We start from the raw sequence: 56,793 nt of genomic DNA, 5'->3' as shown, positions 1-56,793 counted from the left end.
GCGAAGGTCACGCCACGCAGGACACATTCCTTCACATCGAAGGCGGGTTCGCCCAGGCGGTAGCCTACGTACTCCAGGGCAGCATTGCCGGAGTAGCTGATGATCGGAAATACCGATTTGAAGGCCGCGTGCAGGCCGACGTCGCGGAACTGATCCTTGGATGCTCCCGCTTGCAGGAATTCGCGATACGAATCCAGCTGGATGGCCAGGAGGTAAGGCACATCCATGACGTCCGGCAACTTGCTAAAGTCCTTGCGGATACGTTTTTTCTCAGTGTATGAGTAAGCCATCAGCGTTCCCCAGCTTGGTCACCTGCTTGTTTGGCTTCTCCCGGCGGGAGCAGCCAGAAAATCGTGCAAACCCCTTGGTTTGCGCACCCACATGGGTGTCTTGCAGCTTGTTATCGGGGCCGGCTTGACCGACCACCAATAACGGAAAAAGGCCGGTGGCATAAGCCACCAGCCATCAGCCCTTCGCTCAACGCTCGGACTGGAGTCGCAAGGTCGAGATTACTTCAGCTCGACTTTAGCGCCAGCTTCTTCCAGCTTCTTCTTCGCGTCTTCAGCGGCTTCTTTCGAAACGCCTTCAGCGATAACCTGAGGAGCGCCGTCGACTTTCTCTTTGGCTTCTTTCAGGCCCAGACCGGTCAGTTCACGAACGGCCTTGATCACGTTTACTTTCTTGTCGCCAGCTTCGGTCAGAACGACGTTGAACTCGGTCTGCTCTTCAACAGCGGCAGCAGCGGTAGCTGGGCCAGCGGCAACAGCAGCAGCAGCGGTAACGCCGAAGGTTTCTTCCATCGCTTTGATCAGTTCAACAATTTCCAGAACAGTTTTCTGGCCGATCGCTTCGATGATTTGCTCGTTAGTCAGAGACATGACTATGAATTCCTGTATTGGGGTGACAGCCTACGCGGCCATCAAATTAAACGTTTGATTTCGAAAGGTGCTACGCGGCCTTAGGCAGCAGCAGCTTCTTTCTGGTCGCGCAGAGCTGCCAGGGTACGAGCCAGCTTGCTGGTTGCACCTTGGATTACGCTCATCAGCTGTGCGATAGCCTCGTCGCGAGTTGGCAGGGTTGCCAGCACGTCGATCTGGTTAGCGGCAAGGAACTTGCCGTCGAACGCAGCTGCCTTGATCTCGAACTTGTCCTGACCCTTGGCGAACTCTTTGAACAGACGGGCAGCAGCGCCCGGGTGTTCGTTGGAGAAAGCAATCAGGGTCGGGCCTTTGAACGCGTCGTTGAGGATCGAGAATTCGGTGCCTTCAACAGCGCGCTTCAGCAGGGTGTTACGTACGACACGTACGTAAACGCCAGCTTCGCGGGCCTCTTTACGGAGTCCGGTCATTGCGCCTACAGTCACACCACGGGCATCAGCCACGACAGCGGACAGAGCGACTTTGGCAGCCTCGTTGACTTCAGCGACGATGGCCTTCTTGTCTTCGAGTTTAATTGCCACGGGTTTACTCCTGGTTTTTACCGTTTCATCTGGCCGAAGCCGGATGTCGTTTTGGTGTCTGATTCGGTAACGAATCGGGAGCACCATCTGCGTGGGCTGGTTTTTTAAGGCTTGCGCCGCCTACGGTCTTGGATAGCCCCCGCCAGGCAGGGACCCCAATTTTTGCTGATGGCGCGACAGGTCGCGCCACCATGTTCTTACACGTTCAGCGAGCTCTGATCGATGACCAGACCTGGGCCCATGGTGGTGCTCAGGGTAACGCGCTTGACGTAGATACCTTTCGAGGAAGCTGGCTTGATACGCTTCAGATCAGCGATCAGGGCTTCAACGTTTTCCTTCAGCTTGCCGGCTTCGAAGCCGATCTTGCCAACGGAGGTGTGGATGATACCGTTCTTGTCGGTACGGTAGCGAACCTGACCAGCCTTGGCGTTCTTGACGGCGCCGGCTACGTCTGGGGTCACGGTACCAACTTTCGGGTTAGGCATCAGGCCGCGAGGACCCAGAACCTGACCCAGCTGACCTACAACGCGCATGGCATCAGGCGATGCGATGACGACGTCATAGTTCAGGTCGCCGCCTTTCATTTCGGCAGCCAGATCGTCCATACCTACGCGGTCAGCGCCGGCAGCCAGAGCGGCTTCAGCAGCTGGACCCTGGGTGAAGACGGCAACGCGAACGGTCTTGCCAGTGCCGTGCGGCAGCACGGTAGCGCTACGTACGACCTGGTCGGATTTACGCGGGTCAACACCGAGGTTAACGGCGATGTCGTAGGACTCTACGAACTTGGCAGCCGGCAGCGAGGCCAGCAGATTGGCCGCTTCTTCGAAGTTGTAGGCTTTGCCTGCTTCGATTTTCTCGGCGATTGCCTTTTGGCGTTTGGTCAGCTTAGCCATTACACACCCTCCACGTTCAGGCCCATGCTGCGGGCAGAGCCAGCGATGGTGCGTACAGCAGCGTCCAGGTCAGCGGCAGTCAGGTCAGCCTGTTTGGCTTTGGCGATGTCTTCCAGCTGAGCGCGGGTAACGGTACCGACTTTAACGGTGTTCGGGCGAGCCGAACCACTGGTCAGGCCAGCAGCTTTCTTCAGCAGAACCGAGGCAGGGGTGCTCTTGGTCTCGAAGGTGAAGCTACGGTCGCTGTAGACAGTGATGATCACAGGAGTCGGCAGGCCGGCTTCTTGGCCCTGGGTACGGGCGTTGAAGGCCTTGCAGAATTCCATGATGTTCACACCGTGTTGACCCAGTGCTGGACCAACGGGTGGGCTTGGGTTGGCCTGGCCGGCCTTAACTTGCAGCTTGATGTAAGCCTGAATCTTCTTAGCCATGAGCTACTCCAAAATCGGGTACGAACGCCTGATGGCTCCCCGGATGACTTGCGTTTTATCCCAGTGACGACAAAACCCCGCAGCACACAGGGCTGCGGGGTATGGGATGCTGCGTTCGCCTAGACCTTTTCGACCTGGCTGAACTCGAGCTCCACCGGAGTAGAGCGACCGAAAATGAGCACTGCAACCTGCAGGCGGCTCTTTTCGTAGTTAACCTCTTCGACGCTGCCATTGAAGTCAGCAAACGGACCGTCAATGACCCGAACCACTTCACCTGGCTCGAACAACGTCTTCGGCTTCGGCTTGTCACTACCGTCGGCAACGCGACGCAGGATAGCCTCGGCTTCCTTATCGGTGATTGGCGCAGGCTTGTCTGCGGTACCACCAATAAAGCCCATCACGCGAGGGGTATCCTTGACCAAGTGCCAAGTCCCTTCGTTCATCTCCATCTGGACCAAAACATAGCCAGGGAAGAATTTACGCTCGCTCTTGCGCTTCTGGCCATTGCGCATTTCGACGACTTCTTCGGTCGGGACCAGGATCTCGCCGAAACCGTCTTCCATGCCAGCCAGCTTGACGCGCTCGATCAGAGAGCGCATTACATGCTTCTCGTAACCCGAGTAAGCATGCACAACATACCAACGCTTAGCCACGGGACACCTTTAGCCAACGATCAAGGAGACCGCCCAGCCGAGCAGGGAATCAAGACCCCACAGCAGCAGTGCCATAACCAGCACGACAGCCACGACAATCAGCGTGGTCTGGGTGGTTTCCTGGCGGGTCGGCCACACGACTTTACGAATCTCGGTACGAGCTTCCTTCGCCAGCGCAAAGAACGACTTGCCCTTCGCAGTCTGCAGAGCTACAAAGCCCGCGACAGCAGCCAGGACGAGAAGTGCAAGGACGCGATACAGGATCGGAGAGGCAGAGTAATACTGATTACCCACTACGCCGACAACCACCAAAGCCACTACAGCCAGCCACTTGAACAGATCAAAACGCGATTCTTGGGCTTCAGTTTTGGGAGTCATCGAGGAGGATCCTGTGAGAAGAAAGCCATCACACCGAGGTGAAATGGCAGGTCAGGAGGGAATCGAACCCCCAACCTACGGTTTTGGAGACCGTCGCTCTGCCAATTGAGCTACTGACCTGTAACGCTGTATCAGGCCGGCCATTATACCGGCCTGATCAAGTAAATCAACTACTTATTCAATAATTTTTGCTACGACACCGGCGCCGACGGTACGACCGCCTTCACGGATAGCGAAGCGCAGACCGTCTTCCATTGCGATGGTCTTGATCAGGGTGACAGTCATCTGGATGTTGTCACCTGGCATTACCATTTCAACGCCTTCCGGCAGTTCGCAGTTACCGGTCACGTCAGTGGTACGGAAGTAGAACTGAGGACGGTAGCCTTTGAAGAACGGAGTGTGACGGCCGCCTTCTTCCTTCGACAGAACGTAGACTTCTGCGGTGAACTTGGTGTGCGGCTTGACCGAACCTGGCTTGACCAGAACCTGACCACGCTCAACTTCGTCACGCTTGGTACCACGCAGCAGAACGCCGCAGTTCTCGCCAGCGCGGCCTTCGTCCAGCAGCTTGCGGAACATTTCAACACCGGTGCAGGTGGTGTTGGTGGTTGGGCGCAGGCCAACGATTTCCAGCGGATCCTGAACGCGGACGATACCACGCTCGATACGACCGGTAACAACGGTACCACGACCCGAGATCGAGAATACGTCTTCGATCGGCATCAGGAACGGCTGGTCAACGGCACGGATTGGCTCAGGGATGTAGGCATCCAGAGTTTCTACCAGCTTCTTGACAGCGGTAGTACCCATTTCGTTGTCGTCTTTGCCTTCCAGCGCCATACGAGCCGAACCGATGATGATCGGGGTGTCGTCGCCTGGGAAGTCGTAGGTGGACAGCAGGTCGCGAACTTCCATCTCGACCAGTTCCAGCAGCTCAGCGTCGTCTACCAGGTCAGCCTTGTTCAGGAAGACCACGATGTACGGAACGCCTACCTGACGGGACAGCAGGATGTGCTCACGGGTTTGTGGCATCGGACCATCGGCGGCCGAGCAAACCAGGATCGCGCCGTCCATCTGGGCAGCACCGGTGATCATGTTCTTCACGTAGTCAGCGTGACCTGGGCAGTCAACGTGAGCGTAGTGACGAATGTTCGAGTTGTACTCGACGTGAGCGGTGTTGATGGTGATACCGCGCGCTTTTTCTTCCGGAGCCGAGTCGATCTTGTCGAACTCAACGACTGCCGAACCGAATACTTCGGAGCAGACGCGAGTCAGAGCTGCGGTCAGAGTGGTCTTACCGTGGTCAACGTGGCCGATAGTGCCGACGTTAACGTGGGGAAGGGAACGATCAAACTTTTCCTTAGCCATCGATACAATCCTCCGCAGAAGAAATAGTCTTGCGCTGATAAAACAAAGGCAGATATTTTCATATCTGCCTTGTTTATATGGAGCTCTTGAGCGGACTTGAACCGCTGACCTCACCCTTACCAAGGGTGTGCTCTACCAACTGAGCTACAAGAGCGAAACACTTTGTGCAAAATCCAGCAAACTTGGAGCGGGTAGCGGGAATCGAACCCGCATCATCAGCTTGGAAGGCTGAGGTTCTACCACTAAACTATACCCGCGGAGCTTGCGGCTCTCGCTAAAACTGGTGGAGGGAGAAGGATTCGAACCTTCGAAGCTCTCGCAACGGATTTACAGTCCGTCCCCTTTGACCGCTCGGGAATCCCTCCAGATGTGGCCGGCATTCTATTTGTCCGCCGCCCCAGTGTCAAGCGTTTTTTCAAATTTTTTCAATCAAATCTGAAACTTAGCTGCTTTGACACCGCTTCCAGTTCTACCACCTGAGTGGTGTTCCCTGTGAAGCGGGCGCCATTCTATCAAGCTATTCGCCAGTTGCAATACCCTGGCAGAAAATAATTTTGTGTTTTAAGTCTTTGAAATCATTGGAAAGAGCGGCGAGGACCGTTTGGTCCAACAAACGCTCGCTTTCCGGGGCAACCTTGAGCCAGCGCCCCTCCGCACCAGGCAACTGCCCCACCACCGGGAGCGTGGCGATATCCAGGCTCATCAGACGCTGACGCAGCGCCTCGAGCTCGCCCTGCCCCATCATGCCACCGACTACCAGGCATTCATCCCGGCGCTTGGGCGGCGTCGACACGCCTGTTTCACGTAACAGACGGATTTCCTGCTGATTCCCCTTGTACAACGACAGCGGGGCGACTTCCTTGACCTTCAGCGGGGCTTCCTGCTGATGCCATACGTAATAAAAGACGTTGAGCACCAGCAACAACAGAAACAACCAACGCATAGGCACCTCAATCCAATGGGCAGGCCATGGCCAGGCCAACGAAAACCAGGTCAGGCACGACCCGCGCCTGGGGCACAGCCTCCCTCACCAGCGGCGCATCACCTCCGGTAAGGAACACGGCGAAATCTTCCCCCCACAAGGCACGCGCCTGATCGAGCTGGGTACGCGCAAAACCCTGGAGCATCAATACGCAGCCGCGTTCGACCGCTTCGACAGTCGAGCGCCCAGGCGCCAGGCTGGTCAAAGCACGCTCAGCGGAAGCATCGTCATAACGAATACGTCGGGTATGCGTGCGCAACTGGCTGCGCATCAACGGCATGCCCGGACAGATGTAGCCACCCAGGTGCTCGCCGTCCGCAGCAACGAAATCCGCTTTTGCAGCCGTCCCCAGGTCAATGACCAGGCAAGCACCTTTGGCCAGGTGGAACGCCCCCAGCGCTGCCAACCAACGATCCATGCCCAGGCGCTGGTAGTCGTCATAGCCATTGCGCACCCCGGCCATTTCCCGGGCTGGGTGGGCCACGAGCGCCTGCACGGCAAATGCCTGGGCAATCAATGCGCAAAGCGCGTCGGTTTCATCCTCACTGCGCACACTGACAATACGGCAGCCGGTCAAACGCACCGAAGCCAGCGCAGCCACTTCAGCCACCAAGGCCTGATCCGAGTCGACGATACCGCCGCTCTCAATCGCTGCATCAGCGACATGGATTACCCGCCACTTGATAAAGCTGTTACCGCAATCGAGCTCAAGAATCATCACGCAACCTCAAACTGAGCTCACCACCACTGAAGCTCTTTTCCACCCCGTCCACCTCAAGGCGCAAGCCGCCCTGCCCGTCGACGCCTAGAACCACGCCATCAATACGCGTGCTACCGGCGATAAGTGAAACGTTACGCCCCTGCCAGAGGTGCGCCTGCTCCCATTCTTCCTGGAACGCGGCAAAACCATAACGACGATGCCGGGCCAATTCATGCTGCAACTGCTGGCTGAGCAGTGCGACCAGGCGGTTGCGGTCAATTGCTGCACCCACCTCACGGCGCATCGAAGTCCATTGCTGGTCGACTTGATCGTTGGCCTGCATGTTCACATTGATACCGATACCCAGCACCACATGACAGACATCTGCCGGGTCGCCGACCAGCTCCAGGAGAATGCCGGTAATCTTCTGCCCGCGAACAAGGACGTCGTTGGGCCACTTGAGCCCAACATCCTTCACCCCGAACGCCTGCAGGGTACGCATTACCGCCAACCCCACCACCAGACTCAGGCCCTCGAGCTGGCGCATGCCGCCATCCACACGAAGCACCAGGCTGTAATAGAGGTTCTCGGCAAACGGGCTGACCCATTGCCGCCCACGCCGACCACGGCCGGCGCTCTGCCGTTCGGCCAGAACCAAAAATGGAGCCGCCTGCCCTTCGCCTGCCAGCCGCAGGCCTTCGGCATTGGTTGAGTCGATCGTCTCATGAATGAAAACCGGCCACTGCTCGCCGGCAGCAAAACTGGCGATTGCCTGCGCATCGAGCAAAGCCAGTGGCGCAGCCAACTGATAGCCGCGCCCACGAACCTTGTGAATGGTGAGGTTCAGCTCGCTCTCCAGGTGCTGCAGCTGCTTCCAAACGGCGCTGCGACTCACCCCGAGGGCTGCCCCCAGAGCTTCTCCGGAATGGAACTTGCCATCCTTGAGAAGATTCAACAACTTCAGCATGCCAGTCTCGACTTGGAATAAGGCAGGCATGATAGCTATGGGTTGTTGGCTTGCATAGGAAAAGGGCCTGTCGACAGGCGCGAGCGGGCTTGGTTCTGGCCTTTTGCGGCGGCCGGCGCGAGAGTGTTTTCTGCCGCGACGCAGGCGGCGCGGTTTGCCAGGTAGATCAGGGTTGCAGGGATCACGCTGGCTTTGCCGGCGCAAAGACAAAACCCCTACCTGCATATGCAGATAGGGGTTTTGCGAAATGAATCTTGACGATGACCTACTCTCACATGGGGAAGCCCCACACTACCATCGGCGATGCATCGTTTCACTACTGAGTTCGGGATGGGATCAGGTGGTTCCAATGCTCTATGGTCGTCAAGAAATTCTGTTGCCAGAAGGTCTTGGTAGACACTCCAGCGAATTCGGATATGCGATATGTGTGGTTCGTTGCGAACTTTCGGTTCGTATCATCTTCACCACCGCAATCTGCGTCAGCAAATTGCTTGGGTGTTATATGGTCAAGCCTCACGGGCAATTAGTATTGGTTAGCTCAACGCCTCACAGCGCTTACACACCCAACCTATCAACGTCGTAGTCTTCGACGGCCCTTCAGGGAACTCAAGGTTCCAGTGAGATCTCATCTTGAGGCAAGTTTCCCGCTTAGATGCTTTCAGCGGTTATCTCTTCCGAACATAGCTACCCGGCAATGCCACTGGCGTGACAACCGGAACACCAGAGGTTCGTCCACTCCGGTCCTCTCGTACTAGGAGCAGCCCCTCTCAAATCTCAAACGTCCACGGCAGATAGGGACCGAACTGTCTCACGACGTTCTAAACCCAGCTCGCGTACCACTTTAAATGGCGAACAGCCATACCCTTGGGACCGGCTTCAGCCCCAGGATGTGATGAGCCGACATCGAGGTGCCAAACACCGCCGTCGATATGAACTCTTGGGCGGTATCAGCCTGTTATCCCCGGAGTACCTTTTATCCGTTGAGCGATGGCCCTTCCATACAGAACCACCGGATCACTAAGACCTACTTTCGTACCTGCTCGACGTGTTTGTCTCGCAGTCAAGCGCGCTTTTGCCTTTATACTCTACGACCGATTTCCGACCGGTCTGAGCGCACCTTCGTACTCCTCCGTTACTCTTTGGGAGGAGACCGCCCCAGTCAAACTACCCACCATACACTGTCCTCGATCCGGATAACGGACCTGAGTTAGAACCTCAAAGTTGCCAGGGTGGTATTTCAAGGATGGCTCCATGAGAACTGGCGTCCCCACTTCAAAGCCTCCCACCTATCCTACACAAGCAAATTCAAAGTCCAGTGCAAAGCTATAGTAAAGGTTCACGGGGTCTTTCCGTCTAGCCGCGGATACACTGCATCTTCACAGCGATTTCAATTTCACTGAGTCTCGGGTGGAGACAGCGCCGCCATCGTTACGCCATTCGTGCAGGTCGGAACTTACCCGACAAGGAATTTCGCTACCTTAGGACCGTTATAGTTACGGCCGCCGTTTACCGGGGCTTCGATCAAGAGCTTCGCTTGCGCTAACCCCATCAATTAACCTTCCGGCACCGGGCAGGCGTCACACCCTATACGTCCACTTTCGTGTTTGCAGAGTGCTGTGTTTTTAATAAACAGTCGCAGCGGCCTGGTATCTTCGACCGGCATGGGCTTACGGAGCAAGTCCTTCACCCTCGCCGGCGCACCTTCTCCCGAAGTTACGGTGCCATTTTGCCTAGTTCCTTCACCCGAGTTCTCTCAAGCGCCTTGGTATTCTCTACCTAACCACCTGTGTCGGTTTGGGGTACGGTTCCCAGTTATCTGAAGCTTAGGAGCTTTTCTTGGAAGCATGGTATCAACCACTTCGTCGCCTAGAGGCAACTCGTCATCAGCTCTCGGCCTTGAAATCCCGGATTTGCCTAAGATTCCAGCCTACCACCTTAAACCTGGACAACCAACGCCAGGCTGGCCTAACCTTCTCCGTCCCTCCATCGCAATAACTGGAAGTACAGGAATATTAACCTGTTTTCCATCGACTACGCTTTTCAGCCTCGCCTTAGGGACCGACTAACCCTGCGTCGATTAACGTTGCGCAGGAAACCTTGGTCTTTCGGCGTGCGAGTTTTTCACTCGCATTGTCGTTACTCATGTCAGCATTCGCACTTCTGATACCTCCAGCAAGCTTCTCAACTCACCTTCACAGGCTTACAGAACGCTCCTCTACCGCGTCATCAAAGATGACACCCGTAGCTTCGGTGCATGGTTTGAGCCCCGTTACATCTTCCGCGCAGGCCGACTCGACTAGTGAGCTATTACGCTTTCTTTAAAGGGTGGCTGCTTCTAAGCCAACCTCCTAGCTGTCTAAGCCTTCCCACATCGTTTCCCACTTAACCATGACTTTGGGACCTTAGCTGACGGTCTGGGTTGTTTCCCTTTTCACGACGGACGTTAGCACCCGCCGTGTGTCTCCCATGCTCGGCACTTCCAGGTATTCGGAGTTTGCATCGGTTTGGTAAGTCGGGATGACCCCCTAGCCGAAACAGTGCTCTACCCCCTGGAGTGATACATGAGGCGCTACCTAAATAGCTTTCGAGGAGAACCAGCTATCTCCGAGCTTGATTAGCCTTTCACTCCGATCCACAGGTCATCCGCTAACTTTTCAACGGTAGTCGGTTCGGTCCTCCAGTCAGTGTTACCTAACCTTCAACCTGCCCATGGATAGATCGCCCGGTTTCGGGTCTATACCCAGCGACTAAACGCCCTATTAAGACTCGCTTTCGCTACGCCTCCCCTATTCGGTTAAGCTCGCCACTGAATATAAGTCGCTGACCCATTATACAAAAGGTACGCAGTCACCTAACAAAGTAGGCTCCCACTGCTTGTACGCATACGGTTTCAGGTTCTATTTCACTCCCCTCTCCGGGGTTCTTTTCGCCTTTCCCTCACGGTACTGGTTCACTATCGGTCAGTCAGTAGTATTTAGCCTTGGAGGATGGTCCCCCCATGTTCAGACAAAGTTTCTCGTGCTCCGTCCTACTCGATTTCATTGACAAGAGATTTTCGTGTACGGGGCTATCACCCACTATGGCCGCACTTTCCAGAGCGTTCCACTAATCTCAAATCAACTTAAGGGCTGGTCCCCGTTCGCTCGCCACTACTAAGGGAATCTCGGTTGATTTCTTTTCCTCAGGGTACTTAGATGTTTCAGTTCCCCTGGTTCGCCTCTTGCACCTATGTATTCAGTACAAGATACTCAGCTTATGCTGAGTGGGTTCCCCCATTCAGAGATCTCTGGATCACAGTCTGTTTGCCGACTCCCCAAAGCTTATCGCAGGCTACCACGTCTTTCATCGCCTCTGACTGCCAAGGCATCCACCGTATGCGCTTCTTCACTTGACCATATAACCCCAAGCAATCTGGTTATACTGTGAAGACGACATTCGCCGAAAATTCGCATGTTGCTCTTTCGAGCAGAACTCACAAATTTTACCTTAGCCTGATTAACCAGCAGTGAAACTGGTCATCAGTCTATATCTATCACATATCCGAATTTTTAAAGAACGATCTGACAAAAGCCAGAAATCAACATTCACATTGGAATGCTCATTTCTAATTTCTGAGCAGTGCTGCGAAACCTGAAAGAGTGGTGGAGCCAAGCGGGATCGAACCGCTGACCTCCTGCGTGCAAGGCAGGCGCTCTCCCAGCTGAGCTATGGCCCCGTGTATTCTAGGCCGCACCAAGTAATTGGTAGGTCTGGGCAGATTTGAACTGCCGACCTCACCCTTATCAGGGGTGCGCTCTAACCAACTGAGCTACAGACCTATAACAGGGTCGCGTTACAGCATCGTCTTTTACAATGAATCAAGCAATTCGTGTGGGAGCTCATCAGCAGGCTGATGTCGTCGATTAAGGAGGTGATCCAGCCGCAGGTTCCCCTACGGCTACCTTGTTACGACTTCACCCCAGTCATGAATCACACCGTGGTAACCGTCCTCCCGAAGGTTAGACTAGCTACTTCTGGTGCAACCCACTCCCATGGTGTGACGGGCGGTGTGTACAAGGCCCGGGAACGTATTCACCGCGACATTCTGATTCGCGATTACTAGCGATTCCGACTTCACGCAGTCGAGTTGCAGACTGCGATCCGGACTACGATCGGTTTTGTGAGATTAGCTCCACCTCGCGGCTTGGCAACCCTCTGTACCGACCATTGTAGCACGTGTGTAGCCCAGGCCGTAAGGGCCATGATGACTTGACGTCATCCCCACCTTCCTCCGGTTTGTCACCGGCAGTCTCCTTAGAGTGCCCACCATAACGTGCTGGTAACTAAGGACAAGGGTTGCGCTCGTTACGGGACTTAACCCAACATCTCACGACACGAGCTGACGACAGCCATGCAGCACCTGTGTCAGAGTTCCCGAAGGCACCAATCCATCTCTGGAAAGTTCTCTGCATGTCAAGGCCTGGTAAGGTTCTTCGCGTTGCTTCGAATTAAACCACATGCTCCACCGCTTGTGCGGGCCCCCGTCAATTCATTTGAGTTTTAACCTTGCGGCCGTACTCCCCAGGCGGTCAACTTAATGCGTTAGCTGCGCCACTAAAATCTCAAGGATTCCAACGGCTAGTTGACATCGTTTACGGCGTGGACTACCAGGGTATCTAATCCTGTTTGCTCCCCACGCTTTCGCACCTCAGTGTCAGTATCAGTCCAGGTGGTCGCCTTCGCCACTGGTGTTCCTTCCTATATCTACGCATTTCACCGCTACACAGGAAATTCCACCACCCTCTACCGTACTCTAGCTCGCCAGTTTTGGATGCAGTTCCCAGGTTGAGCCCGGGGCTTTCACATCCAACTTAACGAACCACCTACGCGCGCTTTACGCCCAGTAATTCCGATTAACGCTTGCACCCTCTGTATTACCGCGGCTGCTGGCACAGAGTTAGCCGGTGCTTATTCTGTCGGTAACGTCAAAACAGCAAGGTATTAACTTACTGCCCTTCCTCCCAACTTAAAGTGCTTTACAATCCGAAGACCTTCTTCACACACGCGGCATGGCTGGATCAGGCTTTCGCCCATTGTCCAATATTCCCCACTGCTGCCTCCCGTAGGAGTCTGGACCGTGTCTCAGTTCCAGTGTGACTGATCATCCTCTCAGACCAGTTACGGATCGTCGCCTTGGTGAGCCATTACCTCACCAACTAGCTAATCCGACCTAGGCTCATCTGATAGCGTGAGGTCCGAAGATCCCCCACTTTCTCCCGTAGGACGTATGCGGTATTAGCGTTCCTTTCGAAACGTTGTCCCCCACTACCAGGCAGATTCCTAGGCATTACTCACCCGTCCGCCGCTGAATCAAGGAGCAAGCTCCCGTCATCCGCTCGACTTGCATGTGTTAGGCCTGCCGCCAGCGTTCAATCTGAGCCATGATCAAACTCTTCAGTTCAATACTGCTTGGGTTTTTAAGAAACCCTAAACTTGGCTCAGCAATCTCAAATGACTATGTGATTTCTCGCATGGCCACTTGTGATGCTGATAATCTTTGTGACTATCAGTCCGTACTCACAAGCACCCACACGAATTGCTTGATTCGATTTGTTAAAGAGCGTTTGGTTAAGAGCGTTTCGTCTCAACCGAGGCGCGCATTCTACGCTTTCCTCATTTGCTGTCAAGCGTTTATTTTGAAGTTTTTTGCGAGAAACTCGTTTAGCTTCAAACACTTGACTCGCTGCGATCTCTCGTAGCGGGAGGCGAATCATACAGCGTTTTGAAACGCTGTCAACCTTCATCTCGACCGCTGCCGATCATTCGATCGTAGCCCTTTCAGCTTCTTCATCACTACTTAACTCATTGATGAACAAGGAGTTTTTCGTCCCGATGTCGCTGGAAGTGGGGCGCATTATAAGGGCATTCGAAACCGCGTCAACCTTTAATTTCAAGAAACCTTCATATCACTGAAAAACAAAGCGGGGAGGCCTACCGGCCTCCCCGCTTCTATATAGCTACACCTGCCGGCTATCACTCAGCCTTGAGGGTAACCCGCGCAAACGACTTCTTGCCCGCCTGGCACACATGCGTAGCACCCAGCGCAAACACGAAATCGCGATCAACCACCGCACCATCAACCTTCACCGCCCCCCCACTCAGCAGGTCCCGAGCCTGCGCCGAGTTCTTGACCAGGCCAGCCCGGTTCAGCACGGCAGCAATCGGCAGGCTTTCCGCCGCAGCCACTTCGACCTCCGGCAAGTCTTCTGGCAACTCGCCATCCTTCATGCGGTTACCTGCTGCGCGGTGGGCATTGGCCGCAGCCTCTTCGCCATGGAAGCGCGCCACGATTTCTTCCGCCAGCTTGATCTTGATGTCGCGCGGGTTGGCACCATTGGCGACGTCGGCACGGAACTGCTCGATCTCTTCCATCGAGCGGAAGCTCAGCAGCTCGAAGTAACGCCACATCAAGGTATCCGGGATCGATACTAGCTTGCTGTACATCACCCCCGGCGCTTCCTGGATACCTACGTAGTTGCCCAGCGACTTGGACATCTTCTTCACACCGTCGAGCCCTTCGAGCAACGGCATGGTCACGATGTTCTGCGCTTCCTGGCCATAGGCACGCTGCAACTCGCGCCCCATCAGCAGGTTGAATTTCTGGTCGGTACCACCCAGTTCGACATCGGCCTTCAGCGCCACCGAGTCGTAGCCCTGCACCAGCGGGTACAGGAACTCGTGGATGGCGATCGGCTGGCTGGTGGTGTAGCGCTTGTGGAAGTCGTCACGCTCGAGCATGCGCGCCACGGTGTACTGCGAAGCCAGGCGAATGAAGTCAGCCGGGGTCAGCTTGTCCATCCAGGTGGAGTTGAACGCGACCTCGGTCTTGGCCGGGTCGAGGATCTTGAACACCTGCTGCTTGTAGGTCTCGGCATTCTCCAGCACCTGCTCGCGAGTCAGCGGCGGGCGGGTGGCACTCTTGCCGCTCGGGTCGCCGATCATGCCGGTGAAGTCACCGATCAGGAAGATGACCTGGTGCCCGAGATCCTGGAACTGACGCAGCTTGTTGATCAGCACCGTGTGCCCAAGGTGCAGGTCCGGCGCGGTCGGGTCGAAGCCGGCCTTGATGCGCAGAGGCTGGCCGCGCTTGAGCTTCTCCACCAGTTCCGACTCGACCAGTACTTCTTCCGCACCGCGCTTGATAAGCGCCAGCTGCTCTTCAACCGACTTCATAGACAAACCCGCAAGGCTCAGATTCAGGGGGAGCCAACCATACAAGATCGGCCGTCAATTACAAGTTTCGCAAAGGAATGTGACCCGGGCACAGGCTTGCGGCGTCTACGCGCCCTTGCGTGAAAATGGTTTTGGTTATATTTTATACAGTTATTTCATCTTCATCATGTCATTCATCTTTTCCATTTCACCTTTTTCAAAGTCACCGTGCCCATGACCAACGAACCGCCTAAAGCGCCCCCGCTTTATCCGAAAAGCCATCTGTTGGCCGCCAGCGGCATCGCCGCCCTGCTCAGCCTGGCCCTGCTGGTGTTTCCCTCCAGCGAAGTGGAAGCCAAGAAAACCACCCTCAATCTCGAGCTGGAGAGCCCTGCCGAGCAGTTGAAGGACGAATCCCGCGCTGCGCCCCTGGTGCAGGCAGAAGGTGAGCAAGGCTCGCCATTCGCCCAGATCGAGGACGCCGCCCCCGAAACCCAGAACGCCAAGCAGGAAGACGCCCCTGCCGCAGAACCGGTCGCCGAAACCGCCAAGGAGCCCGGCCACCGTGAAGTCACAGTGGCCCGTGGCGACACGCTGTCCACCCTGTTCGCCAAGGTCGGCCTGCCGAGCAATGCAGTGCACGAGCTGTTGGCCAGCAACAAGCAGGCCAAGCAGTTCAGCCAGCTCAAGCACGGCCAGGTGCTGCAGTTCGAACTCGACAAGGACGGCCAGCTGGCCAGCCTGCACAGCAAGGTCAGCAACCTTGAAACCATTCGCCTGACCAAGACCGACAAGGGCTATACCTTCAATCGCGAGATCAGCAAGCCGGTCGTGCGGACCGCCTATGCCCATGGCGTGATCAAAAGCTCACTGTCGGCCTCGGCACAGCGCGCCGGCCTGTCCCACAGCATGACCATGGACATGGCTCGGGTGCTCGGCTATGACATCGATTTCGCCCAGGACATTCGCCCGGGCGACGAATTCGACGTGGTCTACGAGCAGAAGGTGATGGACGGCAAAGTCGTCGGCACCGGCAATATCCTCTCTGCGCGGTTCACCAACCGCGGCAAGACCTACACCGCCGTGCGCTACACCAACAAGCAGGGCAACACCAGCTACTACACCGCCGACGGCAACAGCCTGCGCAAGGCGTTCATCCGTACCCCGGTGGATTTCGCCCGCATCAGCTCGCGTTTCTCCGCAGGCCGCAAGCACCCGATCCTGAACAAGATCCGCGCGCACAAGGGTGTCGACTACGCCGCCCCTCGCGGTACCCCGATCAAGGCAGCCGGTGATGGCCGCATCGAGCTGGCCGGGCGCCGTGGCGGTTACGGCAACACCGTGATCATCCAGCACGGCAACCGCTACAAGACGCTGTATGGCCACATGCAGGGCTTCGCCAAGGGCATCAAGACCGGCAGCATGGTCAAGCAAGGCCAGATCATCGGCTATATCGGTACCACCGGCCTGTCCACCGGCCCGCACCTGCACTACGAGTTCCAGGTCAACGGTGTGCATGTCGACCCGCTGAGCCAGAAAGTGCCAATGGCCGACCCGATCGCCCGCAACGAGCGCCAGCGCTTCCTGCAGCAAAGCCAGCCCCTGATTGCCCGCATGGATCAGGAAAAGGCCACCCTGCTCGCCGCGAACAAGCGCTGAGCCATGGCGCTCTACCTGGGGGTGATGTCCGGCACCAGCCTCGATGGCCTGGACATTGCCCTGATCGCACAAAGCGAGCAGCCTGAGCTGCTCGCCACCCACTACCTGCCCATGCCCGGCGACCTGCGCCAGGAGCTGCTTGCCTTGTGCAGCAGCGGCGCGGACGAGATCGCGCGTGCCGCCCTGGCGGAAAACCGCTGGGCCACGCTTGCCGGCGAAGGCATCCGCCAGCTGCTGGCCAACCAGGGGCTGCAGGCCGACGCCATCCGCGCCATTGGCAGCCATGGCCAGACCATCCGCCACGAGCCCGCGCGCGGCTTTACCGTACAGATCGGCAACCCGGCGCTGCTGGCCGAGCTTACCGGCATCAGTGTGGTCGCTGATTTCCGCCGCCGCGATGTGGCAGCCGGTGGCCAAGGTGCACCGCTGGTCCCGGCCTTCCACGAGACCCTGTTCAGCCATCTCGGGCAGCGCCTGGCCGTGCTCAACGTCGGCGGTTTCAGCAACCTCAGCCTGATCGAACACGACAAGCCGGTCTATGGCTTCGATTGTGGCCCCGGTAACGTATTGCTGGATGCCTGGATCGAGCGCAAGCGCGGCCAGGCCTATGATGCGGATGGTGCCTGGGCGGCTTCCGGCAGGGTACAGGCGGACTTGCTCGACACCCTGCTGGCCGACCCGTTCTTCGCAGGCAGCGGCCCGAAGAGTACAGGCCGCGAAGTGTTCAACCTGGCCTGGCTGGTTGGCCACCTCGCTCGCCTCCCCGCTTATCGCGACGAGGATGTGCAGGCGACGCTGCTGGAGCTGACCGCACGCAGCATCATCGACTCGCTGAGCAATGCCCAGCAAGGCACCGAAGCGCTGCTGGTGTGCGGTGGCGGCGCGCGCAACCGCGCCCTGATGACGCGCCTCGGCCAACTGCTACCCGCAGCTCGGGTCGCCAGTACCGGCATCCATGGCGTTGACCCGGACTGGGTCGAGGCCATGGCGTTCGCCTGGCTGGCCCATTGCTGCCTGGAAGGTATTGCCGCCAATCGCCCCAGCGTGACAGCGGCCAAGGGCCTGCGTGTACTGGGTGCGATCTACCCGGCCTGAACACTACGCCACAACGTAAAACGCCGCGCAATTGCGCGGCGTTTTCGTATGAGCAGGGCTCAGATCGAGAACGACGAGCCGCAACCGCAGGTGGTGGTGGCATTCGGGTTCTTGATCACGAAGCGCGAGCCTTCCAGGCCTTCCTGGTAGTCCACTTCGGCACCGGCCAGGTACTGGAAGCTCATCGGGTCGACCACTAGGGATACCCCTTCGCGCTCGACGATGGTGTCATCTTCGGCCACGTCTTCATCGAAGGTGAAGCCATACTGGAAGCCCGAGCAACCGCCACCGGTGACGAACACGCGCAGCTTCAGACGATCGTTGCCTTCTTCGGACACCAGGTTCTTCACCTTCTGCGCAGCGCCGTGGGTGAATTCCAAAGCCGTGGGGGTGAAGGTTTCGACGCTCATGTTGATTCTCCCGGCGCGGTAGCCGCCATAAAACTCGATGACGCGCATTATCCGCTTTCCCGAGAAAATCGGTCAAGAATTGTGCGGCTTTAGTCGCGACAAACAAAAAGGCCCGCACGACGCGGGCCTTTCCACCGATGGCGGCTTACGGCAACAGGCCGGCGTGGGACAGGCCCATGCGCTCGTCCAGGCCGAACAGGATGTTGAGGTTCTGCACCGCCTGGCCGGATGCGCCCTTGACCAGGTTGTCGATCACCGAAAGCACCACCACCAGGTCGCCGCCCTGTGGACGATGAACGGCAATGCGGCAGACGTTGGCGCCGCGCACACTGCGGGTTTCCGGGTGGCTGCCAGCCGGCATCACGTCGACGAACGGCTCGTCGGCATAGCGTTTCTCGAACAGCGCCTGCAGGTCGACCGAAGTGTCGGCAACGGTTGCGTACAGGGTGGCGTGGATGCCACGGATCATCGGCGTCAGGTGCGGCACGAAGGTCAGGCCGATGTCTTTGCCAGCCGCCAGGCGCAGGCCCTGGCTGATTTCCGGGAGGTGGCGATGGCCCTTGACTGCATAGGCCTTCATGCTCTCGCCGGCTTCGCAGAACAGCGAGCCCACCGCCGCACCACGGCCAGCACCGCTGACCCCGGACTTGCAGTCGGCAATCAGGCGCGACGGGTCGGCCAGGCCTGCCTCCAGCAGCGGCAGGAAGCCCAGCTGGGTAGCGGTCGGGTAGCAGCCCGGCACGGCGATCAGGCGTGCCTGGCGGATCTTCTCACGGTTGACTTCAGGCAGGCCGTAAACCGCGTCCTTGAGCAGCTCCGGTGCGCCGTGCGGCTGGCCGTACCACTTGCCCCACTCGGCGGCGTCCTGCAAACGGAAGTCGGCCGACAGGTCGATCACCTTGGTACCGGCCGCCAGCAGTTCACCGGCCAGTGCATGGGCGACGCCGTGCGGTGTGGCGAAGAACACCACGTCACACGCCGCCAGGGTCTTGCTGTCGGGCACGCTGAATGCCAGCCCGTCATAATGGCCGCGCAGGTTCGGGTACATGTCCGCCACCGCCACGCCCGCCTCGGAGCGCGAAGTGATGACCGCCACTTCGGCCTGTGGATGCTGTGCCAGCAGACGCAACAGTTCGACGCCGGTGTAACCCGTGCCGCCGACGATACCGACCTTGATCATAACGCTTGCCCCTTATCAACGAGCCGTCTGGAAAGCGCACGATAATAGGGGCGCAAGGCGCCTGTAACAACTCTTCGGATGACCCTTCGGGCGCTTGACCACTACTATCTGACGACCGTGAACACCTGAAGGAACTCCCCCATGCTTTACCTATGGATCAAAGCGCTGCACATCGTCAGCGTGGTCTGCTGGTTCGCCGGCCTGTTCTACCTTCCGCGGCTGTTCGTCTACCACGCCCAGAGCCAGGACAGCATCAGCCAGGAACGCTTCGTGACCATGGAACGCAAGCTTTTCCGCGGCATCATGAACCCGGCGATGATCGCCACCTACGTGTTCGGCGGATGGATGCTGTACCTCACCCCGGGCTGGCTCAGCCAGGGCTGGCTGCATGCCAAGCTGACCCTGGTCATCCTGCTGACCGTCTACCATCACATGTGCGGCGCCCAGCGCAAACGCTTCGCCAGCGGCAGCAATACCCGCAGCCACGTCTACTATCGCTGGTTCAACGAAGTGCCCGTGCTGTTCCTGCTGGGCGTCGTGATCCTGGTGGTGGTCAAGCCGTTCTGACACCGCCCGCCGCTCAAGGAGCCTCGCCATGGCGCTACCCGCCTCGCTCGAACAACGCCTGCGCCTGCCAGTGGTTGCCGCACCGATGTTCCTGATTTCCAACCCCAGGCTGGTGCTGGCGTGCTGCGCCGCTGGCATAGTCGGTAGCTTCCCGGCCCTGAACCAGCGCGACAGCGGCGGTTTCAAGGCCTGGCTGGAGGAGATCGAGAACGGCCTGGGGCAACTGCCGGCGCCAGCCCCGTATGCCGTGAACCTGATCGTTCATTCGACCAACCCGCGCCTGCAGGCCGACCTGGCGTTGTGCGTGGAACACCGCGTGCCGATCGTCATTACCAGCCTGGGCGCGGTGAAGGAAGTGGTCGATGCCGTGCACGGCTACGGCGGCCTGGTATTCCACGATGTCACCACCCGCCGCCATGCCGAAAAGGCCGCCGAGGCCGGAGTCGATGGGCTGATCGCGGTGGCCGCAGGCGCAGGCGGCCATGCCGGCACCTGGAGCCCGTTCGCCCTGGTCGCGGAAATTCGCCAGTTCTTCGACAAGACCTTGCTGTTGGCCGGCTGCCTCAACCATGGCCACGAGATCCTGGCGGCACAGATGCTCGGCGCTGACCTGGCCTACATGGGCACCCGCTTCATCGCCACGGCCGAAAGCCAGGCCCAGGATGCCTACAAGCAGATGCTGCTCGATGCCCATGCCGCCGACATCATCCACACTCCGGCAGTGTCCGGCGTGCCTGCCAGCTTTCTGCGCGCGAGCCTGGAGCAGGCCGGCTACGACCTGGACGCCCTCAAGCGCGGCCACGAGCAAGGCAAGCTCAAGCCGATACACGACGAAGCCAAGGCCTGGAAGACCGTGTGGTCGGCGGGCCAGGGTGTCGGCGGTATCGACGACCTGCCGGATGCCGGTGCGCTGATCGAACGGCTCTACCACGAATACCGGGATGCCGTGCAGCGCTGCCAGGCCCTGGGGCATCGCGGCTCGTAGCAAAAGGCAACACCTGCCCCGGCCAAGCTGTACACTAGGCGCCTCTTCAGCCCCCAGGAGCCTTGCATGACCCGTTACGCCATGATCACTGGTGCTTCCAGCGGCCTGGGCCTGGCGCTGGCGGAAGCGCTGGCGCGGCGCGGGCGCAACCTGATCCTGGTGGCACGCCAGCGTGAAACGCTGGAGCCAGTGGCCATCGAGCTTACCCAGCGCTTTGGCGTGGAAGTGCTGTTCCGCGCCTGCGACCTCAGCCAGCCTCTGCGCCTGTCGGGCTTTGTGCTGGAACTGGAAGAAGGTGAGCGGCGTATCGACCTGCTGGTCAATTGTGCCGGCCTGCGTACCTACGGCCCATTCCTGGCTCATGAATGGGCCGACGAGCAGGACCTGCTGGAAGTCAACGTGTTGGCGCTGAGCCGCCTGTGTCACGCCATCGGCAACCTGATGGCGGTACAGGGCGGCGGGCAGATCCTCAACGTCGCCGGCCTGGCCGGCGTGGCGCCGGGCCCGTGGATGGCCGCCTATGCCGCCAGCAAGGCCTATGTATTGAGCTTCTCGCAGGCCCTGCGCGAAGAACTCAAGCGTACCGGTATCAAGGTGTCGGTGCTGTGCCCCGGCCCGGTGCGCTCTGCGCGGCGGCGCATCCCACGGCTCGATGGCAAGCCACGCTGCCTCAGCCCGGAGGAAGTGGCGCTGTACACCGTGCGCGCGCTCGACAAGAACCGCGCGCTGATCATGCCCGGCCGACGCAACCGCTGGCTGGCTTTCGCCCCGCGCCTGCTGCCCCGCTGGCTGGTGCGCAAGCTGGCCGGCGTCATCCATCGCCGCTACTGCCCGCTCGGCATGGAATAGCCACTGGGCGAGTGGCGCCCGGCTGAGTACACTCGGCCCGACCCTCACCATGGAGCAAGTGCTGTGGACGATTTATTCCTCAAAATCATCAACCGGGAAATCCCGGCGGATATCATCTACGAAGATGACCAGATCCTGGCCTTCAAGGATATTGCACCCGCGGCCCCCGTACATTTTCTGGTCATCCCGAAAAAGCACATCCGTACGCTCAACGACCTGACCGAAGAGGACAAGGCACTGGCCGGCCACATCCTGTTCACCGCCCAGCGCCTGGCCGTCGAGCAAGGCTGCGAGGAAGGCTTCCGCGTGGTCATGAACTGCAACCCGAAAGGCGGCCAGACCGTGTACCACATCCACATGCACGTGCTTGGCCAGCGCCAGATGCACTGGCCACCGGGCTGATCCACGGCAAGCCACCCTGCCACTATTGCGGTAAACTGTCGGGCACATTCTTGCGGAGGTGCCCGATGGCTACCGAACGTCACTACTCGCCGCTCGACCGCTTGTTGCTGCAGGCCGATACCGCCATGCGCACCTTGCTGCCCTTCAGCGGCCAACCCGCCCGCCCCTCGCCGGCTATCGTGCAGCCGGACATCAACCTGGACGAGCAGCAGGCCCGCCACGTTGCCGGGCTGATGCGCATCAACCACACCGGTGAAGTCTGTGCCCAGGCGCTGTATCAGGGCCAGGCCCTGACCGCCAAGCTGCCCGAAGTGCGCAAGGCCATGGAGCACGCCGCCGAGGAAGAAGTGGACCACCTGGCCTGGTGCGAACAGCGTATCCGCCAGTTGAACAGCCACCCCAGCGTGCTCAACCCGCTGTTCTACGGCATGTCGTTCGGTATCGGCGCACTCGCCGGGCTGGTCAGCGACAAGGTCAGCCTGGGCTTCGTCGCTGCCACCGAGCACCAGGTGTGCAAGCACCTCGACGAACACTTGGAACAGATCCCGCAGGAAGACGAAAAGTCCCGGGCCATCCTCGAACAGATGCGTATCGATGAAGAACAACACGCCGATTCTGCACTGGCCGCCGGTGGTTATCGCTTCCCCGCCCCGGTCCGCTTTGGCATGAGCCTGTTGGCCAAGGTCATGACCAAGAGCACCTACCGTATCTGAAGGCATTACCATGACGGATCGTTTCGACGCCAAGGACCTGGCGCGCGCCGTGCACGCCGGCATTCTCCAGCCTGGCCAGGACCAGGCCCTTGTGGCCTTCCTGCGCCAGCAGTCGGCACCACGCGGCAGTTTCCAGCTGGCTCACGTGGCCTTCTACTTCGGCGCCATGCTGATCATGGCGGCCATGGGCTGGCTGCTCACCGAAGCCTGGATGAGCATTGGCGACTGGGCACTGCTGGCCATCGCCAGCCTTTATATCCTGTTGCTCACGTTGTTCGCCGTTAACCTGCAACATCGCGCCCAACCGGTCGCTGCCGGGGTGCTGGCGGCGGTCGCGGTCAGCATCGTGCCGCTGGCGGTATTCGCCGTCGAACGCCTGGCCGGCTGGTGGCCACTGGACGATGTGCAGGCCGACTATCACCAGTACTACACCTATGTGCAGGGCGGCTGGCTGGCAATGGAAGCGGCCACGGTAGTCGCCGGGCTGCTGATGCTGAGGCTGATCCCCTACCCGTTCATCGTCATGCCGGTTGCCGTGGCCTTGTGGTTCATGTCGATGGACCTGAGCGAATGGTTCTTCGGCTCGCCGTTCAGCTGGGAGCAACGCCGCGAAGTGTCGTTGTGGTTCGGGCTGGGCTTGCTGGCTGTATTCATCGTGGTCGACGGTCGCACACGCGAGGACTACGCGCATTGGGGCTATCTGGCCGGGCTGGCGGCGTTCTGGGGCGGGATGACGCTGATGGACAGCGGCAGCGAGCTGGGCAAGGCCATGTACTGCCTGATCAATATCGCGCTCATGGGCATGGCGGTACTGCTGCGCCGGCCGGTGTTCATGGTATTTGGCGCATTAGGGGTAGCGGCTTACCTCGGCTACCTGTCGTATGAGGTGTTTGCCGAGTCACTTCTGTTCCCGGTGGTGGTCACCTTGATCGGGCTCGGGGTGATCGGGCTGGGCCTGGCTTACCAGAAGCGGCGGGAGCAACTGAGCCAGGTGATGCGGGGTTGGCTGCCTGAATGGGTGCGGGCTGCATTGCCTGCGCTTCGCAGCTGATGGTGTTGGCGCCGCTTGGCGCCCCATCGCCGGCAAGCCAGCTCCTGCAGGTGCTGCGCGGGCCTTGGGCCTGCCGCATTTGGGGAAGCTGGCTTGCCGGCGATGGGCTGCGCAGCAGCCCCAGGAACCGTGGCTTCAACCCAGCTCTACGATTTCATAGCCGTGGCTGATTTCGACCCCGGCACGCTCCAGCATGATCGAAGCCGAGCAGTACTTCTCTGCCGACAGCTCCACCGCACGCTTGACCTGCGCCTCTTTCAGCCCGCGCCCTTTCACCACGAAGTTCATATGAATCTTGGTGAACACCTTCGGGTCTTCGCCTGCACGCTCGGCCTCGAGGAACGCCTCGCAGCTTTCCACCGCCTGCCGCGACTTTTTCAGAATGCTCACCACGTCGAAGCTGCTGCAGCCACCCAGGCCCAGCAACAGCATCTCCATCGGTCGCACACCCAGGTTGCGGCCGCCGGCCTCGGGCGGGCCGTCCATCACGACGACGTGGCCGCTCCCCGATTCGCCGAGGAACATTGCCTCACCGGCCCACTGGATACGTGCCTTCATCTACCCGGACTCCTGATTTTGGGAAAAGGGTGTCAGCTTAGACCTTGTATGGCTGTGGGAAAAGTACGTGTCCTGTCGGTTTATTACCGAAACATCCTGTAGTGTCTGATAAGCTGGCGCCAATTGACTGGCGCCTGTCGCCAGCTGCCCTTTGAAAAAGCCAATGCGTCGCATCGAACAGGATTTCGTGATGGTTGCCTCTGCCTTACCCGCCAAGATAAAGAACATCGACAGACTGCTGGTGCACTGCCAGCGCCGCCGCTATCCGGCCAAGAGCAATATCATCTGCGCCGGCGACCGGGCCGAAACACTGTCATTCATCATCAAAGGCTCGGTGACCATCCTCATCGAGGACGACGAAGGCCATGAAATGATCATCGCCTACCTGAATAGCGGCGATTTCTTTGGCGAACTGGGCCTGTTCGAGCCCGCCAATAGCGAGCAGCACCGCAGTGCCTGGGTGCGCGCGAAAAGCGAATGCGAAGTGGCCGAGATCAGTTACGAGAAATTTCGCGAACTGGCACGCCAGGACCCGGAGATTCTCTACGCGCTGGGCAGCCAGATGGCCCAGCGCCTGCGCAACACCACCCGCAAGGTCGGCGACCTGGCGTTCTTCGACGTCACCGGGCGGGTTGCCCGTTGCCTGCTCGACCTGTGCAAGCAACCTGACGCCATGACCCACCCCGACGGCATGCAGATAAAGATCACCCGCCAGGAGATCGGCCGCATCGTCGGCTGCTCGCGGGAAATGGTCGGCCGCGTCCTCAAGGACCTCGAAGAACGCAGCCTGGTGCAGGTCAAAGGCAAGACCATGGTGGTCTACGGCACGCGCTAATCGCTGGGCAGGTCCGCCAGCACCTTGGCATAGGCCTGCGACAGGCGCTCGAACCAGGGCGCCTCGGGCGCCACTTCATGCAAGGCGATGTGTGCGTCGGCACGGCAGCGCTGGTCCAGTTCGCAGCACTCGTTGAAGCGGTTCACCGCTGCCACCATCGACTCGCGCTCGTTGTCCAGCAGCAGCGCACCATGCACCAGCACTACCGGGCGCTTGCCGCCCAGCCCCTGGCGCCAGCGTTGTGCGGTGCCCACCAGTTTGCGGCCATTGAGGTTGACGTTGTAGCGGCCGTCGCAGAAGGCCCCGTCGATCTCACCCACCGAGGCCACGCCGCCCCATTCGCGCAGCACGTCGCACAGCGGCAGGCACAGGCGCTCGTATGCGTTTTCGATACGGCCATGGTCACCTTCGCTGCGGGGGGCGACATAGACCAGTGCAACGTTTACCGTCGCATGCGACTGCGGTACGGGCTCGCCGCCGGTTTCGCGCAACAGCACCGGCCAGCCGGCAATCGCCAGCTCCGCACAGGCGGCTTCGAAATTGTCCAGGCGGCTCATGCGCCGCGGCATGACCAGGGCGTGGTCGGTAGGGCGCCAGAACAGTACGCCACTGTCGCGCTCGCCGCGGCACACGGCGGCCAACAACTCCTGTTCGGCGTGCAGGCCTTGTTCGACAGTCAGGGCCAGGGGTTGATCGGTCATTGATCCACCTTTGATGTTGTTTTTCAGGGGCCTCTTCGCGGCGGCTCGACACGCCCGCGAAGAGCCCATTGCAGGCATACAAAAAAGCCGGCATTGACGCCGGCTTGGTTTCGATCAGTCCAGTTGCTGAACAGTCTTCTTCACCTGTTCCGGGAAGAACAACCGCTGCAGCTCGAGCCCAGGCTGTTCGGCACGCATGAACGCCTCACCGACCAGGAACGAATAGACCTCGTTGATTTCCATCAGCTCCACATCGGCGCGGTTCAGGATACCGCTCTCGGTAACAGCCAGGCGATCACGCGGAATGCGCGGCAGCAGGTCAAGGGTGGTTTCCAGGCTGACCTCGAAGGTGTGCAGGTTGCGGTTGTTGACCCCCACCAGCGGTGTATCCAGGGTGTTCAACGCGCGCTCCAGCTCATCGCCATCGTGCGCTTCCACCAGCACGTCAAGGCCGACATCCTTCGCCGTGGCCGCCAGCTCGGCCATCTTCACGTCATCCAGTGCCGCCACGATCAGCAGTACGCAGTCTGCGCCCAAGGCCCGGGCTTCGACGATCTGGTACGGGTCGACCATGAAATCCTTGCGGATCACCGGCAGCGAAACTGCCGCGCGGGCCTGCTGCAGATATTCATCGGCACCCTGGAAATAATCCACATCGGTCAGCACCGACAGGCAGGTCGCCCCGCCTTTTTCGTAGCTGACGGCGATTTCCGCCGGCACGAAATGCTCGCGGATCACACCCTTGCTCGGCGAGGCCTTCTTGATTTCGGCAATCACAGCCGGCTGCTTGCGCCCGGCCTGTTCGATCAACGCCTTGGCAAAGCCACGCGGGGCGTCGGCAACCTTGGCCAGCGCTTCCAGTTCAGCCAGACTGACGCGCGCACTGCGCTCGGCCACTTCCTGGAACTTGCGGGCAATGATCCTTTCCAGCACCGTCGGCACACTCATGCTTCGTTCTCCACCTTGAATACTGCAGTAAAGGCACCCAGTTCCTGCAGCTTCTCCCAGGCCAGCCCGGTGTGCAGTACGTCGTGGGCCAGTTCCACACCGGCTTTCAGGCTCATGGCATGGTCAGCGGCATACAGCGCTGCGCCAGCATTGAGCACGATCATCTCGGCGGCCTTCTGGCCATTCTCGGTCTTGCGCCGCCCCAGCGCGTCACGAATCAACTCCAGCGACGCCTGCGGGTTCTCGACCGCCAGGCCATGCAGGCTCTGGCTCTTCATGCCAAGGTCTTCCGGCTCGACCCAGTATTCAGTGATCTCGCCATTTTTCAGTTCGGCAACGAAGGTGGGCGCGGCCAGGCTGAACTCGTCCAGGCCGTCCTTCGAGTGCACTACCAATACATGCTTGCTGCCCAGGCGCTGCAGCACCTCGGCCAATGGCCGGCACAGGGCCTGGGTGAACACCCCCACTACCTGATGCTTCACTCCGGCCGGATTCGTAAGCGGGCCGAGCATGTTGAACAGGGTACGCAGCCCCAGGTCGCGACGCGGGCCAGCGGCATGCTTCATGGCACTGTGATGGCTTTGTGCAAACATGAAGCCGATGCCCAGGCTGTCGATGCAGCGAGCCACCTGGGTGGGTGTGAGGTTCAGATAGATGCCTGCCGCTTCCAGCAGGTCGGCACTGCCGCTCTTGCCCGATACCGCGCGGTTGCCATGCTTGGCCACGGTGCAACCCGCCGCCGCCAGAACGAACGACGAGGCAGTGGAGACGTTGAAGATGTTGGCGCCATCGCCGCCGGTGCCGACGATATCGACCACGCCATCGAGGCTTTGCAGCTCGACCTTGTCGGCCAGTTCACGCATCACCGATACCGCACCGACGATTTCGTCGATGCTTTCGCTTTTCATGCGCATGCCCATCAGGAAGGCACCGATCTGCGCTTCGCTGCACTGGCCAGTCATGATCTGGCGCATGACGTCGCGCATTTCTTCGGTAGAAAGGTCCAGGTGGCCGACGATACGGCTTAACGCGCTCTTGATATCCATGGTCGATCCTTAGCGGCGGCCGCCGGTCTGCTTGAGGAAGTTGGCGAACAGCTCGTGGCCCTGTTCGGTAAGGATCGATTCAGGGTGGAACTGCACCCCTTCGATATTCAAGGTCTTGTGGCGCAGGCCCATGATTTCGTCGACCGAACCATCAGCGTGGGCGGTCCAGGCCGTCACTTCCAGGCACTCGGGCAGGGTTTCGCGCTTGACCACCAGCGAATGGTAGCGGGTCACGGTCAGCGGGTTGTTGAGGCCGGCGAACACACCAAGGTCACGGTGGTGGACCGGGCTGGTCTTGCCATGCATCACCTGGCGCGCACGCACCACGTCACCGCCAAACGCCTGGCCGATCGACTGGTGGCCCAGGCATACCCCGAGAATCGGCAGCTTGCCGGCAAAGTGCAGGATGGCCTCGATGGACACACCCGCCTCGCTCGGCGTGCATGGCCCTGGGGAAACGACGATGCGCTCGGGGTTCAGGGCTTCGATCTGGGCGATGGTCATTTCGTCGTTGCGAATGACCTTGACCTCCGCACCCAGCTCGCCAAGGTATTGAACGACGTTGTAAGTGAATGAGTCGTAATTGTCGATCATCAGTAACATCGGGTTGAACCTCTTGAATCTACTGACTTCAGAATTCGAACCTTCCTGCGCCAGCCAACAGGCGCAGCTTTGCCACAAGGGGCGGTAGACAGGAAGGCAAACGGGGACGGGCCGGGCGGGCCGGCAGGAGATAAAGTCAGGCGCGCCAACGCCAACGGGCGTGGGCCTTGATTACGCGCATCAAGAGTTTGCTGACGATCAACACAGGATAGGTCTCGCTCATACGTCACGGCACAGTAGCCTACCGGGGCGACGGGCGCAATATGCCCGTAAACACGGGGAAACGAATGGACTTGGGAGGGATGCCCTGCGATTTGCTAAGGTCGATCGGGTTGTCCAGATAAAAACAAAGAAAAGGATGTTCTCTGATGCGAAAAGCTGCGTTCGTACGTTTTACCGTCGCCTCACTGGCATTGGCCTGCAGCCAGGCTTTCGCTGCACCTTCGCCCTACTCGTCCATGATCGTGTTTGGCGACAGCCTGAGTGATTCCGGGCAGTTCGGTGGCATACGCTTCACCAACCGCGATGCCAATGGCAACTATGCGCCCGTTTCCCCCATGATCCTGGGTGGGCGCCTGGGCGTTAACCCAGCAGAGCTTGGCCCCTCCACTTCGCCGGTCAACCCGGCCCTCGGGCTGCCTGACGGCAACAATTGGGCGGTAGGCGGCTACACCACCCAACAGATCCTGGATTCGATCACCACCACGTCCGAGGTCGTCATCCCGCCCGGGCGCCCCGGTGCCGGGCTGGTCCTGCGTGACAAACCGGGCTACCTGGCCAATGGCCTGCGCGCCGACCCCAACGCGCTGTACTACCTGACCGGCGGCGGCAATGATTTCCTGCAAGGGTTGATCAGCAGCCCCACCGACGCGGTGGCCGCCGGTGCCCGCCTGGCCGCCAGCGCCCAGGCCCTGCAACAAGGTGGCGCCCGCTACATCATGGTCTGGCTGCTACCCGACCTCGGCCAAACCCCCAACTTCAGCGGCACGCCCGAGCAAAACCAGCTGTCGCTGCTGTCTGGCGCGTTCAACCAGGCGTTGCTCGGCCAGCTGGGGCAGATCGATGCCGAAATCATTCCGCTCAACATTCCCGTGCTGCTGAGCGAAGCGCTGGCTGATCCCAGCCAATATGGCCTGGCCAGTGGCCAGAACCTGGTCGGCACCTGCTACAGCGGCGAAGGCTGCGTGGAGAACCCGGTGTATGGCATCAATGGCAGCGCGCCAGACCCTACCAAGCTGCTGTTCAACGACTCGGTGCACCCGACCATCGCCGGTCAGCAACTGATTGCCGACTACGCCTATTCGATCCTCGCAGCCCCCTGGGAGCTGACCCTGCTACCGGAAATGGCCCACGCCAGCCTGCGCGCCCACCAGGACGAACTGCGCAACCAGTGGCAGACACCCTGGCAGGCGGTTGGCCAATGGCAGGCCTTCGTCTCCACCGGTGCCCAGGACCTGGACTTCGATGAGCAAAGCAGCGCGGCCAGCGGAGATGGCCGCGGCTACAACCTGACCCTGGGCGGCAGCTATCGGTTGAACGACACCTGGCGCCTGGGCCTGGCCGGCGGCGTGTATCGGCAGAAGCTGGAAGCCGGCGAACAGGACTCGGACTACAAGCTGGACAGCTACCTGGCCAGCGCCTTCGCCCAATACCGCCAGGACCGCTGGTGGGCCGATGCTGCGCTGACTGCCGGGCACCTGGACTACAGCGATCTGCAGCGTACCTTCGCCCTTGGCGTGAACGACCGCAGCGAAAAGGGTGATACCGACGGCGAGGCCTGGGCGATGTCGGCGCGGCTTGGCTATAACCTGGCGGCCGAAAGCAGCGGCTGGCAGCTGGCGCCGTTCGTCAGCGCCGACTATGCGCGGGTAAAGGTGGACGGCTATGACGAGAAGAGCGGGCGCTCGACGGCGCTGGGCTTCGATGATCAGGAGCGCACGTCACGTCGGCTGGGCGTGGGGTTGCTGGGCAGCGTGCAGGTTGCATCAGGCACCCGGCTGTTCGCCGAGGTGGCACAGGAGCATGAGTTTGAAGATGACCAGCAGGATGTGACGATGCACCTGGCCAGTCTGCCGGCGAATGACTTCACCCTGACCGGGTATACGCCACACAGCGACCTGACCCGGGCCAGCCTTGGGGTGAGCCATGAGGTGGTAGCGGGGGTGCACCTGCGTGGGAACTACAACTGGCGCAAGAGTGATGAGCTGACGCAGCAGGGCGTGAGTTTGGGCGTCAGCGTCGACTTTTGAATTGATGGGGCCGCTTTGCGGCCCTTCGCGGGCTCGCCCGCTCCCACAGGTACTGCACAGGCCTTGCAGCATGAGATCACCCTGTGGGAGCGGGCATGCCCGCGAAGGGCTGCAAAGCAGCCCCGATCAACATCTATTTGGCCGAAGTCTGCTCAGCCAACGCCACCGCGCGGAACATCGCCCGGCGCTTGTTGATGGTTTCTTCCCACTCCAGCGCTGGCACCGAGTCGGCAACGATGCCGCCACCAGCCTGCACATGCAGCTCGCCGTCCTTGATCACAGCGGTACGGATGGCAATCGCGGTATCCATGTTGCCATTCCAGGCAAAGTAACCGACCGCCCCGCCGTAGACCCCGCGCTTGACCGGCTCCAGTTCGTCGATGATCTCCATCGCGCGAATCTTCGGCGCCCCGGAAAGCGTACCGGCCGGCAGGATAGCCCGCAGCGCATCCATCGCCGTCAACCCTTCACGCAGCTGGCCGGTGACGTTGGACACGATGTGCATCACATTGGAATAGCGCTCGATCACCATCTTCTCGGTCAGGCGCACGCTACCGGTGGAAGACACACGGCCGACATCGTTGCGGCCCAGGTCGATCAGCATCAGGTGCTCGGCGATCTCCTTGTCATCCGACAGCAGATCGTCTTCCAACGCGCGGTCGGCCTCTTCGGTGGCACCACGCGGGCGGGTACCGGCAATCGGGCGAACGGTGACCAGGTTGTCCTCGACCCGCACCAGCACTTCGGGCGAACTGCCGACTACGTGGAAGTCGCCAAAGTTGAAGAAGTACATGTACGGCGTGGGGTTGAAGCAGCGCAGCGCGCGATAGAGGTCGATGGGCGCGGCGTTGAAGTCGATCGACATGCGCTGCGATGGCACCACCTGCATGCAGTCGCCAGCCAGGATGTATTCCTTGATACGGCCAACGGCGTTCTCGTAGTCCTCGCGGGTATAGCTGGAGCGGAATGCCGGCTCGGCGGCCTGCGGGCCGCTCAGGTCCAGGCCGCGGCGTGGCGTGATCGGCTGGCGCAGGGTTTCCAGCAGCCCTTGCAGCCGCGCCTGGCCGCGTTCGAATGCCTGCTCTTCAGCCGGGTCGACCAGCACGATGGCGTGCATCTTGCCCGCCAGGTTGTCGAACACCACCACCGCGTCCGACACCATCAACAGGATATCCGGCACACCCAACGGGTCTGGGTTGGGGCTGGCTCCCAGGCGTTTTTCCACGTAGCGCACGCAGTCATAGCCGAAGTAACCGACCAGGCCGCCGTTGAAGCGCGGCAGGCCAGGGATGTCGGCGACCTTGTAACGGTCCTTGAAGGTTTCGACGAAGGCCAGCGGGTCTTCGACGTCGTGGCTTTCTACCTCCACGCCATCTTGCAGGATGCTGACGTGGTAACCGTGTACACGCATCACCGTGCGCGACGGCAGGCCGATCATCGAGTAGCGGCCCCACTTCTCGCCGCCCTGCACCGATTCGAGCAGGTACGAGTTGGGCTGGTCGGCCAGTTTCAGGTAGATCGACAGCGGTGTGTCGAAGTCGGCCAGGGTTTCGCAGGCCAGGGGAATGCGGTTATAGCCGGCAGCGGCCAGGCGCAGGAATTCTTCGCGGGTCATGGGTAGCCTCGTGGCAAGCAGCAATAAGTCAGGCAAACGGACGGGCCGGCACGCGCCGGCAGGCAGAAGTCAGGCGCGCCAACGCCAACGGGCCAGGGCCTTGATGACTTTCATCCAGAACTTGCCAGTAACCGCCACGGTGGACTCTCTGTCTTGTGAGGCTTGAAGGTCCGCCAACGTTATCCCAGTGGCCAGGTCTGCGCAACCAGGCAGCAGTGCACGCAGGTCATCGATCACCAGGCTGGGGCATTCGTCGTGGATCGGCCGGCCATGGTTGTAGCCGTAGCTCAGGCCCACGCACTGCACACCAGCTGCCTTGGCGGCCAGCACATCACTGCGCGAGTCACCGACGAACAGCGACTGCTGCGGGGTGACGCCGGCCATCTGCATGACGAACAGCAGCGCCGCCGGGTCCGGTTTTTTTTGTGGCAGGGTGTCGCCGCCGATGATCCAGCGGAAGTACTTGCCGATCTTCATCTGGTCCAGCAGCGGGCCGACGAAGCGCTCGGGCTTGTTGGTGATCAGCGCCATCTCCACGCCCCGCTTGTGCAGCCAGCGCAGGGTGTCCTGCACGCCGGGGTAGACCACGGTCAGTTCGTGGCTTTCGGCATAGGCGTCCATGAACAGCGCCAGCGCCCTTTCGGCCAACGCGTCGTCCACGGCGGCGTGTTCGATGTCGCCGGCCAGCGCCCGGCGCACCAGCACCTGGGCGCCGTTACCCACCCAGTGGCGCACCGCCGCAAGGCCAGCGGGCGGGCGCCCCAGTTCGAGCAGCATGCGGTCCACGGCGGCAGCCAGGTCTGGCACGGAGTCGATCAGGGTACCGTCCAGATCGAACATCACCAGCCTGGGCAGCGTCCCCGGGAACAGCTGCTCGAAGCCGCTCATGGGCGCGCCTGAGCCAGTTCGGCGCGCATCCTGGCGATGACTTCCTGGTAGTCCGGGGCGTTGAAGATCGCCGAACCGGCCACGAAGGTGTCGGCGCCAGCGGCAGCGATCTCGCGGATGTTGTTGACGTTGACGCCACCGTCGATTTCCAGGCGGATATCACGGCCACTGGCATCGATCAGCGCACGCGCCTCACGCAGCTTGTCGAGGGTGCCGGGGATGAACTTCTGCCCGCCAAAGCCCGGGTTGACGCTCATCAGCAGCACCATGTCGATCTTGTCCATCACGTACTTCAGGGCATCCAGGCTGGTGGCCGGGTTGAACACCAGGCCGGCCTTGCAGCCGCCGTCCTTGATCAGTTGCAAGGAGCGGTCGATGTGCTGCGAGGCTTCTGGATGGAAGGTGATGTAGGTGGCGCCGGCTTCGATGAAGTCGCCGATGATGCGGTCGACCGGGCTGACCATCAGGTGCACGTCGATCGGGGCGGTGACGCCATACTTGCGCAGGGCGCTGCAGACCATCGGACCAATGGTCAGGTTGGGGACGTAGTGGTTGTCCATGACATCGAAATGGACGATGTCGGCACCCGCCGCCAATACCTTGTCGACGTCCTCGCCCAGGCGGGCGAAATCGGCGGAGAGAATGGAGGGGGCAATAGCGTAGGGCTGCATGGCGCACCTGTTGGCAGAATCACGGTGGCGCGCATTGTAACCCAGGCAAGCGGATGAGGGCTGATTGGTATCAACGGGTTTCGACCAGCTGTTTCAACCTGAACTGGCCTCTTCGCGGGCACGCCTGCTCCCACAGGTACCCCACAAGGCCCGAGGGCAGTGGAAATCCTGTGGGAGCGGGCGTGCCCGCAAAGAGGCCAGTTCAGACAACTGACAATCAGGCCGGTTGCTGGGTCCTCAGCTTCTCGCTACGCCCACGCAACCATTCCAGGGTCAGCAGCAGTATCACCGAGAAGGCGATCAACAAGGTGGCCGCCGCCGCAATCGTCGGGCTCAGGTTTTCGCGGATGCCACTGAACATCTGCCGTGGCAGGGTCGCCTGTTCCGGGCCGGCGAGGAACAGTGTTACCACTACCTCGTCGAACGACGTGGCAAAGGCGAACAACGCCCCCGAGATGACCCCGGGCGCGATCAGCGGCAGGGTCACCCGGCGGAAGGTCAGCAGCGGCGAGGCGCCCAGGCTGGCCGCCGCGCGCACGAGGTTGTAATTGAAGCCTTGCAGGGTCGCCGACACGGTAATGATGACGAACGGTACCCCCAGCACCGCGTGCACCAGGATCAGCGAAGTGAAGCTGTTGCCCATGCCAAGCGGGGCGAAGAACAGGTAGCTGGCCACACCGATGATCACCACCGGCACCACCATCGGCGAAATCACCAGCGCCATCACCAGCGACTTGCCCGGGAAATCGCCACGGGTGAGGCCGATCGCCGCCAGGGTACCGAACACCATGGCCAGCACCGTGGCCGCCGGGGCGACGATAATGCTGTTCTTCAAGGCGCGCATCCATTCGGCCGAGCCGAAGAAGTCCTGGTACCAGTGCAGCGAGAAGCCCTGCAACGGGTACACCAGGAAGCTGCCACTGTTGAACGACAGCGGCACGATCACCAGCACCGGCAGAATGAGGAACAGCAGGACCAGACCGCAAAGAATACGCAGGCTGTAGAACCACACCCGCTCCACGGGCGACATGTAAGGGCTCAGCATGACAAGGCTCCTCAGCTCAAGCGCAGGCGGCTGGCGCCGACCAGCCAGCTATAGATCAGGTACAACAGCACGGTCGCCAGCAGCAACAGCCCGCCCAGCGCGGTGGCCATGCCCCAGTTGATGCTGGTGTTGGTGTAGAAGGCGACGAAGTAGCTGACCATCTGGTCGTTCGGGCTGCCCAGCAAGGCCGGGGTGATGTAGTAGCCGATGGCCAGAATGAACACCAGCAGGCAACCCGCGCCTACACCGGCGTAGGTCTGCGGGAAGTACACCCGCCAGAAGCTGGCGAACGGGTGGCAGCCCAGCGAGATCGCCGCGCGCATGTAGCTGGGCGAAATGCCCTTCATTACGCTGTACAGCGGCAGGATCATGAACGGCAGCAGGATGTGCACCATCGAGATGTACACGCCGGTGCGGTTGAACACCAGTTCCAGTGGCTGGTCGATGATGCCCATGGCCATCAGCGCGCTGTTGATCAGGCCACCGGACTGCAACAGCACGATCCACGCGGCCACTCGCACCAGGATCGAAGTCCAGAACGGCAGCAGCACCAGGATCATCAGCAGGTTGCTTTGCCGGGTCGGCAGGTTGGCCAGCAGGTAGGCCAACGGGTAGGCCAGCACCAGGCAGATGGCAGTAATCACCACCCCCATCCACAGGGTGCGGGCAAAGATGTCCAGGTAGATGGCCTGGTCAGGGGTGGCCTTGGCCAGTTCGCCAAGGTCGTCGATACGATGGTCGAGCGAAGCCAGCAGGTAGAACGAGGTCACCGTGCTGGTGTTGCGGCGGATCGCCTGCCAGTAGGCCGGGTCGCCCCAACGCTCGTCGAGCGCCTGCAAGGCATCTTTATAGGAAGCGGGTTCGCTCTTGAATGGCAGCGCCCGCGCGGTCTTGGCCAACAGGCTGCGATAGCCGGCCAGCTCCATGTTCAGGCGCTTGGACAGGTCGCCCAGGGTCTGGTTCTTGCGCGATTCGGCCAGGTCCTGGCTCAGCGCCTTGTACACATCCTCGCCCGGCAGGCTCTTGCCGTCCCACTGGGTGATGACATCCACCGTACGCGGCAGGCCGCCAACCACTTCCGGGTTGCCGACACTCTTGTACAGCAATGCCGCGATCGGCACCAGGAACACCAGCAGGAGAAACAGCGCCAGCGGCGCGATCAACGCCTGCGCCTTCCAGCGGTTGACCCGCTCGGCGTGCTTGAGGCGCTGCTTGAGACTTGGACCTGCGCCTTCGTTGAGGGGCACTGCAATGGCCATGGCGAACTCCGCAATACAGGCTGAAATAGGGGCCGCCATGCGGCCCCACACACCGGGCTGTTACTTCTTCGCCGCCCAGGCGTTGAAGCGTTGCTCCAGTTGCTCGCTGTTGTCGGCCCAGAAGGCCACGTCGATCTGCACCTGGTTGGCAATGTTCTCAGGCGTGGTCGGCATGTCTTTCTTCACCTCGTCCGACAGCAGGCTCACGGCTTTCGAGTTGGCCGGGCCGTAGGCGATGTTCTCGGAGTAGGTCTTCTGCTGCTCCGGCTGCACGCTGAAGGCGATGAATTTCTTCGCCTCGTCGGCGTCCTTGGCCCCTTTCGGGATGGCCCAGGCGTCGAAGTCGTAGATGCCGCCGTTCCACACAACTTTCAGGTTGCTCTCTTTCTGCACCGCGGCGATGCGGCCGTTGTAGGCCGAGCTCATGACCACGTCACCCGAGGCCAGGTACTGCGGCGGCTGGGCGCCGGCCTCCCACCACTGGATGCTTGGCTTGAGTTCGTCGAGCTTCTTGAAGGCGCGGTCCACGCCCTCTTTGGTGCCCAGCACCTGGTACACGTCCTTCGGCGCCACACCGTCGGCCATCAGGGCGAATTCCAGGGTGTACTTGGCACCCTTGCGCAGGCCGCGCTTGCCCGGGAATTTCTTGGTGTCCCAGAAATCCGCCCAGCTGGTAGGTGCGGTCTTGAGCTTGTCGGCGTTGTAGGCCAGCACCGTGGACCACACGAAGAAGCCTACGCCGCAAGGCTGGATGGCACCTGGCACATAGTCGGCCTCATTGCCGAACAGCGCCGGGTCGAGTTCTTCGAACATGCCCTCGTCACAGCCACGGGCCAGCTCTGGCGATTCCACTTCCACCAGGTTCCAGGACACACTCTTGGTGTCGACCATGGCTTTGACCTTGGCCATCTCGCCGTTGTATTCGCCAGCGACGATCTTGCCCTTGTTGGCCTTTTCCCACGGCTCATAGAACGCCTTGACCTGGGCCGCCTTGTTGGCACCGCCGAACGACACCACGGTCAGGTCTGCGGCCATGGCCTGGCCAGCGGCGAACAGCCCCAGGGCCAGGGCGGTCAGTTTCAACTGCTTGCGCATTATTATTCTCTCCACAGTACAGGGTTGGTGAAGCAATCCATCAATGGGCTTCGGCAATCGGATCGAGCGCGCGGGCGTGCTCCACCTCCCAGCCCAGGGGTACTACATCGCCCACGGCCAGGGCCGGGTCGAGCTCGGCAATGGGCTGCTTCACGAAGAAGTCGCCCTTGCCGCAAACTTCCAGGCGCACCCGTACGTGGTCGCCCAGGTAGATGAATTCGGCCACCCGCCCCGAGAAGCGGTTTACGCAGCGCTCGCTGTGGCCGTTCAGGCGCACACGCTCCGGGCGGATCGACAGGGTCACCGGCTCACCGGCCTGGCCGACATTCACCGCCAGCGCCTCGACCCGCTCGCCACGCGCCAGCTGCACCTGGCAGCGTTTGCCATCGCTGGCCAGCAAGGTGCCGTTGATGCGGTTGTTCTCACCGATGAAGTTGGCGACGAAGGTGTTGCAGGGCTCTTCGTACAAGGTACGCGGGTCGGCAATCTGCTGGATCTCGCCCTGGTGGAACACCGCCACACGGTCAGACATGGTCAGCGCTTCGCCCTGGTCGTGGGTCACGTACACCACGGTCACGCCCAGGCGCTGGTGGATGTGCTTGATCTCCATCTGCATGTGCTCACGCAGCTGTTTATCGAGCGCACCCAGCGGTTCGTCCATCAGCACCAGCTGGGGCTCGAACACCAGGGCGCGGGCCAGGGCCACGCGCTGCTGCTGGCCGCCGGACAGCTGGCCGGGGTAGCGCTTGGCGAAGGCGTCGAGCTGGACCATGTTCAGCACGCGCTTGACCCGCTCGCTGATGTCGGTCTTGCTCAGGTTGCGCACGGTCAGCGGGAACGCCAGGTTCTCGGCCACGGTCATGTGCGGGAACAGCGCGTAGTTCTGGAACACCATGCCGATGTCGCGCTTGTGCGGTGGCACGTTGTTGATCGAACGCCCGGCCAGCTGGATTTCACCGGCGGTTGGGGTCTCGAAGCCGGCCAGCATCATCAGGCTGGTGGTCTTGCCCGAGCCGGACGGGCCGAGCAGGGTAAGGAATTCGCCCTTGCGGATATCCAGGTTGAGGTCCTTGACGATCAGCGACTCGCCGTCGTAGCTCTTCTGCACACCACGGAAGCTGACCAGCGTTTCGCTGGTTGCAGCGTTCGACTTCGCCTCGCTCATGCCTGCACCTTCTTGTTGGATGACTGCGTAGGCAAAAGATTAGACAAGGCGCATGCGCCCGGAAATCGGGGGTGCTGAGAGAATGCCATCATCCGGCTGGAAGATTTGTTGTAGGGATTCCCCTACAAGGATGGCGGGTTTGGAATGCTCATCCGAGCCACCCGCCAAACCTGTGGGAGCGGGCAAGCCCGCGAAAGGGCAGGTTCAGCCATAGAGATCCGCAGGTCAGGCCCTTTCGCGGGCACGCCCGCTCCCACAGGGGCCTCGGCAAGTTCCGAGAACAGGCATGTCGCAATCAGACCAGCTTGTGCTCCATGGCGTACTTCACCAACTCTGCCAGCGAGTTCACCTTCAGCTTCTGCATCAAGCGCGCCTTGTGGGTGCTGATGGTCTTGCTCGACAGCGCCAGCTGCTGGGCGATGTCATTGACGTTGGCGCCCTGGGCCAGGCGCTCGAACACCGAAAACTCGCGCTCCGACAATAGTGTGTGCAACGGCCGTGACTCGGTCAGGCCCACTTCGAACACCATGCGGTCGGCCAGCGCCGGGTCGATATAGCGCCCGCCTGCAGCAACCCGGCGAATGGCGGTCAGCAACAACGCCGGGTCGCTGTCCTTGGTCGCATAGCCCGCCGCCCCGGCCTTCAGCGCGCGCGCCGCCATCTGCGCCTCATCGTGCATCGACAACATCAGGATCGCCGGCGCGTCATGCAGGGCACGGATCCGCGGGATCGCCTCCAGGCCATTCACGCCCGGCATCGAGATGTCCAGCAACACGACCTCGCACGGCGTATGGCGCAAGGTTTCCAGCAGTTGCTCGCCGTTAGCTGCCTCCCCCGCCACCTGCATGTCCTTGGCCAGGCCAATCAACTGCTTGATGCCTTCACGGACAATGGTGTGGTCTTCGGCCACCAGCACTCGAATCACGATCGCTCTCCTACTCCAACGGAATGGCCACGCTCAGGCTGGTGCCTTCGCCCGGTTCACTATCCAGCGCCATGCTGCCGCCCAGCATCAGCACCCGTTCACGCACGCCTACCAGGCCAAACGACGCAGGCCGGGGCTGGTCGCGGCAAAACCCTTGCCCATCATCGCTGACGGTCATGCGCAATTGCCCGTGCTCATGCACCAGTTCGATCTCCACGCTGTGCGCCTGGGCGTGGCGCATCACGTTGGTCAGCGCCTCCTGCAGGATACGGAACAGCCCAATGGCCTTGGCATCGCTCAATGCTGGCAGATTATCCGGTACTTGTACCAGGCAGGGGATTTGCGTGCGCGCCTCGAAGCGCCGCGCCTGCCACTCGATGGCCGAGGCAATGCCGGCATCGAGGATCGGTGGGCGCAAGGCGGTGGCCACGTCGCGCACCAGCTGGAACAGCTGGGCGATCAGGCGCTTCATGCTGTCCAGGCGCTCGTGCAGGCCCGGGTCCAGTTCGGCGAAGGCCAGTTCGCACATCGACACTTCCAGCTTGAGCACGGTCAGCATCTGCCCCAGCTCATCGTGCACTTCGCGGGCGATGCGGGCCTTTTCTTCCTCGCGCACGCTCTCCAGATGGGCCGACAATTCGCGCAGTTGCTCCTGGGACTTGGCTAGCGCCAACTCGGCCCGCTTGCCCTGGGTGATGTCCCACACCACGCCATCCCATACCACCCGGCCATCGGCCAGGCGCCGGGTACTGGCCTTGATGTCGGCCCAGCGCTGTTCGCCCTGACGGGTGAGGATACGCCCCTGCCAGGACCAGTCCTGGTCGCTGGCCAGGGCCAGGTCCTGTACCCGGTGGTAATCGGCACGGTCGTCGGGGTGCACCAGGTTGCGCAGGCCCATCTGCGGGTGCTGGATCTCGCTGGGCGCATAGCCCACCAGCGCCTCGCTGCCCTCGCTGATGTAGGGGAACTCCAGGTCACCCTCGGCCGGGTCGCGTTCGAGGCGGAACACCAGCCCCGGCACGTTGCCGGCAATCCCCTTGAGCCGCGCCTCGCTTTCGCGCAGCGCCGCCAGGGCGCGGTGGCGCTCGGTGACATCGGCGAGGTAGACCACCAGGTACTCGGAATCACGAAAGCGCAGGAAGCTCAGCGACAATTCCACCGGCAGCAGGCTCTGGTCGGCCCGCCGACACTGCGTTTCAAACTGGCCGACACCCACCTCCCCGGCGCGCGCGCCCTTCCATAGCTCGAGCCAGCGATCCATGGTCAGGTTGGGCTCGAAGGTGCTCAGCGGCCGTTCCAGCAGCTCGCCTTCGCCATAGCCGAGCATGCGTTCGGCGGCATGGTTGGCATAGCGTACATGGCTGTCCCAGTTGACCCAGAGGATGCCCACGGTGCTCTGGTCAATGGCAAACTGGCTCAGGCGCAGCGCTTCTTCGCGGACCTGTCGCTCTGCCAGGGTTTCCCGCGTGGCCAGCAGGCTGCGCTCCAGCTGGCGCTGCTGTCGGCGCTGCCATACCAGGGTGGCCAGCGCGCACAGCAACAGCATGGCGGACAGCAAGGCCAGGTTCTGCCAGAAGCCGGTCGACTCGCTCAGGCGTGGGTACTTCGGTTGCAACCAACGCTGGTGCAGTTGCTCCAGCTCCTTGGCCGGCAGCGCCTGCAGGCCACGCTCGAGCACATCGGCCAGCAGCGGCCAGTCGCGCCGCGAACCGATGCGCAGCAACTGCGGCAAACCGATGTCGCCGACCACTGCCAGCTCGCCGAACTCGCTCTCGCGGGACAGGCGGCTGAGCTGGGCTTCATCCAGCACCGCGAAACTGGCCTGGCCGCCCACCACCAGCTGCAACGCCTCGCGCTCGTTGGGCACCCCTTGCAGGTTGAGGTTGTTGTAGTTGGCGCGCAGGTAGTCCGCCAGCTGGCTGGGCATGCGTACCGCCACACGCTGCTCGACCTCGAGTCTTTCCAGCTCCACGGCCATCGCCCCGGTGCGTGGCCCGACCACCAGTTGCGGCACACGCATGTACGGGTCGCTGAACAGCCACAGGCGCAAGCTGGCCGGGGTCTGGGTCAGGCCCGGGGCAAAGTCGATCTCCCCCGCCTGCAGGGCGTGCTCAAGGCTGGCCTGGTCAGCGAAATTGCGCCAGGTCAGGTCCAGCTGCAGCGCTTGCGCCAGGCTGCTGACCAACTCGACATTGGCCCCATACAGTTGCTGCAGACGCCGGTCGAACTGCGCGTACGGTGCCTGCAGCACCAAGCCCACGCGCAAGCTGCGATGCGTGTCCAGCCATTGCTGCTGGGCAGGCTCCAGCACTACCGAGGGCAGTGCCTCGGGCCTGGCCAATGCAATCAAGGGCAGCCATAAACAGCCGATAACCAACAGGCGACGCACTCGCTTCATCTACACGCTCGTCTTGGCAAAGGCGGCCATGCAGCATGGCCGTCACGGGCAAATACTATTAGGCTGCCGGTATCATTCTGGCCTTGGGTTGACTCATGTCCACACTTTATCGCACGACGCTGGCAATGTGCTGCCTGGCCTCGTTCCTTCCACTCGGCGCCTCGGCCGCCGATGCCGAACAACCACCTGTCACCAACGAGGCCCCGGCTGCTCCAGCCCCGCGCCCGCCGTTGCTGGAGCGTAGCCAGGAGGACGCCCAGGCGCTCGAACGGCTGGTGCCCAAGGCCGAGCAACAGACGCTGCAAGGCGGCGCCGACAGCTTCCTGGCACTGTGGAAACCGGCCAACGACAGCGACCCGCAAGGGGCTGTGATCATCGTGCCCGGCGCCGGTGAAACGGCCGATTGGCCAAACGCGGTCGGTCCGCTGCGGCGCAAGTTCCCCGATGTCGGCTGGCACAGCCTGAGCATCAGCCTGCCCGACCTGCTGGCCGACAGCCCGCAGGCGCGGGTAGAAGCCAAGCCGGCGGCCAAGCCAGCGCCAGAACAGGGCGAAAGCGCCCCGGCCAAGGACTTGCCAGCCGATGCCAACGCCAATGTCGCACAGGCCACTGCGGCCGATGCCGACACGGCAGAAAGCACTGATGCCGCACAGGCCAGCGAGCAAACCGACCCGGCCGATGCCGCGCGCATCTTCGCGCGCCTGGATGCTGCAGTGGCCTTTGCCCAGCAGCATAACGCTCGCAGCATCGTGTTGATTGGCCATGGCAGCGGCGCGTATTGGGCGGCCCGCTACCTGAGCGAACAGCAGCCACCGCAGGTGCAAAAGCTGGTGCTGGTGGCTGCGCAGACACCGGCGCGGGTGGAGCATGACCTGGAAAGCCTGGTTCCCACCTTGAAAGTGCCCACTGCCGATATCTACTACGCCACCCGCAGCGCCGACCGCAGCGCGGCCGCGCAGCGCCTGCAGGCCAGCAAGCGGCAGAAGGACAGCCAGTACCGGCAGTTGTCGCTGATTGCCATGCCGGGGAACAAGGCAGCGGAACAAGAGCAGCTGTTCCGCCGGGTGCGGGGGTGGATGAGTCTGTAGGAGCGGATTTATCCGCGATGCAGGCGACGCGGTGTATGGCACCGGCTGTGCCGGTGATCGCGGCTGAAGCCGCTCCTACAAGTGCCGCGCAGGCTTTTACAGGCCGCGCCGCTTGCGGATCAAGGCATAGGCCTGGTGCAACTCGCGGGTGCGCTCGGTGGCTTCACGCAGCTGTGCCTCGCTCGCCCCCGTGCCCGCCAGCTTGTCCGGATGGTGGCGGCTGACCAGCCGCCGATAGGCCTGCTTGATCTTGTCGCCTTCGGTGTCCGCCTCGACCGCCAGCAGCCGCAGCGCAGCCGCGTAGGTCATCGGTACCTCACGGGCACCGGCAGCCCTGCGCGGCTCGTACTCCAGCGACATGGCCTGGACCTGGCGCCTGCTCAGGCCCAGTTTGTGCCCCCATTCCAGCAGCAACTCGCGCTCCTTGTTGCCCATCTTGCCGTCGGCCCAGACCATGCGCCAACAGGCCCGCAGGGTGCCTTCCGCCGCATGTGGCTGCTGGCGGATACGCCGCAAGTGCCCACCCAGCCGGTCCTTGCCCGCCTTGCCGCGATTGAACGCGGCAATCGCACGCAGCCGGGCTTCTTCGGCCAGGTCCAGGCGCACCATTTCCTGACGCGCCTGCTGGATATGCTGCTCGGCCACCCGGCCATCGCACTTGGCCAGGCGACCGAGCATCACGAACAGCAACTCGTCATCCTGCAAGGCCGGGCGCCCGCCCAGGCGTTCGCGCAGGTCTTCCCAGCCCTGCAAACGCAGGCGGCGGTCAATGAACTGACCGAGCAATGCGCCGAGCAAGGCACCGGGGATGCTGGCAACGGCAAAGCCGGCACCGGCGCCAATCACCGTGCTTGGCCACCACATGTCAGGCACGCTCGCCGATCAGGCGTTCGGCTTCGGCCAAGCGCTCGAGGGTACCCACATCCACCCAGTGCCCGCGGTAGTGTTCGCCACTCACCTGCCCTGCTGCCATGGCCTGGCGCAGCAGCGGCGCGAGCTTGAAGGCACCCGGCTGGCAGCCCTCGAACAGCGCCGGGTGCAACACCGAGAGGCCGCTGAACGTCAGCGTGCCAGGGGCGTCATCACCATCCACCACCTTGCCGCCCACCAGGCGGAAATCGCCACGGCCATGGTGGCCCGGGTTGTCGACCAGCACCAGGTGGGCCAGGCCTTGCACGGGAGCCTGCAGGTGCTTGAAGTCATAGTCGGTCCAGACATCGCCGTTGACCAGCAGGAACGGCGCGTCGCCCAGCAGTGGCAAGGCCTTGAAGATGCCACCGCCGGTTTCCAGCGGCTCGCCTTCCGGCGAATAGCGGATGCTCAGGCCGAAGCGACTGCCATCACCGAGGTGGTCTTCGATCTGCTGGCCAAGCCAGGCATGGTTGATCACCACCTCGTTGACGCCCGCCGCCGCCAGGGCGCGCAAGTGATACTCGATCAGGGGCTGACCCGCGACCGGGACCAACGGTTTGGGTGTATGCAGGGTCAGCGGGCGCATGCGCTCGCCTTTCCCTGCCGCCAGGATCATTGCCTTCATGCACGCGCTCCGGCCTGCAACTCGGCAATCAGTTCGCCCAGCTCCGCCAATTCGGGCCGGCGACCGATCACTTCTTCTATATAGGCGAAGAAACGCGGCACGTCGCCCAGGTAGCGGGGTTTGCCATCGCGGTGGCAGATACGGGCAAAGATGCCGATCACCTTCAGGTGGCGCTGCACACCCATCAGGTCGCTGGCGCGCTGGAATGCCTCGAAGTCAGCCTGCACTGGAATGCCGACAGCCCGTGCCTGCTGCCAGTAATCACGCAGCCAGCCCTCGACCCGCGCCTGCGGCCAGCTGATGAAGGCGTCCTTGAACAGGCAGGTGATGTCGTAGGTGACCGGGCCATACACCGCGTCCTGGAAGTCCAGCACGCCGGGGTTGGGCGTGCTCTGCATCAGGTTGCGCGGCATGTAGTCGCGGTGCACCAGCACCTTGGGCTGGGCCAGGGCACTGTCGATCAGCAGCTGGCTGACCCGCTGCCAGGTGGCTTGCTGGGCATCATTGAAGGCCAGGCCAAGCTCACGCCCCACGTACCATTCGGGGAACAGCTCCACTTCGCGGCGCAACAAGGCGTCGTCGTAGCTGGGCAGCGCTGCGTCCATCGGCAGGCGCTGGAAAGCCAGCAAGGCGTCGATGGCGTCGGCGAACAGGCTGTCGGCGTTGTCGGCATCGATGATGTCGAGGTAGGTCTGGTGGCCCAGGTCGCCCAGCAGCAGGAAGCCGCGCTCCAGGTCCTGGGCGTGAATCAGCGGCACGTGCACGTCGGCGCTGGCCAGCAGGTGGTCAATGGCGACGAACGGTCGGCAATTCTCCTGTGGCGGGGGCGCATCCATGATCACGAAGCTGTGCCCAGCGCCCTGCCAGCGGAAATACCGACGGAAGCTGGCGTCGCTGCTGGCCGCGGTCAGGCTGCCTGCGGGCACTTCGCCCCAGGCGTTTCTGTGGAAAAGATCATTGAGCTGCTCATCGAGCCAGACCGTCAGTTGTTGCAGGCGTACATCGTGTTCAGGCATTACAAGGGTCTCCGACGGCCCTAGCCGTCAAGCGGGTCATGCTTTATTATCCAGCATCTTTTTCAGACCATCGAGAGGCGTGCGGCCCCACACGCGGGCAGATGGCACGCAGGAAGCCCGGACTAATAAGATGGCATTGAAATCCCCCGCGTTTCGTAGAAAGTTTCCGTTGCTGGTAACCGGCGGTCTGCTGGCCCTGCAACCTCTGGCCACGTCGTACGTGGTGGCAGCCGAACAGTTCGACTGCCAAGTGTCCGCCTCCGGTGGTTGGGACTGCAAGCCCAAGACCCCAGTCAACAACCTGCCACCGCGCCCGGTGCATGAGGGTGCTGCCGTCAGCGCCGGCACCGAAGCCGCGAACGAAGGCGAAACTGCGGACCGGCCGATGCTGGTCACCGAGGCCAAGGGCCGCGCCCTGAAGTCGCGCAGCGAAGACTACAGCCACCTGGACTGGGTACCGCGAGAAAAGCTCACTGCCGCGCAGCTGGCCGAAACCGGCCCGTACTGTGGTGGCGCGTACATCGAGCCAACCCGCCCGGGCATGGCCGACACCACGCCGAAGGACGAGTCGCCGACCTACATCAACGCCAAGGTATCCAAGTACCAGCAGGAGCAGCAGATCGCTACCCTCGCCGGTGACGTGGTGATGCGCCAGGGCAGCATGCAGGCCGAGGCCGACGAGGCCAACCTCTATCAGACCGAAAACCGTGGCGAGCTCAAGGGCAACGTCAAGATCCGTGACAACGGTTCGCTGGTAGTCGGTGACGAGGCGCAGATCCAGCTCGACACTGGCGAAGCCCAGGTCGACAACGCCGAATACGTGATGCACAAGTCGCACATCCGCGGCAGCGCCCTGTACGCCAAGCGTGGCGAAAACGCCATCATCCGCCTCAAGGACGGTACGTACACCACTTGCGAACCGGGCAGCAACGCCTGGCAGCTGAAGGGCAACAACATCACCCTGAACCCGGCCACCGGCTTCGGTACCGCGACCAACGTCACGCTGCGGGTCAAGGATTTCCCGGTGTTCTACACACCGTACATCTACTTCCCGATCGACGACCGTCGCCAGTCCGGCTTCCTGCCGCCATCGTTCAGCAGCACCAGCGACACCGGCTTCATGCTGGTCACGCCGTACTACTTCAACCTGGCGCCGAACTACGACGCCACGTTGTACCCGCGCTACATGACCAAGCGCGGCCTGCTGATGGAAGGCGAGTTCCGCTACCTGACGCCTTCCAGCGAAGGCCAGTTCGGTGGTGCGTACCTCAACGACAAGAACGACGACCGCAAAGACCAGACTGACTACAAAGAACAGCGCTGGATGGTCAACTGGCAGCACAAGGGCGGGCTGGACGAGCGCCTGATGACCGAGGTGGACTACACCGACATCAGCGATCCGTTCTACTTCCAGGACCTGGAAACCGACCAGATTGGTGTTGAGTCGAAAGATTTGCTCAATCAGCGGGGCACACTGACCTACCGTGGCGATAGCTACCAGGCCCGCCTGAATTTGCACGCCTATGAGATGGCCACCATCTCCAAGATAACTCCTTATAATCGCCTGCCGCAGATTACATTCAATGGCAAGCTTCCTTATGAGCCTAGCGGACTCAACATTGGCTACGAAACCGAGGCAGTGCGCTTCGAACGTGACCTGAAAGATGATTTCGTATTTGATGAAGACGGCAACCCCGACTTCTCAGCAGGTGCGGCAGGTCGTCGCCTGGATCAGAACGTACGGGGCATTGCTCGCGCCAACGGCAACCGCTTCAACGTTGCTCCATCTATCAGCCTGCCAATGGAAGCCAGTTATGGCTACCTCACCCCTAAGCTCAAGTATGCGTACACTCACTACGATCTGGATCTGGACAGCGAGGGTAAAGCTCAGGCAATCGCGCAATCCGCCAATCCTGCGTACGGTAGCTACAACAGCTCGCTGAATCGCGACATACCAATCTTCAGTGTGGACAGCGGACTGTACTTCGACCGTAATACGTCTTTGTTCGGCACCAACTACAAGCAAACCCTCGAGCCACGCCTGTTCTATCTCTACGTCCCTTACGAGGACCAGAAGGACATTCCACTGTTCGCCACGGGTGAAACCCTGTTCAGCTACGACTCACTGTTCCGTGACAATCGCTTCAGCGGCATAGACCGCATCGGTGACGAGAACAAGCTGTCGCTGGGCGTGACCACCCGCTGGATCGAAGAGAACGGTTTCGAACGCCAGAACTTCAGCATCGGCCAGGCGTACTACTTCAAGGATCGCAAAGTCCAGCTGCCGGGTATCGACTACCGCACCCGCGCCGACTCGCAGTCCGACGTGTCGCCTTACGCGCTGCTGTACAACTACTACTTCAACCGCGACTGGCGCTTCAATTCGGCCTACAACTGGGACCCGGACACTCGCAGCCCACGCTCGGGCAGCGCGATGTTCCACTACCAGCCTGAAGACAACCCGAACAAGGTGGTCAACCTCGGTTATCGCTACCGTAACGACACCATCGCCTACGACTCCGCGACCGGTACCTGGAAAGTGGGCGGCGGCGATTACGGCACCCCAGGCAGTCCCAACTACATCAAGGACTACTACAAGATCCAGCAGCATGACTTCTCGGTCATCTGGCCGATTGTTCCGCAGTGGAGCGTCATCGCGCGCTGGCAGCATGACTACAACCGCAACCGCACCCTGGAAGCCATGGGTGGTTTCGAGTACGACAACTGCTGCTGGAAGCTGCGCCTGATCAACCGTTACTGGATCGACTACGACGACTTCAGCCAGGCGCTTCCGCAGAACGAGAAAGGCGACCATGGCATCTTCCTTCAGATCGTCCTGAAGGGCCTCGGTGGTGTAGTCGGCAACAAGGTCGAATCTTTCCTCGACCAAGGCATTCAAGGTTACCGTGAACGTGAAGACCAAGCTTATTGATCGACTGCGCCCAGCGTTGCTGGGCGTCGCATTGCTGAGTGGCGCGGTGCATGCCGCGGTACAACCTCTTGATCGCGTGGTGGCCATCGTCGACAACGACGTGGTCATGCAAAGCCAGCTCGACCAGCGCGTCCGCGAAGTTCAGCAAACCATCGCCAAGCGCGGTGGCGGCATGCCGCCTGCCGGCGCGCTGGACCAGCAGGTACTGGAGCGCCTGATCGTCGAGAACCTGCAATTGCAGATCGGCGAACGCTCCGGCATCCGCATCACCGATGAAGAACTGAACCAGGCGATCGGCACCATTGCCCAGCGCAATGGCATGTCGCTGGACCAGTTCCGTGCCGCCCTGGCCCGCGACGGCCTGTCGTTCGACGACGCCCGCGAGCAGGTCAAGCGCGAGATGATCATCAGCCGCGTGCGCCAGCGTCGTGTGGCCGAACGCATCCAGGTGTCCGAGCAGGAAGTGAAGAACTTCCTCAACTCCGACCTGGGCAAGATGCAGATGTCGGAAGAGTACCGCCTGGCCAACATCCTGATCCCGACGCCGGAAGCGGCCAGCTCGGACGATATCCAGAAGGCTGCACGCAAGGTCGGTGACCTGTACCAGCAACTGCGCCAGGGCGCCGATTTCGGCCAGATGGCGATTGCCCACTCGGCCAGCGAAAACGCCCTGGAAGGCGGTGAGATGGGTTGGCGCAAAGCCGGCCAGCTGCCACCGGACTTCGCCAAGATGCTCAGCAGCATGCCGGTTGGTGAAATCACCCAGCCGATCCGCATCCCCAACGGCTTCATCATCCTCAAGCTCGAGGAGAAGCGCGGCGGCAGCGAGAACGTGCTGCGTGACGAAGTGCACGTACGCCATATCCTGATCAAGCCGAGCGAAATCCGCAGCGAAGCGGCCACCGAACAACTGGCCGAGCGCCTGTACGAGCGCATCAAGAACGGCGAGGACTTCGGCGAACTGGCGAAGAGCTTCTCGGAAGACCCGGGTTCCGCGCTCAACGGTGGCGACCTCAACTGGGTCGACCCGAACAGCCTGGTACCGGAGTTCCGCGAGCAGATGGCCAACGCCACCCAAGGCGAAGTCACCCGTCCGTTCAAGACCCAGTACGGCTGGCATGTCCTCGAAGTGCTGGGCCGCCGCGCCACCGACAGCACCGAGCAGGCGCGTGAACAGCAAGCCATGAACGTGCTGCGCAACCGCAAGTACGACGAAGAGCTGCAAACCTGGCTGCGCCAGATTCGCGACGAAGCCTACGTCGAAATCAAGCTGCCTGGCGCTGACCAGGCCGCCCCGTGAAGCCCCTGCGCTTCGCCGTCACCCCCGGCGAGCCAGCCGGCATAGGTCCCGACCTGTGCCTGCTGCTCGCTGCAGACGCCCAGCCCCACCCCCTGATCGCCATTACCAGCCGTGACCTGCTCGCCGAGCGGGCCACGCAGCTGGGGCTGGCCGTCAAGCTGTTGCCGGTAGCGCCGGGCCAATGGCCCGAGCAGCCGGCACCGGCGGGTAGCCTGTACGTATGGGACACGCCCCTGGCGGCCCCGGTAATCCCGGGCCAGCTGGACAAGGCCAATGCCGCGTTCGTGCTGCAAACCCTGACCCGCGCCGGGCAAGGCTGCCTGGACGGGCACTTCGCCGGGATGATCACCGCACCTGTGCACAAGGGTGTCATCAACGAAAGCGGCATCGCCTTTTCCGGGCATACCGAATTCCTCGCCGAACTGACCCACACCGCGCAAGTGGTGATGATGCTGGCCACCCACGGCCTGCGCGTCGCCCTGGTGACCACGCACCTGCCGCTGCGCGACATTGCCGACGCCATCACTGCCGAACGCGTCGAACGCGTGACCCGCATCCTGCATGCAGACATGCGTGACAAGTTCGGCATTGCCAACCCGCGCATCCTGGTGTGCGGCCTCAACCCGCATGCGGGTGAAGGTGGCCACCTGGGCCGCGAGGAAATCGACATCATCGAGCCGACCCTGGCCCGCCTGCGCACCGAGGGCATGGACCTGCGCGGGCCGCTGCCGGCTGATACTTTGTTTACCCCCAAATATCTGGAGCACTGCGATGCGGTGCTGGCGATGTATCACGACCAGGGCCTGCCGGTACTCAAGTACAAAGGCTTTGGCGCAGCCGTGAACGTTACCCTGGGCCTGCCGATCATCCGCACTTCGGTTGACCACGGCACCGCCCTGGACCTTGCCGCTACCGGCAAGGTCGACACCGGCAGCCTGCGCGTCGCGCTGGACACCGCCTACCAGATGGCCGAGAACCGACCATGAACGAGCAATACCAACACCGGGCGCGCAAGCGCTTCGGCCAGAACTTCCTGCACGACGCCGGCATCATCGACCGCATCTTGCGTGCCATCAACGCCAAGGCTGGTGAACACCTGCTGGAAATCGGCCCTGGCCAGGGTGCCCTGACCGAAGGCCTGCTGGGCAGCGGCGCACAGCTGGACGTGGTGGAACTGGACAAGGACCTGGTGCCGATCCTGCAGCACAAGTTCGCCGACCGCAGCAACTTCCGCCTGCACCAGGGCGACGCCCTGAAGTTCGACTTCAACCAGCTGGGCGTGCCAGCGCGCAGCCTGAAGGTAGTAGGCAACCTGCCCTACAACATTTCCACCCCGCTGATCTTCCACCTGCTCAGCCACGCCGGGCTGATCCGCGACATGCATTTCATGTTGCAGAAGGAAGTGGTCGAGCGCATGGCCGCCGGCCCTGGCGGTGGCGACTGGGGGCGTTTGTCGATCATGGTGCAGTACCACTGCCGCGTCGAACACCTGTTCAACGTTGGCCCTGGCGCCTTCAACCCACCGCCGAAAGTGGACTCGGCCATCGTTCGCCTGGTGCCGCACGAGGTGTTGCCACATCCGGCCAAGGATGCACAACTGCTGGAGCGCGTGGTACGCGAGGCGTTCAACCAGCGCCGCAAGACCCTGCGCAATACCATGAAAGGCCTGCTCGACAGCGCAGCCATCGAGGCTGCGGGTGTGGACGGCAGCCTGCGCCCTGAACAGCTGGACCTGGCGGCCTTCGTGCGCCTGGCTGACCAACTGGCCGACCAGCAGGCCTGACCGCCTGGATCGGCCTTTTCGCGGGCACGCCCGCGAAGAGGCCGGTACCGACTATAGATATCCCCAAGCCGCCACACCGCTGGCCCTCCCCCCGCTCAATGGCCTAGACTGCATTACTGCGTCAGTTTTCCCAAGGCCCTTGCATGTCCGACCCCCGCTATCAGATCGACGTCAGCGTCGTGACCCGCTACCTCAAAGAACAATCCGACCCCGAAAACAGTCGTTTCGCTTTCGCCTACACCATCACCGTGCAGAATAACGGCTCGCTCAATGCCAAGCTGCTGTCGCGCCACTGGCTGATCACCAACGGTGACGGCGAGGTCGAGGAAGTACGCGGTGCCGGCGTTATCGGCCAGCAGCCCAACATCGCCCCCGGCCAGAGCCACACCTACAGCAGCGGCGCCGTCATCAGCACCCGCGTAGGCACCATGCAGGGCAGCTACCAGATGTTCGCCGAAGACGGCAAGCGCTTCGATGCCCAGATCGCCCCCTTCCGCCTGGCGGTGCCCGGGGCGCTGCACTGATGGCTACCTACGCTGTCGGAGATCTGCAGGGCTGCCTGCAACCACTCAAGTGCCTGCTCGAACGCGTCAGTTTCGACCCCGCCGTCGACCGCCTGTGGCTGGTTGGCGACCTGGTCAACCGTGGCCCCGAGTCGCTGGAAACCCTGCGTTTCCTTTATTCGATCCGCCAGTCGCTGGTCTGCGTGCTGGGCAACCATGACCTGCACCTGTTGGCCGTCTGGCATAACGTCGAGCGCCTGAAGAAAAGCGACACCCTGCGCGAAATCATCGAAGCGCCCGACGCCGACCAGCTGTTCGACTGGCTGCGCCAGCAAAAGCTGCTGCACTACGACGAGCCCCGCGGTATTGCCCTGGTCCACGCCGGTATTCCACCGCAATGGACCTTGGGCAAGGCCCTGGCCCTGGCCGGCGAAGTCGAAGAGGTGCTGCGCGACGACAGCCGCCTGAAGCAGTACCTGGACGGCATGTACGGCAACGAGCCGAACAAGTGGAGCAAGAACCTCTGCGGCGTCGAACGCCTGCGGGTGATCACCAACTACCTCACGCGCATGCGCTTCTGCACTGCCGAGGGCAAGCTCGACCTCAAGAGCAAGGAAGGCCTGGACACCGCCCCCAAAGGCTACAAGCCCTGGTTTGCCCACAAGGAGCGCCGCTCACGCCATGTGAAGATCATCTTCGGCCACTGGGCGGCCCTGCTGGGCCAGGTTGACGAACCCGGCATCATTGCCCTGGACACCGGCTGCGTATGGGGTGGCGCCATGACCCTGTACAACGTCGACAGCGGCGAATACCACCGCTGTGACTGTGCCGACGACGGCACCCTGCGCCAACCGGCACAACCCACTACACTCAACGACCACACCTGAAGGAAGTAGTACCCATGAGCGAATTCAAGCGCATCCCTCCCGAGCAGGCCTTGGAGCTTCGCAAGCAACCAGGTGCGGTGGTGGTCGACATTCGCGACCCCCAGGCTTTTGCCGCCGGCCACATTACCGGTGCCAAGCATCTGGATAACCATTCGGTCGCCGAGTTCATTCGCAACGCCGACCTCGATGCCCCGACCCTGGTGGTGTGCTACCACGGCAACTCCAGCCAGAGCGCCGCAGCCTACCTGGTCAACCAAGGGTTTTCCGACGTTTACAGCGTCGATGGCGGCTTCGAACTGTGGCGCGCCACCTACCCGGCCGAGACCGCCCAAGGCGCTGCCGAATAATTTTTTCATCTACACTGCAGCCCGCGCCCTGTGCGGGCTCGCGCCTTATCTGACGAACGGTCGTTCGCAACTTCTCCATCCCTCGCCCTTGACCTTGCGGATAACCAACTATTCTTAAGCGCAGGCCATCCAGAAAAAGGGGAGAGCCGGTACACCGGCGTGCGGGTCATCGGTAGCGTTACAGGGTGTTTGGGGGGTATACAGCAATCGGCAACCCCGGTTGCGTGCCAGCATCAGCTGACTGATCCGGCGTCGTCTCAACGTATCGAGCGAGGTGACGTCATGAGTATTTTTAGCCACTTCCAACAACGTTTCGAGTCAACGCGCCAGGAAGAATTAACGCTGCAGGAGTACCTCGAGCTGTGCAAAGAGGATCGCAGTGCCTACGCATCGGCGGCCGAACGCCTGTTGCTGGCCATCGGTGAGCCAGAGCTGATCGACACCTCTACCAACTCCAGGCTGTCGCGTATCTTCTCCAACAAGGTCATCCGGCGCTATCCGGCGTTTGCCGACTTCCATGGCATGGAAGAGTGCATCGACCAGATCGTGTCGTACTTCCGCCATGCCGCCCAAGGCCTGGAAGAGAAGAAACAGATCCTCTACCTGCTGGGCCCGGTGGGCGGCGGTAAATCGTCGCTGGCGGAAAAACTCAAGCAGCTGATGGAAAAGGTGCCGTTCTACGCCATCAAGGGCTCGCCGGTGTTCGAGTCGCCCCTGGGGCTGTTCAATGCCAGCGAAGACGGGGCGATTCTCGAGGAGGAATTCGGCATTCCGCGGCGCTACCTGAACACCATCATGTCGCCGTGGGCCACCAAGCGCCTGCAGGAATTCGGCGGTGACATCAGCAAGTTCAAGGTGGTCAAGCTGTACCCCTCGATCCTCAACCAGATCGCCATTGCCAAGACCGAACCGGGTGACGAGAACAACCAGGACATCTCGGCCCTGGTCGGCAAGGTGGATATCCGCAAGCTCGAGGAATTCCCGCAGAACGACGCCGACGCCTACAGCTATTCGGGCGCGCTGTGCCGGGCCAACCAGGGCCTGATGGAATTCGTGGAAATGTTCAAGGCACCGATCAAGGTCCTGCACCCGTTGCTCACTGCCACGCAGGAAGGCAACTACAACAGTACCGAAGGCCTCGGCGCCATCCCCTATTCCGGGATCCTCCTGGCCCACTCCAACGAATCGGAGTGGCACACCTTCCGCAACAACAAGAACAACGAGGCGTTCATCGACCGGATCTACATCGTCAAGGTGCCGTATTGCCTGCGCGTCAGCGATGAGATCAAGATCTACGACAAGTTGCTGGTCAACAGCTCGCTGGCCAAGGCCCACTGCGCCCCGGACACGCTGAAGATGCTGGCCCAGTTCACCGTGCTGTCGCGCCTGAAGGAGCCGGAAAACTCCAACATCTACTCGAAGATGCGGGTGTACGACGGGGAAAACCTCAAGGATACCGATCCAAAGGCCAAGTCGATCCAGGAATACCGCGATGCTGCGGGCGTCGACGAGGGCATGAACGGCCTGTCGACCCGCTTCGCCTTCAAGATCCTGTCCAAGGTGTTCAACTTCGACCCGCATGAAGTGGCCGCCAACCCGGTACACCTGCTGTATGTGCTGGAGCAGCAGATCGAGCAGGAACAGTTCCCTGCCGAAGTGCGCGAACGCTACCTGCGCTACCTCAAGGAGTACCTGGCACCGCGCTACATCGAGTTCATCGGCAAGGAGATCCAGACTGCGTACCTGGAGTCCTACAGCGAGTACGGGCAGAACATCTTTGACCGCTACGTGCTGTACGCCGACTTCTGGATCCAGGACCAGGAATACCGCGACCCGGAAACCGGCGAAATCCTCAACCGTATCGCCCTCAACGAAGAGCTGGAGAAGATCGAGAAGCCGGCCGGCATCAGCAACCCGAAAGATTTCCGCAACGAAATCGTCAACTTCGTGCTGCGTGCCCGGGCCAACAACAACGGCAAGAACCCGAGCTGGCTGAGCTACGAGAAGCTGCGGGTGGTGATCGAGAAGAAAATGTTCTCCAACACCGAGGACCTGCTGCCGGTCATCAGCTTCAACGCCAAGGCCAGCAAGGAGGACCAACAGAAACACAACGACTTCGTCACGCGCATGGTGGAGCGTGGCTACACCGACAAACAGGTTCGTCTGCTGTCGGAATGGTACCTGCGGGTCAGGAAATCGCAATAAAGCGGCAAGCTACAAGCCGCGAGCTCCAGGCTGCACGGCGCCGAGCGCAAGCCCGGCGCTGCAGCCTGCAGCAGCGGTGGCTGCTCTTTCCTGCAGCCTGAAGCTTGTGGCTTGCAGCTGCTCCAGCTACCGGAGGGACCATGAGCTACGTTATAGACCGACGCCTGAACGGCAAGAACAAGAGCACGGTCAACCGCCAGCGCTTTCTGCGGCGGTACCGCGAACACATCAAGAAAGCCGTCGAAGAGGCGGTGAGCCGCCGTTCCATCATGGACATGGAACATGGCGAGCAGATCAGCATACCGGGGCGCGACATCGACGAACCGGTGCTGCACCATGGCCGCGGGGGCAAGCAGACCATCGTGCACCCGGGCAACAAGGAATTCACCGCCGGCGAACACATCCCCAGGCCACAAGGAGGCGGGGGTGGTAGCGGGCGTGGCAAGGCCGGCAATTCCGGCGAGGGCATGGACGACTTCGTCTTCCAGATTACCCAGGAAGAGTTCCTCGAATTCATGTTCGAGGACCTCGAACTGCCCAACCTGGTCAAACGCCACCTGACCGGTGCCGACACCTTCAAGACCGTGCGCGCCGGTATCGCCAACGAAGGCAACCCGTCGCGCATCAACATCGTGCGCACCCTGCGCTCGGCCCACGCCCGGCGCATCGCCCTGACCGGCAGCAGCCGTGCCCTGCTACGCGAAGCGCAGAAGGAACTGGCCCGCCTGAAGATCGAGGAACCGGACAACTTCAGCGATATCCAGGAAGTCGAACAGGAAATCGAACGCCTGAAGGCCCGCATCAACCGCCTGCCCTTCCTCGACACCTTCGACCTCAAGTACAACCTGCTGGTCAAGCAGCCCAACCCCAGCTCCAAGGCGGTCATGTTCTGCCTGATGGACGTGTCCGGGTCGATGACCCAGGCCACCAAGGACATTGCCAAACGCTTCTTCATACTCCTGTACCTGTTCCTCAAGCGTAACTACGACCGCATCGAGGTGGTATTCATCCGCCACCACACCAGCGCTCGTGAAGTCGACGAGGAAGAATTCTTCTATTCGCGGGAAACCGGCGGCACCATCGTTTCCAGCGCGCTCAAGCTGATGCAGGAAATCATGGCCGAGCGCTACCCGGCCAGCGACTGGAACATCTACGCCGCCCAGGCCTCGGACGGCGACAACTGGAACGACGACTCGCCGATCTGCCGCGACATCCTGTCCAAGCAGATCATGCCGCATGTGCAGTACTACACTTACGTCGA

At 61.3% G+C, this 56,793-nt stretch carries 51 protein-coding genes, 6 tRNA genes and 3 rRNA genes (2 of these 60 running past the window's edge); 20 read left to right on the top strand and 40 right to left on the bottom strand.

Features of this window, described 5'->3' with window-relative positions; genetic code table 11:
- The 21 genes from rpoB to tyrS all read right to left on the bottom strand — a co-directional run.
- Positions 1-290 carry the 5' portion of a DNA-directed RNA polymerase subunit beta gene (rpoB, locus tag HG549_RS02295; RefSeq protein ID WP_170027989.1) on the bottom strand. It extends 3,784 nt beyond the left edge of the window, so 290 of the gene's 4,074 nt are visible here — the first part of the coding sequence; the start codon lies at positions 288-290; its stop codon lies beyond the left edge, outside the window.
- Between the two features lie 219 nt (positions 291-509).
- A complete protein-coding gene (gene rplL / locus HG549_RS02290) occupies positions 510-878 on the bottom strand; it encodes a 50S ribosomal protein L7/L12 (protein ID WP_170027988.1) in 369 nt (122 codons plus the stop codon).
- Between the two features lie 80 nt (positions 879-958).
- Complete coding sequence (rplJ, locus tag HG549_RS02285; protein ID WP_003257082.1) at positions 959-1,459, bottom strand: 50S ribosomal protein L10; 501 nt, start codon at positions 1,457-1,459, stop codon at positions 959-961.
- A gap of 197 nt (positions 1,460-1,656) precedes the next feature.
- Positions 1,657-2,352 carry a 50S ribosomal protein L1 gene (rplA, locus tag HG549_RS02280; RefSeq protein ID WP_170027987.1) on the bottom strand — a complete coding sequence of 232 codons (696 nt, stop codon included), beginning with the start codon at positions 2,350-2,352 and terminating at the stop codon, positions 1,657-1,659.
- Positions 2,352-2,783 carry a 50S ribosomal protein L11 gene (gene rplK, locus HG549_RS02275; RefSeq protein WP_003255500.1) on the bottom strand — a complete coding sequence of 144 codons (432 nt, stop codon included), beginning with the start codon at positions 2,781-2,783 and terminating at the stop codon, positions 2,352-2,354. Before rplK ends, rplA begins: the two co-directional genes overlap by 1 nt.
- A gap of 119 nt (positions 2,784-2,902) precedes the next feature.
- A complete protein-coding gene (gene nusG / locus HG549_RS02270; protein WP_003255501.1) occupies positions 2,903-3,436 on the bottom strand; it encodes a transcription termination/antitermination protein NusG in 534 nt (177 codons plus the stop codon).
- Positions 3,437-3,445: 9 nt separating this feature from the next.
- The gene (secE, locus tag HG549_RS02265; protein WP_003257081.1) at positions 3,446-3,814 is read right to left on the bottom strand and encodes a preprotein translocase subunit SecE; all 369 of its coding nucleotides are present in this window, start codon (positions 3,812-3,814) and stop codon (positions 3,446-3,448) included.
- A gap of 44 nt (positions 3,815-3,858) precedes the next feature.
- Positions 3,859-3,934 (bottom strand) — tRNA-Trp (locus tag HG549_RS02260).
- A gap of 54 nt (positions 3,935-3,988) precedes the next feature.
- The gene (tuf, locus tag HG549_RS02255; RefSeq protein ID WP_170027986.1) at positions 3,989-5,182 is read right to left on the bottom strand and encodes an elongation factor Tu; all 1,194 of its coding nucleotides are present in this window, start codon (positions 5,180-5,182) and stop codon (positions 3,989-3,991) included.
- Positions 5,183-5,260: 78 nt separating this feature from the next.
- Positions 5,261-5,336 (bottom strand) — tRNA-Thr (locus HG549_RS02250).
- Positions 5,337-5,365: 29 nt separating this feature from the next.
- Positions 5,366-5,439: transfer RNA gene (locus HG549_RS02245), tRNA-Gly, on the bottom strand.
- A 24-nt stretch (positions 5,440-5,463) separates the two neighbouring features.
- A tRNA-Tyr gene (locus HG549_RS02240) sits at positions 5,464-5,547 on the bottom strand.
- 152 nt (positions 5,548-5,699) lie between these two features.
- Positions 5,700-6,125, bottom strand: coding sequence for a hypothetical protein (locus tag HG549_RS02235; RefSeq protein ID WP_170027985.1), 426 nt, complete (start codon positions 6,123-6,125; stop codon positions 5,700-5,702).
- Between the two features lie 7 nt (positions 6,126-6,132).
- Positions 6,133-6,882: a pantothenate kinase gene (locus HG549_RS02230; protein WP_170027984.1), complete on the bottom strand. Its 750-nt coding sequence runs from the start codon at positions 6,880-6,882 to the stop codon at positions 6,133-6,135.
- Complete coding sequence (gene birA, locus HG549_RS02225; RefSeq protein ID WP_170027983.1) at positions 6,872-7,831, bottom strand: bifunctional biotin--[acetyl-CoA-carboxylase] ligase/biotin operon repressor BirA; 960 nt, start codon at positions 7,829-7,831, stop codon at positions 6,872-6,874. The genes HG549_RS02230 and birA overlap by 11 nt, the downstream gene beginning before the upstream one ends.
- Positions 7,832-8,083: 252 nt before the next feature.
- A 5S ribosomal RNA gene (gene rrf / locus HG549_RS02220) occupies positions 8,084-8,199 on the bottom strand.
- 134 nt (positions 8,200-8,333) lie between these two features.
- Positions 8,334-11,225, bottom strand: a 23S ribosomal RNA gene (locus HG549_RS02215).
- 245 nt (positions 11,226-11,470) lie between these two features.
- A tRNA-Ala gene (locus HG549_RS02210) sits at positions 11,471-11,546 on the bottom strand.
- A 26-nt stretch (positions 11,547-11,572) separates the two neighbouring features.
- A tRNA-Ile gene (locus HG549_RS02205) sits at positions 11,573-11,649 on the bottom strand.
- An 85-nt stretch (positions 11,650-11,734) separates the two neighbouring features.
- A 16S ribosomal RNA gene (locus HG549_RS02200) occupies positions 11,735-13,271 on the bottom strand.
- The 16S, 23S and 5S rRNA genes sit together here with 2 tRNA genes alongside, the layout of an rRNA operon.
- A gap of 572 nt (positions 13,272-13,843) precedes the next feature.
- On the bottom strand, positions 13,844-15,043 hold the full coding sequence (gene tyrS / locus HG549_RS02195; RefSeq protein ID WP_170027982.1) for a tyrosine--tRNA ligase: 1,200 nt from the start codon (positions 15,041-15,043) through the stop codon (positions 13,844-13,846).
- A gap of 213 nt (positions 15,044-15,256) precedes the next feature.
- On the opposite strand from tyrS, the gene HG549_RS02190 reads away from it, so the two are divergent.
- On the top strand, positions 15,257-16,681 hold the full coding sequence (locus tag HG549_RS02190; RefSeq protein WP_170027981.1) for a peptidoglycan DD-metalloendopeptidase family protein: 1,425 nt from the start codon (positions 15,257-15,259) through the stop codon (positions 16,679-16,681).
- A 3-nt stretch (positions 16,682-16,684) separates the two neighbouring features.
- A complete protein-coding gene (locus tag HG549_RS02185) occupies positions 16,685-17,776 on the top strand; it encodes an anhydro-N-acetylmuramic acid kinase (RefSeq protein ID WP_170027980.1) in 1,092 nt (363 codons plus the stop codon).
- A gap of 59 nt (positions 17,777-17,835) precedes the next feature.
- Here the strand turns inward: HG549_RS02185 and erpA are convergent, their stop codons facing one another.
- Entirely contained in the window at positions 17,836-18,186 is a 351-nt protein-coding gene (erpA, locus tag HG549_RS02180; RefSeq protein ID WP_170027979.1) for an iron-sulfur cluster insertion protein ErpA, read from the bottom strand.
- A gap of 145 nt (positions 18,187-18,331) precedes the next feature.
- Entirely contained in the window at positions 18,332-19,366 is a 1,035-nt protein-coding gene (argC, locus tag HG549_RS02175; protein ID WP_025337480.1) for an N-acetyl-gamma-glutamyl-phosphate reductase, read from the bottom strand.
- A gap of 141 nt (positions 19,367-19,507) precedes the next feature.
- Here argC and hemJ point away from each other — a divergent pair, with 141 nt between their 5' ends.
- The 6 genes from hemJ (at position 19,508) to HG549_RS02145 (ending at position 23,933) form a co-directional block, all read left to right on the top strand.
- Positions 19,508-19,933 carry a protoporphyrinogen oxidase HemJ gene (gene hemJ, locus HG549_RS02170; RefSeq protein ID WP_170027978.1) on the top strand — a complete coding sequence of 142 codons (426 nt, stop codon included), beginning with the start codon at positions 19,508-19,510 and terminating at the stop codon, positions 19,931-19,933.
- A 28-nt stretch (positions 19,934-19,961) separates the two neighbouring features.
- Positions 19,962-20,918, top strand: coding sequence for a nitronate monooxygenase family protein (locus HG549_RS02165; RefSeq protein WP_170027977.1), 957 nt, complete (start codon positions 19,962-19,964; stop codon positions 20,916-20,918).
- A gap of 66 nt (positions 20,919-20,984) precedes the next feature.
- The gene (locus tag HG549_RS02160; protein WP_170027976.1) at positions 20,985-21,767 is read left to right on the top strand and encodes an SDR family oxidoreductase; all 783 of its coding nucleotides are present in this window, start codon (positions 20,985-20,987) and stop codon (positions 21,765-21,767) included.
- Positions 21,768-21,830: 63 nt separating this feature from the next.
- A complete protein-coding gene (locus tag HG549_RS02155; RefSeq protein WP_011531867.1) occupies positions 21,831-22,169 on the top strand; it encodes a histidine triad nucleotide-binding protein in 339 nt (112 codons plus the stop codon).
- Between the two features lie 65 nt (positions 22,170-22,234).
- Positions 22,235-22,882 (top strand): 2-polyprenyl-3-methyl-6-methoxy-1,4-benzoquinone monooxygenase, encoded by a 648-nt coding sequence (gene coq7 / locus HG549_RS02150; protein WP_170027975.1) that lies wholly within the window; start codon positions 22,235-22,237, stop codon positions 22,880-22,882.
- A 10-nt stretch (positions 22,883-22,892) separates the two neighbouring features.
- Positions 22,893-23,933: a DUF2157 domain-containing protein gene (locus tag HG549_RS02145; protein WP_170027974.1), complete on the top strand. Its 1,041-nt coding sequence runs from the start codon at positions 22,893-22,895 to the stop codon at positions 23,931-23,933.
- A gap of 135 nt (positions 23,934-24,068) precedes the next feature.
- On the opposite strand, the gene HG549_RS02140 is transcribed toward HG549_RS02145, so the two are convergent.
- Positions 24,069-24,491: an OsmC family protein gene (locus tag HG549_RS02140; RefSeq protein WP_170027973.1), complete on the bottom strand. Its 423-nt coding sequence runs from the start codon at positions 24,489-24,491 to the stop codon at positions 24,069-24,071.
- Positions 24,492-24,681: 190 nt separating this feature from the next.
- Between HG549_RS02140 and crp the strand changes: the two genes are divergently transcribed.
- Complete coding sequence (gene crp, locus HG549_RS02135; protein ID WP_170027972.1) at positions 24,682-25,326, top strand: cAMP-activated global transcriptional regulator CRP; 645 nt, start codon at positions 24,682-24,684, stop codon at positions 25,324-25,326.
- On the opposite strand, the gene HG549_RS02130 is transcribed toward crp, so the two are convergent.
- The 4 genes from HG549_RS02130 to HG549_RS02115 all read right to left on the bottom strand — a co-directional run bounded on the left by HG549_RS02130 (position 25,323) and on the right by HG549_RS02115 (position 28,624).
- Complete coding sequence (locus tag HG549_RS02130) at positions 25,323-26,027, bottom strand: lipoate--protein ligase family protein (protein WP_170027971.1); 705 nt, start codon at positions 26,025-26,027, stop codon at positions 25,323-25,325. The genes crp and HG549_RS02130 overlap by 4 nt on opposite strands.
- Positions 26,028-26,141: 114 nt before the next feature.
- Entirely contained in the window at positions 26,142-26,975 is an 834-nt protein-coding gene (gene trpC, locus HG549_RS02125) for an indole-3-glycerol phosphate synthase TrpC (protein WP_170027970.1), read from the bottom strand.
- Positions 26,972-28,021 carry an anthranilate phosphoribosyltransferase gene (trpD, locus tag HG549_RS02120; RefSeq protein WP_170027969.1) on the bottom strand — a complete coding sequence of 350 codons (1,050 nt, stop codon included), beginning with the start codon at positions 28,019-28,021 and terminating at the stop codon, positions 26,972-26,974. Before trpD ends, trpC begins: the two co-directional genes overlap by 4 nt.
- 9 nt (positions 28,022-28,030) lie before the next feature.
- Positions 28,031-28,624 (bottom strand): aminodeoxychorismate/anthranilate synthase component II, encoded by a 594-nt coding sequence (locus tag HG549_RS02115; RefSeq protein WP_003259809.1) that lies wholly within the window; start codon positions 28,622-28,624, stop codon positions 28,031-28,033.
- A gap of 368 nt (positions 28,625-28,992) precedes the next feature.
- On the opposite strand from HG549_RS02115, the gene estP reads away from it, so the two are divergent.
- Positions 28,993-30,873 (top strand): esterase EstP, encoded by a 1,881-nt coding sequence (gene estP, locus HG549_RS02110; RefSeq protein WP_170027968.1) that lies wholly within the window; start codon positions 28,993-28,995, stop codon positions 30,871-30,873.
- A gap of 133 nt (positions 30,874-31,006) precedes the next feature.
- On the opposite strand, the gene trpE is transcribed toward estP, so the two are convergent.
- The 9 genes from trpE to HG549_RS02065 all read right to left on the bottom strand — a co-directional run bounded on the left by trpE (position 31,007) and on the right by HG549_RS02065 (position 41,934).
- A complete protein-coding gene (trpE, locus tag HG549_RS02105; protein ID WP_170027967.1) occupies positions 31,007-32,488 on the bottom strand; it encodes an anthranilate synthase component I in 1,482 nt (493 codons plus the stop codon).
- A 69-nt stretch (positions 32,489-32,557) separates the two neighbouring features.
- On the bottom strand, positions 32,558-33,376 hold the full coding sequence (locus HG549_RS02100; protein WP_170027966.1) for a phosphoglycolate phosphatase: 819 nt from the start codon (positions 33,374-33,376) through the stop codon (positions 32,558-32,560).
- Positions 33,373-34,047, bottom strand: a complete 675-nt coding sequence (gene rpe / locus HG549_RS02095; RefSeq protein WP_170027965.1) for a ribulose-phosphate 3-epimerase — start codon at positions 34,045-34,047, stop codon at positions 33,373-33,375. The genes HG549_RS02100 and rpe overlap by 4 nt, the downstream gene beginning before the upstream one ends.
- Positions 34,048-34,264: 217 nt before the next feature.
- Complete coding sequence (locus tag HG549_RS02090; RefSeq protein ID WP_170027964.1) at positions 34,265-35,092, bottom strand: ABC transporter permease; 828 nt, start codon at positions 35,090-35,092, stop codon at positions 34,265-34,267.
- An 11-nt stretch (positions 35,093-35,103) separates the two neighbouring features.
- The gene (locus tag HG549_RS02085) at positions 35,104-36,351 is read right to left on the bottom strand and encodes an ABC transporter permease (RefSeq protein ID WP_170027963.1); all 1,248 of its coding nucleotides are present in this window, start codon (positions 36,349-36,351) and stop codon (positions 35,104-35,106) included.
- A 60-nt stretch (positions 36,352-36,411) separates the two neighbouring features.
- Positions 36,412-37,446, bottom strand: coding sequence for an ABC transporter substrate-binding protein (locus HG549_RS02080; protein WP_170027962.1), 1,035 nt, complete (start codon positions 37,444-37,446; stop codon positions 36,412-36,414).
- A gap of 40 nt (positions 37,447-37,486) precedes the next feature.
- Positions 37,487-38,611 carry an ABC transporter ATP-binding protein gene (locus HG549_RS02075; RefSeq protein WP_170027961.1) on the bottom strand — a complete coding sequence of 375 codons (1,125 nt, stop codon included), beginning with the start codon at positions 38,609-38,611 and terminating at the stop codon, positions 37,487-37,489.
- Between the two features lie 295 nt (positions 38,612-38,906).
- On the bottom strand, positions 38,907-39,539 hold the full coding sequence (locus tag HG549_RS02070; protein WP_170034010.1) for a response regulator transcription factor: 633 nt from the start codon (positions 39,537-39,539) through the stop codon (positions 38,907-38,909).
- A 7-nt stretch (positions 39,540-39,546) separates the two neighbouring features.
- Entirely contained in the window at positions 39,547-41,934 is a 2,388-nt protein-coding gene (locus HG549_RS02065; RefSeq protein WP_170027960.1) for a PAS domain S-box protein, read from the bottom strand.
- 95 nt (positions 41,935-42,029) lie between these two features.
- On the opposite strand from HG549_RS02065, the gene HG549_RS02060 reads away from it, so the two are divergent.
- The gene (locus HG549_RS02060) at positions 42,030-43,022 is read left to right on the top strand and encodes an alpha/beta hydrolase family protein (RefSeq protein ID WP_170027959.1); all 993 of its coding nucleotides are present in this window, start codon (positions 42,030-42,032) and stop codon (positions 43,020-43,022) included.
- Positions 43,023-43,118: 96 nt separating this feature from the next.
- Here the strand turns inward: HG549_RS02060 and HG549_RS02055 are convergent, their stop codons facing one another.
- The 3 genes from HG549_RS02055 to HG549_RS02045 are packed head-to-tail and all read right to left on the bottom strand — an operon-like array spanning position 43,119 to position 45,575.
- Positions 43,119-43,886: a TerB family tellurite resistance protein gene (locus HG549_RS02055; RefSeq protein ID WP_170027958.1), complete on the bottom strand. Its 768-nt coding sequence runs from the start codon at positions 43,884-43,886 to the stop codon at positions 43,119-43,121.
- A gap of 1 nt (position 43,887) precedes the next feature.
- Positions 43,888-44,559 (bottom strand): N-acetylmuramate alpha-1-phosphate uridylyltransferase MurU, encoded by a 672-nt coding sequence (murU, locus tag HG549_RS02050; RefSeq protein ID WP_170027957.1) that lies wholly within the window; start codon positions 44,557-44,559, stop codon positions 43,888-43,890.
- Entirely contained in the window at positions 44,556-45,575 is a 1,020-nt protein-coding gene (locus tag HG549_RS02045; RefSeq protein WP_170027956.1) for an aminoglycoside phosphotransferase family protein, read from the bottom strand. Before HG549_RS02045 ends, murU begins: the two co-directional genes overlap by 4 nt.
- Before the next feature lie 130 nt (positions 45,576-45,705).
- Between HG549_RS02045 and HG549_RS02040 the strand changes: the two genes are divergently transcribed.
- From HG549_RS02040 to HG549_RS02000, 9 genes are all read left to right on the top strand, one after another.
- A complete protein-coding gene (locus tag HG549_RS02040) occupies positions 45,706-48,507 on the top strand; it encodes an LPS-assembly protein LptD (RefSeq protein WP_170027955.1) in 2,802 nt (933 codons plus the stop codon).
- Positions 48,488-49,807, top strand: coding sequence for a peptidylprolyl isomerase SurA (surA, locus tag HG549_RS02035; protein ID WP_170027954.1), 1,320 nt, complete (start codon positions 48,488-48,490; stop codon positions 49,805-49,807). Before HG549_RS02040 ends, surA begins: the two co-directional genes overlap by 20 nt.
- The gene (pdxA, locus tag HG549_RS02030) at positions 49,804-50,793 is read left to right on the top strand and encodes a 4-hydroxythreonine-4-phosphate dehydrogenase PdxA (protein ID WP_170027953.1); all 990 of its coding nucleotides are present in this window, start codon (positions 49,804-49,806) and stop codon (positions 50,791-50,793) included. The genes surA and pdxA overlap by 4 nt, the downstream gene beginning before the upstream one ends.
- Positions 50,790-51,590, top strand: coding sequence for a 16S rRNA (adenine(1518)-N(6)/adenine(1519)-N(6))-dimethyltransferase RsmA (rsmA, locus tag HG549_RS02025; RefSeq protein ID WP_170027952.1), 801 nt, complete (start codon positions 50,790-50,792; stop codon positions 51,588-51,590). Before pdxA ends, rsmA begins: the two co-directional genes overlap by 4 nt.
- Before the next feature lie 143 nt (positions 51,591-51,733).
- On the top strand, positions 51,734-52,114 hold the full coding sequence (gene apaG, locus HG549_RS02020; RefSeq protein ID WP_170027951.1) for a Co2+/Mg2+ efflux protein ApaG: 381 nt from the start codon (positions 51,734-51,736) through the stop codon (positions 52,112-52,114).
- Positions 52,114-52,980, top strand: a complete 867-nt coding sequence (locus HG549_RS02015; protein WP_170027950.1) for a symmetrical bis(5'-nucleosyl)-tetraphosphatase — start codon at positions 52,114-52,116, stop codon at positions 52,978-52,980. Before apaG ends, HG549_RS02015 begins: the two co-directional genes overlap by 1 nt.
- A gap of 14 nt (positions 52,981-52,994) precedes the next feature.
- A complete protein-coding gene (glpE, locus tag HG549_RS02010) occupies positions 52,995-53,327 on the top strand; it encodes a thiosulfate sulfurtransferase GlpE (RefSeq protein WP_170027949.1) in 333 nt (110 codons plus the stop codon).
- Positions 53,328-53,609: 282 nt separating this feature from the next.
- Complete coding sequence (locus HG549_RS02005) at positions 53,610-55,532, top strand: PrkA family serine protein kinase (protein WP_170027948.1); 1,923 nt, start codon at positions 53,610-53,612, stop codon at positions 55,530-55,532.
- 140 nt (positions 55,533-55,672) lie between these two features.
- Positions 55,673-56,793, top strand: the 5' portion of a protein-coding gene (locus HG549_RS02000) for a YeaH/YhbH family protein (RefSeq protein WP_170027947.1). Its footprint extends 151 nt past the window's final position; the window shows 1,121 of its 1,272 coding nt (coding positions 1-1,121); the start codon lies at positions 55,673-55,675; its stop codon lies beyond the right edge, outside the window.

This window comes from Pseudomonas sp. SK (genome assembly GCF_012975065.1).
Lineage (GTDB): Bacteria > Pseudomonadota > Gammaproteobacteria > Pseudomonadales > Pseudomonadaceae > Aquipseudomonas > Aquipseudomonas anuradhapurensis.
This window is presented reverse-complemented; position numbering and strand designations above follow the sequence as displayed.

Excerpts from the sequence above, each read along its gene's own strand:
- rplL (WP_170027988.1), bottom strand. The coding sequence starts at position 878 with ATGTCTCTGACTAACGAGCAAATCATCGAAGCGATCGGCCAGAAAACT.
- rplA (WP_170027987.1), bottom strand. The coding sequence starts at position 2,352 with ATGGCTAAGCTGACCAAACGCCAAAAGGCAATCGCCGAGAAAATCGAA.
- rplK (WP_003255500.1), bottom strand. The coding sequence starts at position 2,783 with ATGGCTAAGAAGATTCAGGCTTACATCAAGCTGCAAGTTAAGGCCGGC.
- secE (WP_003257081.1), bottom strand. The coding sequence starts at position 3,814 with ATGACTCCCAAAACTGAAGCCCAAGAATCGCGTTTTGATCTGTTCAAG.
- tuf (WP_170027986.1), bottom strand. The coding sequence starts at position 5,182 with ATGGCTAAGGAAAAGTTTGATCGTTCCCTTCCCCACGTTAACGTCGGC.
- HG549_RS02235 (WP_170027985.1), bottom strand. The coding sequence starts at position 6,125 with ATGCGTTGGTTGTTTCTGTTGTTGCTGGTGCTCAACGTCTTTTATTAC.
- HG549_RS02230 (WP_170027984.1), bottom strand. The coding sequence starts at position 6,882 with ATGATTCTTGAGCTCGATTGCGGTAACAGCTTTATCAAGTGGCGGGTA.
- birA (WP_170027983.1), bottom strand. The coding sequence starts at position 7,831 with ATGCTGAAGTTGTTGAATCTTCTCAAGGATGGCAAGTTCCATTCCGGA.
- tyrS (WP_170027982.1), bottom strand. The coding sequence starts at position 15,043 with ATGAAGTCGGTTGAAGAGCAGCTGGCGCTTATCAAGCGCGGTGCGGAA.
- HG549_RS02190 (WP_170027981.1), top strand. The coding sequence starts at position 15,257 with ATGACCAACGAACCGCCTAAAGCGCCCCCGCTTTATCCGAAAAGCCAT.
- HG549_RS02185 (WP_170027980.1), top strand. The coding sequence starts at position 16,685 with ATGGCGCTCTACCTGGGGGTGATGTCCGGCACCAGCCTCGATGGCCTG.
- erpA (WP_170027979.1), bottom strand. The coding sequence starts at position 18,186 with ATGAGCGTCGAAACCTTCACCCCCACGGCTTTGGAATTCACCCACGGC.
- argC (WP_025337480.1), bottom strand. The coding sequence starts at position 19,366 with ATGATCAAGGTCGGTATCGTCGGCGGCACGGGTTACACCGGCGTCGAA.
- hemJ (WP_170027978.1), top strand. The coding sequence starts at position 19,508 with ATGCTTTACCTATGGATCAAAGCGCTGCACATCGTCAGCGTGGTCTGC.
- HG549_RS02165 (WP_170027977.1), top strand. The coding sequence starts at position 19,962 with ATGGCGCTACCCGCCTCGCTCGAACAACGCCTGCGCCTGCCAGTGGTT.
- HG549_RS02160 (WP_170027976.1), top strand. The coding sequence starts at position 20,985 with ATGACCCGTTACGCCATGATCACTGGTGCTTCCAGCGGCCTGGGCCTG.
- coq7 (WP_170027975.1), top strand. The coding sequence starts at position 22,235 with ATGGCTACCGAACGTCACTACTCGCCGCTCGACCGCTTGTTGCTGCAG.
- HG549_RS02145 (WP_170027974.1), top strand. The coding sequence starts at position 22,893 with ATGACGGATCGTTTCGACGCCAAGGACCTGGCGCGCGCCGTGCACGCC.
- HG549_RS02140 (WP_170027973.1), bottom strand. The coding sequence starts at position 24,491 with ATGAAGGCACGTATCCAGTGGGCCGGTGAGGCAATGTTCCTCGGCGAA.
- crp (WP_170027972.1), top strand. The coding sequence starts at position 24,682 with ATGGTTGCCTCTGCCTTACCCGCCAAGATAAAGAACATCGACAGACTG.
- HG549_RS02130 (WP_170027971.1), bottom strand. The coding sequence starts at position 26,027 with ATGACCGATCAACCCCTGGCCCTGACTGTCGAACAAGGCCTGCACGCC.
- trpC (WP_170027970.1), bottom strand. The coding sequence starts at position 26,975 with ATGAGTGTGCCGACGGTGCTGGAAAGGATCATTGCCCGCAAGTTCCAG.
- trpD (WP_170027969.1), bottom strand. The coding sequence starts at position 28,021 with ATGGATATCAAGAGCGCGTTAAGCCGTATCGTCGGCCACCTGGACCTT.
- HG549_RS02115 (WP_003259809.1), bottom strand. The coding sequence starts at position 28,624 with ATGTTACTGATGATCGACAATTACGACTCATTCACTTACAACGTCGTT.
- estP (WP_170027968.1), top strand. The coding sequence starts at position 28,993 with ATGCGAAAAGCTGCGTTCGTACGTTTTACCGTCGCCTCACTGGCATTG.
- trpE (WP_170027967.1), bottom strand. The coding sequence starts at position 32,488 with ATGACCCGCGAAGAATTCCTGCGCCTGGCCGCTGCCGGCTATAACCGC.
- HG549_RS02100 (WP_170027966.1), bottom strand. The coding sequence starts at position 33,376 with ATGAGCGGCTTCGAGCAGCTGTTCCCGGGGACGCTGCCCAGGCTGGTG.
- rpe (WP_170027965.1), bottom strand. The coding sequence starts at position 34,047 with ATGCAGCCCTACGCTATTGCCCCCTCCATTCTCTCCGCCGATTTCGCC.
- HG549_RS02090 (WP_170027964.1), bottom strand. The coding sequence starts at position 35,092 with ATGCTGAGCCCTTACATGTCGCCCGTGGAGCGGGTGTGGTTCTACAGC.
- HG549_RS02085 (WP_170027963.1), bottom strand. The coding sequence starts at position 36,351 with ATGGCCATTGCAGTGCCCCTCAACGAAGGCGCAGGTCCAAGTCTCAAG.
- HG549_RS02080 (WP_170027962.1), bottom strand. The coding sequence starts at position 37,446 with ATGCGCAAGCAGTTGAAACTGACCGCCCTGGCCCTGGGGCTGTTCGCC.
- HG549_RS02075 (WP_170027961.1), bottom strand. The coding sequence starts at position 38,611 with ATGAGCGAGGCGAAGTCGAACGCTGCAACCAGCGAAACGCTGGTCAGC.
- HG549_RS02065 (WP_170027960.1), bottom strand. The coding sequence starts at position 41,934 with ATGAAGCGAGTGCGTCGCCTGTTGGTTATCGGCTGTTTATGGCTGCCC.
- HG549_RS02060 (WP_170027959.1), top strand. The coding sequence starts at position 42,030 with ATGTCCACACTTTATCGCACGACGCTGGCAATGTGCTGCCTGGCCTCG.
- HG549_RS02055 (WP_170027958.1), bottom strand. The coding sequence starts at position 43,886 with ATGTGGTGGCCAAGCACGGTGATTGGCGCCGGTGCCGGCTTTGCCGTT.
- murU (WP_170027957.1), bottom strand. The coding sequence starts at position 44,559 with ATGAAGGCAATGATCCTGGCGGCAGGGAAAGGCGAGCGCATGCGCCCG.
- HG549_RS02045 (WP_170027956.1), bottom strand. The coding sequence starts at position 45,575 with ATGCCTGAACACGATGTACGCCTGCAACAACTGACGGTCTGGCTCGAT.
- HG549_RS02040 (WP_170027955.1), top strand. The coding sequence starts at position 45,706 with ATGGCATTGAAATCCCCCGCGTTTCGTAGAAAGTTTCCGTTGCTGGTA.
- rsmA (WP_170027952.1), top strand. The coding sequence starts at position 50,790 with ATGAACGAGCAATACCAACACCGGGCGCGCAAGCGCTTCGGCCAGAAC.
- apaG (WP_170027951.1), top strand. The coding sequence starts at position 51,734 with ATGTCCGACCCCCGCTATCAGATCGACGTCAGCGTCGTGACCCGCTAC.
- HG549_RS02015 (WP_170027950.1), top strand. The coding sequence starts at position 52,114 with ATGGCTACCTACGCTGTCGGAGATCTGCAGGGCTGCCTGCAACCACTC.
- glpE (WP_170027949.1), top strand. The coding sequence starts at position 52,995 with ATGAGCGAATTCAAGCGCATCCCTCCCGAGCAGGCCTTGGAGCTTCGC.
- HG549_RS02005 (WP_170027948.1), top strand. The coding sequence starts at position 53,610 with ATGAGTATTTTTAGCCACTTCCAACAACGTTTCGAGTCAACGCGCCAG.